We start from the raw sequence: 57,671 nt of genomic DNA on the forward strand, positions 1-57,671 counted from the left end.
TGGATGGAGGAGCACGGTTCTCCGCACGCACACGATGCGCTCTATGCGCTCAATGAGCGCTTTGGACTTCGGGCGACCAACGTCGACGCAGCCGAGGGGCAAGACACCGTTCACGCCCTGGTCCTCCAGGCTCTCGATCTCACGCACCAGACCGGTGTCGTGATGAACGAGGTTCGCGGCGCCGTCGCGGACGGAAAGATCACAACGGCCGAGGCTGAGGCGGTCACGGTTGCTGCTCGAGCACATCAGCGCATGGCGGACCAGCTGATCGACGCTGTTGTGCGTCTCAGCAAGCTCGGTCGAAGCTGATCATGCGTTTCGCCGAGGGGATGGCGTGCTGCAACCCGTATCGCGAACAGGCGGGCCTTTCATGCGACTACGGCAATCAGTTGTGCTGCGCCAGCTCCGCGATTGAGCGTATGGCGATCGGCATGCCGTCGGGTATCCCGCGTCTTCTCAATATGCTGTTCGACACGTTTCCTGCCTCGGCCGGGTATGTGATGCAGCACGCACTACGTTATGCCGATCCCGCCGTCGCACTCGACGTTGCAGCGAAGTATTGCGCCTCGATGCAGTCACGCGCAGATCGCGTGGCATTCAAAGACCAGGTCGCCGGCTATCTCAGCGCAGAGCAACTGGCGACATTCGAAGAACGCACTCTCGCCGAATTCCATCGGCGAAAGGCATCTACCAATCGGGGATAACAAAGTGACTTTGAATCAATCGTCCGCCCTTCGTACGCGCCACAACCGCGTCCGTCGCCTCAACACGAGCCCTTCGTGCATGTCTTTTGCTGCTGGCCGCGCATCGTTCCGGCTTCATATTACGTCCCGCAAATTCTGGATCGGAGCGTGAGCCTTGTCCTCGATCGACCAGATCATCGCGCAGCTCGATGCTGCGGGGCACCCGCGATTGCCCGAAGGACATCCCATCGCGGATGGAAAACCGCACCGCTACGGGCCCAAGAAAAAACACTGGTACTCCCTGCACGAAATCGTCCGTAACGGACAGGTCGTCGGCTACACCGGTGCATTCGGCGAATGGAGCGCCGATGATAACGGCGCTCAGAAATTCGAATGGCAAGGGTCGACGCTGCCACCCGATGTACTTGAGGAAACGCGTCGACGTCAGGCTCAAACCGAGCGAGCGGAGATGGAGAAGCGGCAACAGGCTGCAAAGCTTGCTGCAAACCGTGCTTGGGATCAGTGGGCACACGCTGCCGATGTAGGCGAATCTCAGTACCTCGAGCGGAAGCAAATCACGCCGGAAGGTGTGCGCTTCGCTGACGACGGGACGATCTACGTACCGATGTGGCGCCACAGCGCCGACGGGGCGCGGATGGTCGGTTTGCAGAAGATCACGCCGGACGGTGCGAAGCGGTTCAACAAGGGCACGGAGAAGAAGGGCGCGGAATGTCGCCTCGGCGCATCGAGCGCCGATGACAAGGTGGTGATGGTCGCGGAGGGGTACGCGACTGCTCGCACAATCCGTATGGCGACCGATGACGCGATCCCGGTTTCGGTGTGTTTCGACGCCGGCAACATAATGCTGGCCGCGCAGGCATTGCGCGATGCGTATCCAGACGTGCATATCTTGATCTGCGCTGACGACGACTGGAAGGTCGAGCAGCAGATGCGGAACTGGCTCGCCGACAAGCTTGGCTATTCCGGTGACCTAGTCATCGGTGCCGATCCGGTCGGGATCGAACATCGAGGCACCGTACATCGCGTGAGCGCCGAAATCGGGCAGATCAACGGCGGCGTTCCGTTCGTCGAGCTGCGCGTTGTCGTCGAGTCACGGCCCGAGCAGATCAAGCGATTCGAAAACACCGGCCGGTCGCGTGCGGAAGAGGCGGCGGTAGCTGTCGGCAATGCCAGCGTCGCGTTTCCGGTTTTCTCGAATCGCGAGGACCGTAAGCTGACTGACTTCAACGACCTGCATTGTGAAGAAGGGCTGCACGTCGTCAAAGACCAGATCACGCGCGCGATCCTCGCCGCATTGGCGCCGGCCGCGAGTGACGTGAAGCCGTTTCCACACTTGCATGCTGTCGAAAGCACGGTTGATCCGCTGTACGAGCAGGCCGTTTCGGTGGTGCGCGAAGCGCATCGAGCCTCCGTGTCGCTGGTGCAGCGACAACTGCGGATCGGATACAACCGCGCTGCCCGGCTCCTCGCGGAAATGGAGAAGGCCGGCATCGTTTCGCCGGAGAACGACAAGGGTGCGCGTCGGGTGCTGGCTGCTCAAGACGAGTTGCCCGCGACGTACGCTGGCGCTGCGGATGATGAACCGCCCCCTGAAGATGCGCGACAGCCTCGGTCTTGGTACGCGGATCTGCGCCGCACGAACAGCGGTGCGTTGCTCCCGACTGTCGACAACATATTCGCGATCCTGGCGAATGACCCGAAGTGGGATGGCGTGCTCGGCTTCGAGCTGTTTGCATTGCGGATCGTGAAGTTGAAGCCTCCGCCATTCCCCGGCGGTGAAGCGGGAGAATGGACAGATCGCGACGACGCGCGTTGTGCATTGTGGCTCGGTCAGCGGTACGCGGTAAGCCCGCGTGCGGATCTGATCGCCGACGCAGTATTCCTGGTGGCAGAGCGCAATTCGTATCACGAGGTTCGCGACTATCTCGCCAGCTTGACCTGGGATGGGACGCCGCGGCTGCGGAGCTGGCTGGTAACGTACCTGGGCGCTGAGGACACGGAGTATGTGCGCTTGGCCGGGTTCAAGTGGCTCGTCGCGTCGGTCGGTCGCGTCATGAAGCCCGGCTGCAAGATGGACAACGTCCTGATTCTCGAAGGCGCCCAGGATGCCGGTAAATCGTCTGCGTTCCGGACAATCTTCTCTCAGCGCTGGTTCACGGACGCGAACATCATCATCGGCGACAAGGATTCGTATGCGGTGATGGCCGGGAAGTGGGTGATCGAGCTGGCCGAGCTCGACGCGCTTTCGAAGTCCGAGTCGTCGAACTCGAAACGCTTCTTCTCGACCGCCGTCGACACCTATCGGCCGCCCTACGCGAAGCGTGCGATCGACGTGCCACGTCAAAGCGTGTTCGCCGGCACGGTGAACTTCGACACATACCTGAAGGACGAATCGGGCAACCGCCGCTACTGGCCGGTCAAGGTGGCCGACATCCTGAACCTGAAGGGGCTTGCAGCTGATCGTGATCAGATCTGGGCCGAGGCGTTTCAGACGTATTGCGAGTGGGACGCAGCGAACCTCGAGGCCGATGGCGCTATTCCGGCTCCGTGGCAGGTGTTGGCAGACGAGAAGCCACTGTTCCGTGTCGAGCAGGATGCCCGGTATGAAGGCGATGTCTTCGAGCCGATGATCGCGCGATTCATCGAGTTGAGGGATCGCGTCACCATGGAAGAGATCCTCGGCGAATGTTTGAAGCTCGATATGTCGAAGTGGACGCCGGCCGAGCAGCGTCGTATTGGCAAGGCGATCAAGTCGATAGGCTGGATCCGAAAGCGGGAGACGAAAGGCGGACGTGGCTGGTATTACCAACGTCCGGAGCAGGTCGAAATCATCGCACGGCCTGCGTCAGCAGCGCTCGCGACAGCGGAGGTGGGCGATGAATCGTGCTTTTGAACATCGCATTCATGTCGCGCCGGCCGCATCGTTCATCGCATTGCGTCAGCGCTGTATGTCGCGCCAACTTGCCATTTCTGTCGCGCCGCGTCAGCGTGTTCGGCGCGCTGTGCGCCGTCCCATGTCCCGACGTCCCAAGCGTTCCGCCTCGCGTATGTGTGCGTGCGCGTGCGACGTGCGCGACGTGAGCGCGTGGATGGGCGCATGTCGCAAGCGCGCGCACGCGCACCTGACCATTTTTTCTTGGGACAGTGGGACAGTAGGACGAAATAACGAACGGGGTGGGGAATGATCGACCTGAAAGAGCGAGCCGGGACCGCGATGAATGTGCAGAGCCAGCTGAACGATCAGGCGGTCGACGGTGAGACGACGTTGGCGGCGCTCGCGTTCGCCGGCGAACTCGGAAAGTTACTTTGGCACATGAAATACGGGCAGGACGTGAAGCGCTCGGGGATGCAGCGTGCGACGCTACTACTCTCGCATAGCGTTCGATGCTCAAAGAAATTTTCGCGGGTGAAGTTCACTGGACTCGATCATCAACAGTCGCGCGATAAGCGGCGAGGGAAAAAGGTCGAGGCGGCACGGGCCGACATCGTCCAACGATTCGCTCGGCGTGCGATCGTTGAATGGTGCGCGGATCTCTGCATCGCATGTGACGGGCGCGGCATTCTCGGGCGGACGCCACGTGCTGAGCCTGCAGTGCACGACATCGAGTGCCCGGTCTGCCTCGGTCGCAGAAACGTGGTGATCGATGAACAACGAGTTCCTTTCGCACACAACGGTCGCGGGCCGATGATGCTGCGTGAGTACGATCGATGCCCGAATTGCGGTGGCTCGGGAAAGTTGCAGATACTCGAGCGGGCAGAACCTGCGGGTCGGCAGATCTGCAAACACTGCGCTGGAACAGGGAAAGCACCAGTCGACGAGCCCGGCCGCGCACATGCGCTCGGCATCTCATTGGACCTTTACCGATCGCAATGGCCGCGCATGTTCGATGCGATACTCGCAATGCTCGACCAGGCCGACGGCGGGGTCGCCGACACGATGCGGAGAAAGATGCAACGATGAAAGCCGTTGCAATCCAAGAAATGTCGGCGTATATTTCCGCCATCCTTTACCGGAACACTGGATATTCGCTGGCACCGCGCGTTAGTCGTGCAAACCTCTCGGAGACAAAAGAAGAATTAAGGGTGCCCGTTAGGTCAGTGGGAGGCGTTCGCCCTCACAAAACAGAATCATCGAAGCCTCGAGCGCGAAAGCCTCGGGGCTTTTTCGTTGGAGGTTCCGTCGAATGGACAACGTTACTGCGCAGGTGCAGTCGCTACCCGCGATGTCCCGCCTTACCGAAGTAGTCGGCCGACAGTTCGTGTTCGCATCTCGGGATGCGTTGAACAAGGTGGCCGGATATATCGTGGCGGCGCAGGATCGCGAGATGAAAGACGTGTTCTATCGGCCGATCGATTACACGTTGAAATCCGTTGCGGTACTGAAGCGGGCAACGGCGACAGACCCAACCGCGAAGGTTGGCTTCAAGTCATTTGCATTCAAGGGTACGGCAGCTGGCGACTATTTGAAGCCGCAAGTCTTCGGCGGCACGCGTCCGATGACGCGGTTCGAACAGATGCTCGCGCTATCGGGCAAGTTGCCGAACGGCGACTATGTCCAGCCGACGTCGGCGAATGTGCGGGACAGTTACGGGAACGTGCCGCGTAGCGTCTACTCGGCAGTGGCTTCGCAGATCCGAGCGTCGCGGGACAGCGCGCAGAACGAAACGACGCGCTCGCGCAAACGGAAGTCGCGCGATCCGGTCAAAGGGGTTCGGTATTTCGTTGGTCAACCGGCCGGCGGTCGATTCGCGCTCGGCGTGTGGGCGCGGTACACCTTCGCGAATGGCTCGGCGATCCGACCAGTGTTCGCGTTCGGTGCGCAGCCGCACTACGAAGAGCGCTATCCATTCTTCGATGTCGCCGAGCAGACGGTCGACGCGACGCTCGCCCCGGAAATGCAACGGGCCTTCATGTTCGCGCTCGCGACCGCGCGGTGGTGACGGCCTGGCCGTCGACCCTTGGGTCCTTCCCGAAGGCGGGCGGATGCGGGTAATTCGAGCCCTGTTACGCACGCGGTCAAAGCGACTTTTCAGGGTAGTCACTAAGGTAGTCAGGTAGTCAATTTGAGGGTAGTCGGGTAGTCACCGGCTACCCTTTTTCCATTCAGGAGGCGGCATGCCGAAGCTCGGACAAAGAGCTTTCGCGCGGCACGTCGGCGTCACGTTGCGCGCGGTGCAGAAGGCGATCCAGTCCGGGCGCATCGTCGTCGACAGTGACGGCAAGATCGATGCCGACACAGCCGTTGCCGCGTGGCGCCGAAACACGGACGACTCGCGACGATCGCTGACCGACCAGGCACGCCAGACCGCAATAAATCGTGGTTCCAACGCCTCTGCCCCGGCTCCTGATGACGATGACATCGACGAAGACGAGGAAATCGGCGCCAAACCCGCTGACGCGGCAAAAGAGGATCCGTCGCTTGCGACGTATCGCGATGCTCGTGCTCAGCGCGAGATCGTGCGTCTGGAGCGCGAACGGTTGGAGTTGGAGCGCGACCGCGAAACAGTGCTGGCGCGCGATGTGGCGGAGCGCCTCGCATTCACTGCGTTTCGTACCGTGCGCGACAACGTTATGAACGTCCCCGTCCGGATCAAAGATGTTCTCGCAGCCGAGACCGATCCAGTCCGCGTGGAGATGCTGCTTGAGGAGGAGCTGGCGCGAGCGTTGGCATCGATCAACGCTGACGCGCTGTTGCAAGACACCGACGAGGATGATGACGATGGGAGCGATCGAATCGTTTCTGAAGAAGATCACGGACGCGATTCATCCTGACCGCAACGTCGGCATCGCTGAATGGGCGGAAGACAATCGCGTCCTGCCGCCGGATAGTCCGGAGCCCGGGAAGTGGCGCAACTCGCGCACGCCGTATCTGGTCGGCATCATGGATGCGCTGTCGGGTTTGCCGAGCAAGGTGACGAGGTACGCGCACGACGACACACGGATCTTTGACAACAGTCGTGTGACGCTGGTGGCAATGCAGAAGGGCCACCAGCTCGGTGGTTCAGCCCTCGGAGAGAATTTCATTGGGCGGGCGATTACGCAGGCCGCGGGCAATATTCTTGCAGTGTTCGCAACGCGAGACGATGCCGAGAAATGGGAGATGGACCGCTTCGAGAGCATGCGCACGTCGACGAAGGCGCTGAAGCGATTGATCCGCGACTCGAACAAGAAAGGTTCCGAGAACACGAAGCTCCGCAAGAAGTTCGCTGGTGGGATGCTGAACCTCGTCAGCGCAATGCGGGCCGGTCGACTTAAATCGACGACTGTTCGCTACGCGCTGCTCGAGGAGGTCGACGAGTGGCAATTTAACGTCGACGGACAAGGTAATCCGGTCATGTTGACGATCAACCGGACAAGTAACTTTGGCCGCCGTGCCAAGGTATTCGCGAACAGTACACCGACCATCAAGCGGCGCTCGCAGATCGAGGCGCTGTACGAACAGGGGGATCAGCGGCGCTATTTCGTGCATTGTCCCGAATGCAGTGCGCCGCAATTCTTCGACTGGCACAAGGGCATGAAGCGGTCGCCGAGTGATCCCTCAACTGTTCTTTACTTCTGTCAGACCGGGTGCGGCGTTGGTAGTACGGAGAGCGCCTGGAAAACCAAGGGCTATGAAAACGCGTATTGGATGCCGACAGCGCGCGGCGCCGGTAAGGTCGCGAGCTTTCACCTAAGTGCATTGTACGCACCGCTTGGCTGGCGTCCGTGGTCCGAACTGATGGACGACTTCGAGGCGGCGAAGACAGACACCCTGAAGATGATCGCGTTTGTGAACAACGCGCTCGCGGAGTGCTGGGAGGATAAGAGCGCGGAACTGAAGTGGGAGGCGATCAAACGTCGAGCTGAACCGTACAAGCTGCGTTCGATACCAATTGGCGCGTTGATCCTGGTGTGTTCCGTCGACACGCAGAATGACCGCCTTGAAGTGCAAACCGACGCCTACGGGCGCGGCATGCGTAACTGGACGATCGATTACGTTGTCTTTCATGGCGATCCTGCTCGGCCGGAGGTCTGGAATCAGCTCGACGCGTACCTCGAGCGAACATTCACGAACGCGTTCGGTGTCTCGATGCGCATTCAGCTCTGCGGTGTCGACTCGGGCGGTGGCCGCACGCAGGACGTATACGACTATTGTCGGACGCGTCGCCACAAGGGTGTGTTCGCGCTCAAGGGTGCGTCGGAGAAGCACAAGCCAATTATCGGTAAGCCGACCGACGTTGACGTGACCGTGAAGGGCAAGACCTACGCGAAGGGCGTGAAGCTCTGGCCGGTCGGCACGGATACGGCCAAGAGCAGGATCTTTGGCGACTTACTCGGCGACGAGGAGCTCGAGCCGGTGGATCGACGGATGCACTTTTCGATCGACCTCGAGGACGAGTACTACGAGCAACTGACGGCGGAAGCGTACAACCCGTCGAAAGACCGGTGGGACAAGCTCCGGAAGCGAAACGAAGCGCTCGACCTGAAGGTGTATAGCCTGGCGTGCGCATATCACCCGCGGTTGCGGCTGAACACGTACACGGATGCGGACTGGGCCGCGCTCGAGGCGGTCATCGAGCCGCGCATCAACGATCTGTTCTCGGCTCCTGTCGGGGAATCGGCTGCCGCGCAGGATACGTCGTCCACGTCGGCCGACCCCGACGATGACGTCGCGACCGTGGTGGTTGAAGCGAGCGAGACTTCGCCGACGGTCCCGGCCGCGGTCGAGTCGCCACCTCAATCTCAGCCAGCAACGGACAGCGGCGTGCAGGGGCAGTGGATCCCGAAGCGCAAAAACTGGTTTGGAGGGCGATAGACATGGCATTCACGCAGCAGAACCTGGATGCGATCGAGAAAGCGATCGCATCCGGGACGCTCACAGTCGAGTACAACGGGAAGCGGATCACGTACCAGTCGACGGCGGATCTCATCCGCGTACGCAACATGATCAAGTCGGATCTCGAAAACCGGTCGGGGACGGGCGCATCGCGTTCGAGCATCGGCATCTATAGGCCGTACTGACATGAAATCCAATTTTCTTGACCGCACGATCGAGTGGTTCGCACCACGCTACGCCGCGTCGCGCATGCGGGCTCGCATGGCGATGGACGCGGTCCGCGGCTTCGACGGTGCGAAGCGCGGGCCCCGATCGGCCGGTTGGCGAACCTCCGGCGCGAGTTCGTTGGCGGACTTGATGCCGTCGCTCGCGACGCTTCGCAATCGCGCGCGCAACCTGGTCATCAACAATTCGCACCTGCGGCGAGCATTGAAGATTCTCGTCGCGAACGCGATCGGTACCGGCATCCAGGCGAAGTTCGCCGACGAGAAGCAGCGGAAGTCGTGGAAGCGGTGGGTGAAGTACTGCGATGCGGACGGGCTGCTCGATTTTTACGGGCTGCAGGCCAAGGCGTATCGGTCGATGAAGTTGTCGGGCGAGGTGCTGGTGCGATTCCGCCGGCGCCGAGCGAGCGACGGGCTAGAGGTGCCGCTGCAGATCCAGATTCTTGAAATCGACTACCTTGACTCACTGAAGGTCGGTGAGGTCGCTGGCGGGTTCATTCTCGCCGGTGTGCAGTTCAACCTGATCGGCCAGCGCGTCGGATATTGGCTGTTCGATCAGCATCCCGGCGAAATCGCGCAGGTGCCGAAGAACATGCAGAGCCGGTTCGTGCCAGCGAGCGAGGTGCTGCATTTGTTCGACGCTATCGACCGGCCTAATTCGGTGCGCGGGTTTCCGTGGCTCGCGTCCGCGATCTGGGCGGCACGTGATCTCGATGAATATCAGGATGCCGAGCGTATTCGAAAGAAGATCGAGGCGTGCTTCGCGGTGTTCGTCAAATCCCAGGACGATCAATTTCGGGCGGGTACTCCGGGAGTACAGAGCCCCGGCGACCCGCGCCGTGTCGAGTCGCTTTCGCCCGGCATGATCGAATATCTGCGCACCGATGAGGACGTCAGTTTCGCCGCGCCTGCGACGAACGACGGATATGAAGCGGGCGTCCGAATCGATCTCCGAGCGATTGCCGCAGGGACCGATACGACATACGAGCAGCTGACCGGCGACTATTCGCAGGTCAACTTCACGAGTGGTCGGATGGGAAAGATGGAGTTCAATCGCATGCTCACGCAAGAGCTATGGCTCATCTTCATCCCCATGTTCTGCGAGGCGATTGCGGCTCAGTTCGCCGCTACGGCGTACCTCGCGGGCGTTACAGCGTCACCGGACTATGACGTGTCCTGGTCGCCGAACCGAATCGAAATGATTGATCCGCTTCGCGAGGCGAACGGGATGATCGCGTTGATCGAGGCGCGACTGAAGAGCCGGCACCAAAGCATTCGCGATCTTGGTGACGATCCGGAAGAGACCGACGCAGAGATTACGACCGACCCGTTGAACACGGAGATTCCGGAGCCGAAGGGGACGTCACCATCGGGGCGGGTGTTGTCCGAGCTGCTGTCTCGGCTGCGCCGCCTCGAGCTGTTCGTTGCGTCGGCAGAGCATTAGTCACCGAAAGTTACTTTGACCCATCTAACGCCCGCCTCGCGCGGGCGTTTTCATTGGAGTGAACCATGTCCGTACCCGCTCAAGGGCATCGCCGCAGCGCCGGTGCGCCGGCCGGTTCGATGCCTATCTTTACCCGATCGCAGCCCGTTACCACGGTCAACGCTGAGGCTCGCACTGTCGACGTGACCTGGACGACGCTCGCGCAGGTGATGCGCTACGACTGGTGGCGTGACCGAAGCTACATCGAGGAGCTGAGCGCCGATTCGACGGCGGTTCGAATGGGACGGCTGCAGTCAGGCAGCGCTCCGTTGCTCCGCGATCACGACACTTGGGACGGGATCGACTCCGTGCTTGGTGTTGTCGAGAGCGCGTCGCTGGATTCGACGACGTCGACGGGCGACGCATCGGTTCGCTTTTCGTCACGGGAGGCGGTGCAGCCGTACTTTCAGGACGTCCTGGACGGCATCCTGCGCAACATCTCGTTCGGCTATCGCATCTACGCCGTCGACATGATCCCGCCGGGGCAGGAGGGCAACGATCAGTGGATCTATCGCGCGATCGACTGGGAGCCCTACGAGATCTCGCTCGTGTCGATTCCGGCGGACCCGAACGCAACAGTGCGGGGCGAAGGCAATGGTGCCGGCGCCGTGCAACAACGATTCTTCCCCTGCATCTTCAACGATCGAAGTGCAGGGGGTTCTCAAGACGGGGCTAGCGCCTCGCAACGCGACCAAGGAGCTGTGATGCCCGGTGAAAACCAGAACCAACCCGCCGCAACTGCGGCCGCTGCGACTCCCACGGAGGCGGCACGAGGCGCTGCTACGCCGACCGAAATCGAAGCCGCTCGTACTGCGGCGGCGGACGCGGAACGCCAACGTGTGATCGATCTGCGCACGGCGGTACGCGCAAGCGTGCTCGACAATCAGGACGCGCTGTTGCTCGGTTTCATCGAGCGCGGGGTCACGGTGGATGCAGCGCGTACCGAAATCCTGCGTTTGCAGGCCGAACGTAGCGCCGCCAATACGCAGCGCGGCGCTCATGTCGAGACGGTCGTCGACGAGACCGAGCAGCGCCGTGCCGGCATGACCGACGCGCTGATGCACCGGGTCAATCCGGCGCACCAGCTCACGGAAGCCGGCCGCGTCTATCGCGGCATGACGTTGCGCGAACTGTGCCGCAACGCGCTCGAGGCGGCCGGCGTTCGTACGGCCGGCATGGATCTGCGCGCGCTCGCCGGAACGGCACTCGGCTTGACCGAGGCATCGCGTGCGTACGGCACGACATCGGACCTGCCGGCAGTGTTCGGCAACGTGATCAACCGGACGTTGCGCGAGGCGTACTCGGCGGCGCCCCGTTCGTTCACGGCGTGGGCGCGTCCTGGTACGTTGGTGGATTTCCGTGCGGCGACGCGTGTCCAGGTCGACGGCGCGTTGAAGCTCGAAAAGCGCAACGAAGCGGGCGAATTCAAGTACGGCAAGCTCGTCGACAACGGCGAGGTGATTCAGCTCGGCTCGTACGGGAAGATCATCGCGTTCACCCGCGAAATGATCATCAACGACGATCTGTCGGCGCTGCAGCGCGTGCCGTTGTACTTCGGTCGATCGGCAGCCAACCTCGAGTCGGACATCGTCTACGGTGCGCTGACGGGTGCCGCACCGATGTCGGACGGCAAGGTGTTGTTTCACGCGGCGCACAAGAATCTCGCGGCAGCTGGTGGCGCGATCGGGATCGACACACTCAGCGCGGCCCGTACCGCGATGCGGACGCAGCCGGCGCCGGGTGATGGCACGCCGATCAACGCACAGCCGAAGTTCCTGCTCGTGCCCGCCGCACTCGAAACGGTCGCTGGTCAATTCACCAGCAGCCAGTACGTGCCGAACGTGGCGACGCAGCAGAACCCGTTCTTCAACACGCTCACGCCGATTGTCGAGCCGCGCCTGGATGCGATCAGCACGGCGTCGTGGTATCTGGCCGCTGATCCGGCCTCGATCGACACGATCGAATTCTGCTACCTCGAAGGCGAGGAGGGGCTGTACACCGAACAGCAGATCGACTTCGACGTCGACGGCGTGAAGGTCAAGGCGCGACTGGACTTCGCCGCCAAGGCGGTGGACTGGCGCGGTCTTTACAAGAATCCGGGCGCGCAGTAACCGCCTCGCAGTAGCACGTGATAAATGCGCCGGCCCCGAGCCGGCGCGTTTGTTTGGGCATCCATTTCTCGAGGGATCAGTCTATGTTCAATTTCATTCAAAAGGGCAGCACCATCACGGCGTCGCTCGCCTTCGCAGTCAATTCCGGCCAGCTGGTCCTGCTCGGCAACGGCAAGGTGCCGGCGATCGCCAGCGGGAGCTATGCGGCGAACACGCCGGGCGAGTACGTGACGAAGGGCGTGTACGAACTGCCGAGCGCCGCGGCCGGTGCTGCTGCTGTCGGCGACAAGGCGTACTGGGATTCGGTGAACAACGTCGTGACGATCACGGCGCAGGACAACGATCCGATCGGGCATTTCGCGTCATCCAAGGTGGCGAACGACGCGACCGCGCGCATCCGGCTCTGGCTGTGAGCGTATTCGATATAAGCGCGGTATTCGACGCGGCACGCGACGCCGGCATGCTCACCGAGGTAACGGTGGAGGGTGACGGCGTGCCGCCGCCGTTCTACGCCGACTTCCTGCAGCCTGGTTCCGACATCCTGCAGAACATGGCGCAGGCGGTCGATTACGGCATCGAATACCGGACGTCTGACGTACCGGCCCTGCCAAAGCATACGGTCGTCCTGATCGGGGGGCAGCGATACAGAGCCACTCGTGCGGGGCGGCCGAGCGATGAGGCGGGATTCTTCAGCTTTGTTCCGCTCGAGCGCCTATGACGACACGCCGTGAAGTCTATATCGAGGATCTGCTCGCTGCGGCCGGCAGCGATGCCGGCCTGCAGCAGCTCGACGTCCAGGTCGGCCGCTCGGTAGTCGACGCACTCGATGAAAAGCATAGTCTCGCGCTTGTTTTGCACCTCGGCGGTGAAGCGTCGCCCGACCGTTCGGCCGTTGGATTCGCGACCCGTCAGACGGAGTTGCTTTGCACCGTCATCACACGGGACACAGCGCCGGATCGCGCTGCCGATCTGGTGCTCGAGTTGGCTCACCCCATCGTCATGAACTATGACGCATCCGGAATCATTGATGTCAGTGAGGGCCACACCGATCCGCCGATCTTCGCGAACGTCGACGGTGAATCGTGCCTCCGGACGGTTCACTACATCTTCACCTATCGGACCCGCTGGAACAGCCTGACCGAATGAGTCGGTCGACTCGTACAGCACTCTCATTTCAGGAATCAGGCTTATGACCAAGCGAACCCGAAAAACCGTCGTCCTGGCCGCGTTGCAAGTTGCGCTCGGCGTGCCCGTTATCCCGACTGGAGCGGACAATGCGATGGTCGTCAGCGATGTCAGCTCGACGCCGGTGGCGGCGACCTATGCGCAACGGAACAACGTGAAGCCGTATCTCGGCAACGATCAGCAGCTCGTTTCCGAGAAGCACAGCGAGCTGTCGTTCAGCGTCGAAATCGCGGGTAGCGGCGCGGCCGGCACGTTGCCGGCCTGGGATCCGTTGCTGCGCGCCTGCTCGTTTGTCGCAACCGTCACCGAGGATACGAGCGTCGCATACGCTCCGATCAGCGACGAACCGTTGCCGGTGACGATCTACTACTTCCTCGACGGTCTGCTGCACAAGATCTCGAACGCGTTCGGCACGGTTTCGCTCGACCTGACGTCGAACGCGATCCCGAAATTCAAGTTCAAGTTCACGGGCGACTATTCGCCGGTCGTCGACCAGCTTCTTCCGGTGACGGATTTCTCGAAGTTCAAGGATCCGCTCGTCGTGAACAACGACAATACGCCGGCTTTCTCGCTCGGCGGCTACACGGCCGTTCTCAATGCATTGCAGCTCGATGTCGCCAACACGGTGACGTATCGCAGCCTGCCGGGTGCGGCGGGCGCACTGGTTACCGATCGCAAGCCGACCGGCAGCGTGGCGTTCGAATTGGCGCGAGTGGCTGACAAGGATTACTGGAGCGCCATTGCGGTCGCGCAGAACCTTCCGTTGTCGCTGACGCACGGCAAGGTGGCCGGCAACATCGTCACGATCGCGGCGCCCGCGGTCCAGCTCACCTCGCCGTCGTACACCGACAACAACGGCATCGCGAGCCTGTCGACGACGCTCACGCTGAATCCGGTCCAGGGCAACGACGAGATCACGATTACGTTGACCTGACCAAAGTTACTTTCCGCTGTACATAGTGCCTACGGGCCACCTTCGACGGTGGCCCATTTTTTTGACAGGAGAAACCATGCCGCTCATCAAATCGCGCAGCAACACCTTCAAGCTGAAAGTTACGGTTCCGCAGATCGCGGAGAACGGCGACGTGACCGAATCCACGGTGACGCTGATCTCGCGTCGCGTGACGGAAACCGAGTTTCAGCATCTCATCAAGCAACCGCCCGCCGACCTGGTCACGAGCGTGATCGTCGGCTGGCCCGAGGGCGAAGTGCTCGACCAGAACAACGACCCCATTCCGTTTTCGGCGCAAAACCTCGCGGAGCAGATCGACGACCCGCACGTCGTCCGGGCGATCTCGCGGGAGTTCGTCACGAAGCTCGCGACCTTGCCGGAAAAAAACTGATCGACGCCGCTCGCTATTGGGCGGGAGATCGACACGACGACTTTGCCGTTGACGCTGACGTTGCCGACGCACTGAAAGCTTTTGGTGCGTCGGATGACGTCGTGTCCGCGGCGAGGTCCAGGCCGGGCAGCGACGATTTCGAGGTGCTTCCGGAGAACTGGGAGGCGGTCGAGCTGTTCGTCGCGGTCGGTACGCAATGGCGCAAGTCTGTTGTCGCGTCGTTGAACGGGGGCGGTGTGATCTACGAGGGCCTCGACTATCCCGCGGTCGAGGCCGCGATGCGCATGTTTGGATTCCGACGCAAGAGGCATCGGGAGTTGTTCGCGGCCGTGCGCGTGATGGAGCGTGCGGCGTTGAAGGTGTTTTCCGATCGCACATTGCGGTCGTCGTAATTGAGCCAGCTGGCGAATGAAAGGGGGCGATATGGGAGCATCGGCCGGAGCAATCAACGTCACTCTGACGCTGGATTCGTCGGAATATCTGGCCGATCTCGTCGAGAATCAGAACCGCACAACCGCGGCGAGCGCTGCCATTGGCAATGCGCTGTCGTCGGCATCGTTCGGGGCGCGGGATCTTGCTGCTGCGATCCAGGCGACAACTGCTGCAGGGAAGGGGCTGACCGACAGTGTGTCGATCCTGAGCGAAGCGGAAGCGCAGGCGACCGCGCGTATCAGGGAAATGGTTGCGCGGTCGCTCGAGGCGACGCAGGCGATGACGCAGCAAGCGTCGGCGGCCCAAAGCGCAGCGAGTGGCATTGGGGCGCTTGGGGCGTCCGCCGACCAGGTGCGCGCGAATGTGGCGGCGCAGACGCAAACGATGATCGACGCGCAGCATGCCACGCGCGTGATGAATGACGAGATGCAGGCTTTGCGTACGACGCTCGCGCAGGGATCGTCCAGCTTCATGACGGTCAACGAGCAGTATGCGCGTCTCGATCGTGCGATGGCGACCGGCAAGCTGTCGATGGAGGAATATGATGCGGCGCTCGCGGCGATCGGGAAGGACGAGGATGCGCGACTGGCTAGGCTCGCCGCGCTCACTGTACGTTACGATCCGCTCGGCACCGCGACCCGCAGGCTGCAGGCGGATCAGGCATTGCTGGACGATGCGTTCAAGGCGGGGGCGATTTCGGCGAGCGACTACGAAAAGTCACTTTCCGGCATCAAGGCAGATCAGGCCGGTGTCGCGCTTCGGCAGCTCGCGCAGCAGGAGGCCCAGCTCGAAGCATCGTTCCGGTCCGGCAAGATGGCTGCGGCCGACTATAAACGTTCGATGGCGGATATTGCATCGAGCCGTACCGCATTCGAACAGGTTGTCGTCGGCGCGAAGTCCGCCGGCTCGGAGGTCGAGGGCTTCGGTCTGAAGACTGCAGCCGCGCGTCGCGAAGTGCTTGTGCTTGCCCATGAAGCACTGACGGGAAGCTGGAGCAACTTCGGCGGCTCGGTGATGGTGCTGGCAGAACGGATGGACCTGCTCGGTGGGGCGGCGGCCGGCGTTGCATTGCGGATTGCTGCGGTCGCCGCGCCGGCAATCGTGGTGGGTGCCGCGATGATCCACGTCGCGCAGCAGAATGCGGAACTGAACGAAGCGTTGGTGTTGACGGGCGGCTATGCCGGCGTGACGACCGAAGGGCTTCGGCAGCTTGCCGAGCAGGCGACGGCGGGGGGCGCATCGATGGGGACCGCCGTGGAGGGTGTCACGGCGCTTGCGCAAACTGGACGCTTCACGGGCGAAGAGCTTGCCGGGCTCGGTCGCGCCGTAGCGGATGTCGCGACCTACACGAAAATTTCCAGCAAGGAGATGATCGACAGTCTGACGAAGCTGGCGGATGATCCGGTCAAGGCATCGGTGAAGCTCAATGATCAGTTTCACTATCTCACGGCGTCGACCTACGATCAGATTGTTGCTCTCGAAAAGCAGGGAGATGCGACCGGCGCATCGAAGCTGGCCGTCGAGTCATTCGCGGATGCAATGGAGTTGCGCACCAAGGATATTGCCAAGAACGAGGGCATCATTCTTCAGGGGTGGCGTGAGATCAAGGCGATGATCGGTGGTGCGCTCGCTCTGCTTGGCTCCTTTGGTGCGACGCCTGGCCCTGAGGAAGTCGTCGCTCGCTTGCAGGCGAACAAGGCAGCACGTCTGCCGATTGGTCAGTGGGATGACCAGGACGAAGCCGATTTGAAGAAGGCGATCGCGGCGCGTGATAAGGCGATTCGGGATGCGAAAGAAAAAAGTGATAAGGCCGCGCACGAGGCCGATCTGATTCACGCGAAAGACTGGTACGAAACCTGGAACAATCAATATGCGACACCGGCCGAGAAGCGCGCGAAGGAGGTCAACGAATATCTCAATCGTGCAACCATCCTCGGGCTGAGTCCCGAGCAGCAGCTTGCCGATGAAGTGAAGATCAACGACAAGTTCAAGGATAAGGCGCCGCGTAAGAGCGGCACCGGACTCATTGATCGTGCCGAGTTGAGCGGCGAAGTGCAGGCGGTCAAGGATGCGCTGGCGGAGCAAGTGTCGGCGGTCGACAGCGCGATGAAGGTGCTTGATGCTGCCTACAAGGGCGGCACGCTGTCGGTGACGGCGTACTACACGCAGGAGCGTGACCTGATCGCCCAGGCTGCATCCGACCGGATCGATGCCGCGAACAAGGAAGCGGCGCTGATCGCGCAGGGCATGAAGAGCCGCAACCTGAGTGCGGTGCAGCGTGCGCAACTCGCGAACCAGGAACGCAAGGCCCTGGCCGACGGCAGCAAGGCGGTCGAGGAGTTCTTCGCGAAGGTGGCGCAGTCGGCCGCGCAAGAGGATGAGGTGTGGGACAAGTATGGCAAGTCCCAGCTCGACGCGATGCAGAAGCAGATCGAGTCGACTCATCAGCAGGATCAATCGCTGAAAGACCAGATCGACACGTTCGGGATGGCGAAGGGGGCCATCGATACGTTGAAGGCGTCGCGGGCCGACGACACCGTCGCGGCGCTGGAACATGGCAAGGCACTCGCGCTGCTGAACGGTACCGTCGGTGATGTGAAGCCGTGGGATGACGCGATTGCGAAGGCACGGGAGTTGGCGAAGGCGCTGCACAATGTCGCCGACGATCAGGCGACGATTGATGATCTCGCGCAGTTCAAGAAGCAGCAGGACGACATCGTCAGCGGGTGGAAGAGCACGATCGACGGGATTGGCTCGGATTTCCACAGCGGCTTTCTGCAGATGCTCAATGATGGGAGGGCTGGCTGGTCGAGCTGGACGAAGGCGCTGAAGAATACGTTCGAGGCGACCGTGATCGATGAGGTCTACAAGGCTTTCGCCAAGCCGCTCATCGTGAACGTCATTGCGCAAATCGCCGGCCTTACCGGTGGTTCCGGCGTGCAGAATGCGCTGCTGCAAAGCTACGGCTTGGGCGGCAACGGTGGATTGACCAATCTGCTGTCGAATCCGGTCGGTACGTACAACAACGTGTCGAACGCATACGACACCGTCATGGGGTGGTTGCAGGGTTACGGAGGCGTCTCGACCGCACTCGGATCGTCTGCCATTGCGGGGGCGACGAGCGGCGCACTGTTGAGCGGCGGGGTGACGCTCGGTGGTCTCGGCGCGGGAATCGGCGGCAACGTCGCATCGGCGACGGCGGGAATGGTGGGCTCGAACGCGTACGGATTCGGCACGGGCGCTGCGAGCGGGCTTGGATCGCTGGGGTTGGCATATGGCGGTGCGGGTTTGCTCGGCGGGCTCGCCGGCGGAGCGTTGTTCGGCAATAAGGGCTACTCGAGCATCGGTGGCAGTCTCGGCGCGATGGGTGGCCTTGCGCTTGGTGCGTCGTCTGCGGTTGGTGGCACGGCGATCGGGGCGGCGCTCGGTTCTGCGGCCGGCCCGATTGGGGCTGTGATCGGCATGGCACTCGGATCGTTGGTCGGCTCGCTGATTGGCGGAGGGGAAACGCGCTTCGGTGCCGACTATACGATTGACGGCGCGGGTAACGTCAAGAAAGTCCGCGGTCCTTCCGGCGGCGATCCCGTAGCGAGCGACGTTCAGTCGTCGATCAAGAGCACGTACGACTCGCTTTCCTCGCTCGCAAAGCAACTTGGGGGTTCGATAGACGGGCTTGGCCCGTATTCCGCAACGTATGAAGTCAGTCCGGACAAAGGCAATTCGTTCGTGTCGGCGGGGTTCGGTGACCTGAAGGGGTATCCGAACCGACGGGATCTGAGTGGTGTGAAGGATTCCACGACGGTGCTGAACGACTTCAGCCTGCAGCTGCAGCGTTCAGTGATCGACGGATTGCAAAAGGCACACCTCGACGCGCCGTACGCGGCGATCCTGCAGGGTGTCGACGCCTCGAAGCTGTCGACGGACGATGTGACCGCGTTGCTCGCGCAACTGAATTCGGTCAAGTCCCTGTTTGATTCGCTTCAGACGCTTGGGCGCGACTTCGACAACTTGAAAAAGGTGTCTACCGACGCGCAGTTGGCTGTGATGAGTCTTGCTGGCGGGGTCGATTCGTTCAGCCGTAGCGCGACGTACTTCTATCAGCACTTCACGACGGCCGATCAGCAGGCGCAGGACGCGCAGAAGGCGGTAGCGGATCAGCTTTCTGCGCTCGGCTATACGGGCATTCGTACGCGTGATCAGTTCCGCGACCTGGTCGAATCGATGGATCTTTCGACGGACGCGGGACAGAAGGCGTATGCCGCGCTGCTCGCGCTGGCGCCGGCATTCGACAGTGTCGTCTCGTCGTATGAGTCGGCGGTGGCATCCGCATACAGCACGCAGTCCCAAGCATTGCAGTCGTTCAAGGATCAGGTCGACCAGTTCCGCCAGTCGCTTTCGACCGGCGATCTGGCCGGCCTGTCGCCCGAGCAGCTTTATGCTCAGACGCGACAGCGATTCGAAAGCGTCTACAACGCAGCGATGGGGGGCGATGCGAACGCTCAATCGAGCCTGACGTCGGCCGCACAGGACTTCCTCAATGCATCGAAGGCGTACAACGCCAGCTCCGGCCAGTATCAGTCAGATCTGTCGGAAGTTGTGAAGTCGATGGATTACGCGAGTTCGTCGGCCGACGCGCAGCTCGCCCAGCTCAAGCAGATGGTCGCCGGCATCGTCGACGTGAACACGTCGGTGCAGTCGGTGGCGGAGGCGATTGCGAATCTGAAGGGCTGGTCGGGTGTCGACGGGTCGCACGCGTCGGGGCTCTATCGTGTTCCGTTCGACGGCTACGTTGCCGAGCTGCATGCGGGCGAGCGGGTACTGACGGCCCGTGAAGCGAGGGCGCTGGATGTGTCGGCAGACTCGGCCCCGGTAGTCGATTTCAGCCGGTATCGGTCAGGTGGCAACGATGCGTTGCTGGCGGAAATCAAGGCGCTGCGTAGCGAAGTGGCTCAATTGCGGTCCGATCGCCGGCAGGCCGACGTCGCGCACGCGATGCAGCGTGCAGATCTCGCGAAGGAACAGTCGACGCGGCTCGACGAGCAGACGGCAATCCTGCGTGACAGGAAGCGACCGGGGAAATAGAGCATGGTGATCGCAATCGAGGTTGAGGGGTATCGGCTGTCCGACGGGCAGGTCGATACGCTTCGTTTTTCGACGGACGGATTCATCACGCGTCCGTCTGATACGCCGGCCAACGCATGGTTCGAACCGGTCATCAAATCGGCGCCGTCACTCGAGCGCGTGCTGTTCGACCAGGCCGGCACGTACGGGGCAACGAAGGTAACGGCGGGCAACGTGTTGCTGGTCAACGAGGGAGGTGCTCTCGATTACCTGCTGACCGACTATGCGTTCGATGGTCGGCGTTTTACTGTTCGAATGGGTGTTGTCGATCAGCCGTTTTCGTCGTGGCTGATTGTGATGACCGGCACGCTCTCGGACATGGCCGCGCAGGATACGTCCGTCGCGCTCGTGATCCAGGATCGGCTCGCGGATCTCGCGATCGTCGAATGGCCGACATACGCGGGCAACAACGTTGCGCCGAACGGGCTCGAGGGCACGGCCAACGATCTGAAGGACCAGGCGAAGCCGCGGCTGTATGGGGCGGCACTGAACGTGACGCCAAAGGCAGTGAACACGTCGAAACTGATCTACCAAGTGAGCGACCAAGCATGTGCGATCACGGCGGCGTACGACAACGGCGCCGCGCTGACCCGTGGGGCCGACTACGCGAGCACCGACGACATGCAGGCGACTGCACCGGCCGCCGGCGAGTTTCGCTGCATCGAGGGGTTTCTGCGGCTTGGTTCGGCGCCGGCAGGGACCGTGGCGTGTGACGCGGCCGGCCCGGTGACTCGGGCCGCAGATCTGCTCGTTGCGATCGCACGCGATGCGGGCGTGCCGGCGGCCGACATCGTTATGGCCGACGTCGACGCGCTCAACGCGCTGGCTCCTGCGACGGTTGGGGTATGGGCGGACTCGACGCAGACACCGCAATCGTTGATGGATTTTGTCGCGGGCTCGATCGGCGCATGGTACGGCTTCGATCGTCTCAGCCGGCTCCGCATGGGCCGTGTCGATGCACCGGCCGGCGTGCCGGTGGCCGAATGGGCGCGCGAGGTGCAAGAAACCGTGCAGCCGTCGAGTGCGGGCGTGCCGGCATGGAGCGTGTCCATCAGCTATGCGCGCAATTACACGGTGCAGTCGAACGTGGCGGGTGCGGCCGGTGTCGAGCGTGCAGCTTGGCTCGCCCAGGAGTACCGGACCGCGAAGGCGACGAGCGATTCGACCAAAGTGGCTTGGCCGCACGCGCAGGCACTCACGTTCGAGACAGGGTTGGTGGACGCGGTTGCCGCTCAGGCGGAGGCGCAGCGCCGCCTTGATCTGTACAAGGTCCGTCGAATGACGCTCGACGTTGACGTGCCGGTGACGGAGCTCGGGGCGCTGGATCTCGGCGACATCGTCGGACTAGATACACCGCGCTATCGGCTCGCTGACCGCCTGCTGCGCGTGATCGGAATCAACAGCGGTTTCGCGAGCGGTAAAGCCGCGCTCGTACTTTGGGGGTGATGCATGGCGAATGTTCTGCTCGGGTTTCCGAACCGGACGGATACCGCAACGCTGTCGGGCGGCGACTGGCAGACGCCGCTGAGCAACCTGCAGGACAGGCGACTGTCCCGCGTTGCGCGGTCGGCGACTGCGCTCAAGGAGGCGACGCGGTTCGACGTCGACCTCGGTGTGCCGCGCAAGGTGTCGCTGTTCGCGATCGTGCGCCATAACCTCGGCCTTAACGCGCGATATCGGATCCGTGTGGCGCAGGATTCGGCATTTCAGAACGTGATCTATGACAGCGCGGCATTGCCGGGTGAGCCGTCTGTATCAGCGAATTTTGCGCTTCAACAGTATTCGGTGCAGGGGCGGATCTGGTCGCCGGTATGGCCGCGCCTATTCAATACGGCGTCGCTCGATTGGGAAGACCCGAACTGGTGGGATGGGCGATTGCCGGAAGAAGACCGGAAGGGCTATCCGGGGCTTGTACTTTCGGTGCTTCACGAGCCCGTGTTCGGGCGCTATGTCCGGTTCGAGTTCCTCGACGAGGGAAATGTCGACGGTTACGTCGAGCTGGGCAGGCTGTTCGTTTCGCAGGCGTGGACGCCAAAGAACAACGTGACATACGGTGCCGGCGTCGGTTGGGAATTCGATACGACGATGGACCGCGCAATTGATGGCACGGCCTATTTCGATCGCAAAACAGGGCGCCGTGTGCAGACGCTGAGCCTCGACTGGTTGTCGCGCGACGAAGCGTTCGGGAACGTGTTCGAGATGCAACGTGCAGCCGGCATCGATAAGGAAATGCTGTTCGTGTGGGATCGCGACGATCCGGTCAATCTGATCCGCCGATCGTTTCTCGGCCGCCAGCGGAAGGTTAATCCGCTGATGCTGCCGTTTCTCGACAACTACACCAACGCATTCGAGATCGAGGAAATTACATGACCAAAGTTACTTTTCCGCTCACCGGACATTCCTATTCGGACGACGGCAGCAGCGACCACGACATGCTCAACGGCGGACACGCCGAAAACCTGCTGCCGATGATCGGCGAGACCATCGCGACGACGCAGCAGGCCGTCGATGCGGCCGGGACAGCGACCACAGCGAAGCAGGCGGCATCGACGTCGGCGCTTGCCGCGAGCCAGTCTGCCAGCGATGCCGGCACGGCGCAGGCAGCGGCGCAGACGGCTGCGACGCAGGCCAAGGCCGCCGCTGCGACTGTCAACCTCCCGCCATTGGCCGGCCGAAAGGGTCTCGCGGTGTTCGTGCTCGACGATGAGTCGGGTTATGTGTATCGACGCGTCGTGCGCAACGGCGGTGGCGCGAACCAGACCGACGCGCAGCTCTACTTCGGGCAGGACGCCGGGCAGCCAACGCGTATTCGGGTGACGTTGAGCACATCCGATCTCGGCTGCGTGGTGTTTGACTCGGATCTTCAGTCGGCGAAGGATACGTTAAATGGGGCAATCAACACGAAGGCGGACGCGCAGGCAACGGCGAACGCATTGGCGACGAAGGCCAACGCACAAGACCTGGCGAACACCAACGCGGCAGTCGCTACGAAGGCGAGCCAGGATGCACTCAACGTCACGAACAACAACGTGAACGGCAAGGCGGCAAACGGGGCGCGGGTGCAGTGGGATTCAGAGGTGCTCGATTTCGGCGTGGTTTCGCAAAATATCAATCTGCCGGCACCGTACGTGCTGATCGGACTTTACGGTCCCGGAAACGCGACGGCGAACGCGATCGGGATGCGCGGCGTAATGTTGAGGAACGCATGACCATGATGCGACACGACGAACTGATCTTCTGTTTGCAACGGCTTCATCCCGGCACGGTGCATGGCGTCGATTTCTGGGTCGCCCATCCGAGCGATTTCAGTTCCGGAGCGCAAACCGGGCCAGCAATCATCGTCCAGTGGAATCTGGAGGCAGCGAAGCCGGACGACGCCGCGATCGATGCCATTTGGCGTCAGCACGGCGAGGAGTACCGCGCAATGATCGCCGACGCCGATGCTCGGGCGAAGCGGGCCCTGTTGCTGGCCGACGCGGATCGATTGGTGTCGAAGGCCGTCGATCTCAATGAATTCGATAGCGAAGCGCAGGCGCGGGCATACCGCCAAGCGCTGCGCGATATCACCGCCCAGCCTGGGTGGCCGACGTCCATTACCTGGCCCGATCCACCGACGATCGGTCAACCGCACAAAACCTGACCCGCCGCTTGGCGGGTTTTTTGTTGGTCACTTCCGGAGCAGAAATGCCTGATTCCACTTTTGCCGAGCTTGTCGCCTTCGCGCGGGCGAGTTCGGCGACGCGAGTCAATGCGGACGGTCAGACCGAGACCGTCGGCCCCGATGTGCCGCGGATCGATTTCGATCCGGTCACGAAGGCGGGGCGTGGACTGTTGCTCGAGCACGCCGGTATGAACACGGACGGCTCGGCCCGTGCCGCAGACCACGCGGCGGTGATCCTCAATCCGGATTGGTTCAATCCGGCGCGTGGCGTATGGCTGGTCAGCTTCGAGTTTCCGGGTGCCGGCACGCACACCGTGATCGAGCTGACCTCACCGGCTGCGCAATTCGGCGTTCGCGTCGTCGACGGCACGGTGTACGCGTTCTACGGCGATGTGCAGTTCGCGTTCGATACGGCGATCGTCGACCAGGTCGCGCTGGTCGTGATCGCTTGTGGGCAAACCGGTGTGCGCGCCGGCCGAAACGGTGTGACGGCGCAGCTTTCTGCGGCGCGCGTCCAGCGCGTGACCGACGTACGTCTCGGCGAGTCGGCGGCTGCCGTCGCGCAACTCGACGGCCGGATGGTGTCGTTTCGGTACATCGGGCACGAGGCCAGTACGTCCGAAGTGATCGCGTATGCGACGCCTGACGAATGGGCCGAGATCTCGGATTTTGTGATGCAGACCTACGGCGATGAATTTCTCGCGCTGGAGGCGCAACTCGATAACGCAATCAATGGGTAGCGGGGGGAAGGGATGAGTGCACTTGGGGATCTGCGAGACGCCATTACCGGCATCGTTGCCAACTGGCCGATTATCCGAACGTTCGTCAACGGTGGGGCGACGGAAACGGTCGAGACCGGCTCCGGCACGGTGCCGGTGATTGCGAAGGTGGTCGCGGACGCGCAGACGGTGTTCGACCAGGCAAAAACCGATCTGATCGCGCAGAAGGATCAGGAGATCAACCAGGCGGCGGACGGTGTGCTGCAGCAATCGCGTAGCGCCGCCGACCAGGCGTCCGCGTCTGCCATGACGTCGTCCGGCAATGCGGCTGTAGCCGAGCAGCAGGCCGGCATCGCAACGCAGCAGGCGGGCATTGGCGCTGCCGCAAATTCGATTTATGCGACGACCGCCGCCGGCGTCGCAGGCGTTGCCGCCGGCAGGTATTTCTACGTGCCGGCGACGAGCGCGCAGGGAGCCTATGACGTTTGGCTGAATAGCGCGGGTGTGGCGATGTTCACTGGTATCACGTTGCCGAACCTTGCTGCAGTCCAGGCGAACACGCGCGCGATCGGTGATCTGCAGGCCCGCGGCGCAACGCTTCGATATGTGCCGCTGTCGGCCGGCTATGACGTCGTTTGGGGCACGTGCATTGATGGCGCGTACAGGACGTGGGTGGATAGCGTCGGCATGTTCCATTCGACGCATACCCATGACGGTCTGAGCAGCCTACCGCAGGCGTTGTCGAATATCCGAGATCTGCTCGGTGTAGCACCCAAGGTGCTGCCGCTCGCACCGGGACAGAGCTGCGATTACGGCTGGTTCGTCGATGGCGCCTACAAGGTGTGGGTCGATTCGGCCGGCGTGTTTCACTCGACGCATTCGCATACGGAGTTTGCGCAGTTCGGGCAGCTCCGGGATATCGCGCCGAAGGTCATGCCGCTGGCGAAGAATCAAGACTATTCGTATGGCATCGTTGTCGACGGGGCGTACCGCACCTGGATCGATAGCGTCGGTACATTTCATTCGACTCATACCCATCCTGAAATCGCACCGCTGCAGACCGCAGTGGCGGCCATTCAAGAGCAGCTCGATTCGGGAGCGATCGGCGGCAACGCGTCGGGATACTTGGTCGAGCAAGTCGCGAAGGTGAACGGGGGCACGACCGAGCAGCAAATCATGCTGCTCGACGGACAGTCGCAATATCGACAGCTTACGCTTGACGGATACAACTGGCGCGCGCCGACCGTTCAACGAACGTCGGTCGTGCGTGCTGTCACCGACTACTATTTTGCGGGCGGTAACGACGCCGTCTCGATCTTGCCTACCGGCGAAATCGTGCCCGAATCCGGCATGGTGGTGCACCACGCGATCTTCGGTCAATCGCTTGCTCTCGGTGCGCGCGGCTTCGTGACGTTCACATGGGATCCCGTCAACCAGGTATTCACTGCTGCGACCGTGTTCTCGAGCGTTCCATCTCCGCACGGAGTGTACTGTCTCGGCTTCGGCGACGGCACGACGGGATATGCGCGCACGGGCGCAGTGTTCAACAACTTCGGCGTGCTGCAAGAGGCATGGAGCGGCGTTGTGGGCGAAACGGTCTGCTCGGGCTTTGCCAACACTCGCAATGACAAGCTCTATACGAAATGGGGATTTCGTCAGCGCATTCTCATGACGTCGACAGGTCTCGGCGGAACGCCGTATTCGGGCTTGAAGAAAGGCACGGCGCCATACAACAGCCTGATCTCGTCCGTGGCCGGCGGCAAAGCAACCGCAAATGGCAAGGGTTGGAAGTACTTCGTGCCGACGCTCTACATCGTCCACGGGGAAAGCGAGAGCGGAAACATCGCAGATGCGACCTACGCCGGCTACCTGCTGGAATGGATCTCGGACTTCACGACCGACATCATGCCGATCACGGGGCAGCGTCAACCGCCCGTCATGATCCTCTCGCAAATGAACCGGCAGAAGGCGTCGAATGAAGGCGTGACGCTCGGCCAGGTGCTCGCGCACGACAACAACGCGAACATCATCCTGATCGGGCCGAAATACCAGCACCTTTATTACGACGACGCGCACATGCTTGCCGAGGGCTACGTCAAGCAAGGCGAGTATGGGGAGCGCGCATCGCGGCATTGGCTGGCCAGGCGCAAATGGTCGCCGCTCAAACCGGTATCGGTCGTGGGTGCCGGCAACACAATCACGATCCAGTTCAACAACACGCTCGCGAGCGCGGACACGGTGCCAGGTCCGGTTGGAGCGTTGGCATTCGATACGACCGTCGTCACGAATCCAGGGAACTACGGATTCGAGTATGCGGATGGCAACGGCACGACGATCACGAACGTCGCGCTCGGCGTCGACGGCACGAGCGTTGTCCTGACGTTGTCGGCAGCCTACGTGGTCGGCGCGACGCTCCAATACGCGATGCAGAGCGCGCTCAACCTGAACACGATGCCGACCGGGCAGAACACTGGATCGCGCGGGTGCCTGCGCGATTCGGATGCGCGTGACCAATCGCGATTCGATGGCACGAATCTTTTCAACTGGTGCGTCGCGTTCCGCAAGACGCTTACGTAAGGGAAAAATATGAACCGTCGTCAAATCATCCAGATTGGCAGCGCCTTGCCGCCGGGCGTCACGACCGAGCAGTTCGCGCTCGCGCAGCTGGCCCCGATCGTTGCATGGCCCGCGGTTGCGAAGTGGAGTGTCAGCCCGGCCGCGACCGGCTTTCTCGACCGAATCGAGCGAAATGCGATCCGCATGGCGAACGGCAAGACAGCGATCGCTGGTCGCTTCTTCGATACGTCGGACGGTGCCGGTACCGGCTTCTCGATTCAGGATATTCAGACGGGTGTCGTCGCGCCGGTTTTCGATACGTCGGGCGACTTCACTGTCGGCGTGCGCTTCTATCCCGGATCGCTGGCGGTGTCGGGCGGCACGTGGGGCGGGTTCGCGCTCGGCAGCTACTCGAGTGCGAATAATGCCTGGCGCCTCGAGAACGATACGAACGGAAAATTCCGCATGGGTGCGCCTGGTGGACTGCAGTCGGCCTACGCCGACTACACCGGCCCGGTCGTCACGCAGAGTCAGATGATGTATGCGGTGCTGCGGTTTTTCCGTTCGACCGGGACCATGAATCTCCGTATCAACGGTGCGTATGAACAGAGTTTCCAGAACAACGCGCTGGTCGCCGCCACGTTTGCGGCCGAGCTTGGGTTCGGTCTGTACTGGGACTTTTCGACGGCGGCGACGAAGTACCGTTCGACGCAGCTCGTGAAGGCGGTCGCGGCGAACGCTGCGTTAAGCGGTTCGGATCTGACGGTGCTCGAGGCGTATCTCGCGGCTGCGGCAGTGGAATAACTCCGGGAGGAAATCGGCATGAAAGTACGAATCGACATTTTGTCGCTCTGCATGGATGACCAGGCCGCGAGCGCGATGCGCGTGTCGTTGCTGGATGCGGACGATCACGCAATCGCGACCGTCAACGTGGCGGAGGCATCGGCCCAGTTCGACGACGTCGCGCCTGGTGCGTATACGGCGCATGTCGTGCGGCAGTCCGATGCTGGCACCGATGTGGATGATCCGCTGATTTACCCGTTCGTGATCGTGCAAGACGCAGCGAGCCAAACGCACTACGGCGATTCGATCAACGTGACGGTGATGCAGGCATAACCGAACAACAAGCCGTCGAGCAGGCCACCTTTCGAGGTGGCCTTTTTATTTCTGCGGGGGAGAAGGGATGCAAGAGCCTGAGAAGACTATCGCGGAGCTGATCGTCATGGGTGCGTTGATTGGGATCGCAAAGTTACTTGTGAGCAGCGAGCAGCTGACGTTTCGCGTTGTCGCCGGCCGTGCGCTGCTCGGCTCGGCGACATCGATGATCGCCGGAGTCGCACTGCTGCAAGTGCCGGACCTGCCGCCGCTTGCGTTGCTCGGAATCGGCAGCGCGCTCGGGATCGTCGGGGCGCAGTACATCGAGGTTCTGCTGCGCCGGAAGGCGAAAGCAGTTTTGGGAAAGGAGTGAGCATGGATCTGAAAGGCAAGGTCGACGCGCTGCTCGGTCGCGAGGGCGGGTTCTCCAACGACCCGAACGACAAGGGCAACTGGTACCTCGGCAAGCTCGAGGGAACGATGTGGGGCATCACCGCGGCCGTCGCACGGTCATTCGGCTATACGGGGCCGATGAATATGATGCCCCGTGATACGGCCGTCTCGATCTACCAACAGCGCTACTGGTTCGGCGTGAAGTTTGACCAGATCGCGGCGATCGACGACCGCCTCGCCGAGCGGCTGTTTGATATCGGCGTCAATGCGGGGCAGGCGACCGGCGTGCAGTTCCTTCAGCGTGCGCTCAACACGCTGAATCACGGTGGCAAGGATTTCCCGGATCTGAGCGTCGATGGCGGTGTCGGCGCCGTCACGCTCGGGGCGCTGAAGGGGTTTGTCGCGCAGCGAGGGCAGCAAGGACGTGACGTGCTGTTCTTCATGGTCGCGTCGCTGCATTCGGTGTTCTACGTCGTGGCAGCAGAGAACCGGCCGGCAAACGAAGATTTCGAGTTCGGCTGGCAAGTCAACCGTGCAATGAATGGGGTGCGCGTATGAGTTCGACGTGGGGTGACGTGGCCGCTGCCGTTTCGAAGTTTGCGCCGATTCTCGGCAGTGCAGTGCCTGGTGTTGGCTCGGTAGTGGGTGCGGGTGTTGGTCTTGCCGCGTCGGTCATTGCGAAGGCGCTCGGGACGGACCCGACGCCGGACAGCATCTTGAGCGCGCTCGCAACCAATCCGGATGCAATCGTCAAGCTGAAGCAGGCCGAGCTGGATCACGAACGCGATCTCGCGCAGATCGCCGCGTCGCGCGAAGCGGCGCTGTGGGCGGCTCAGACGGCGCAGTATTCGGCCGAGGCCGCGGATCGGGATAGCGCTCGCCAGCTCGCCGCGAAGCAGTCGAAGGATTTCATGCGGCCACTACTTGCGATTGTGCTGATGGGGCTGACCGTCTACATCGTCTGGGCGGTGATGGGCGGCCACGCCGATAGCGTCATCCGGGATACGACGGCGGCGCTCACGGTTGGGACGCTGATCGGCTACGTGTTGAGCGAGAACAAGCAGGTGCTCGGCTTCTACTTCGGTACGACGCGAGAGGCCAGTGCTACGAACGCGAAGGTCGCCGATTTTGCGACCGCACCAGGCATGGTCACGCTCGACCAGGTGCAAGCCGGGGCATCCGGCATGTCGACGTCGAGCTGACACGGTCGGGAGAAAGACAGGGCGACCGCATGGATGGTCGAGCATCCATGCGGCCACCTTTCCACTGTGCATGCCAGTGAATCAGCCGAGGCCCTGCCACCCACCGGTGGGCGGGCCATTCTACCCCAATCATTAGAAGGGCTTTCACAATGGCGAATCCGATTATTCCGTGGATCGGCGGCAAGCGACGGCTGGCCGAACATCTCATTCCGCGCTTCCCGCAACACGATTGCTACGTCGAGGTGTTTGCCGGCGGGGCTGCGCTGTTCTTCTTACGTCCGCCGGCCAAGGTGGAGGTAATCAACGACGTCAACGGCGACCTGGTGAACCTGTATCGCGTTGTCCAGCATCACCTCGAGGAGTTCGTGCGGCAATTCAAGTGGGCGTTGACGAGTCGGCAGGTGTTCGAGTGGCTGAAGGTCACTGTCCCGGAAACCCTCACCGATATCCAGCGTGCGGCCCGGTTCTACTACCTCCAGAAAAGTTGCTTTGGCGGAAAGGTTGAGGGGCAGACGTTCGGGACCGCGACGACGACGCCTCCTGGCTTGAACTTGCTGCGAATCGAAGAGGAACTGTCAGCCGCACATCTGCGCTTGGCGAACGCGTTCGTCGAGCGCCTTGATTGGGCCGCGTGCATCGATCGATACGATCGTCCGCATACGCTGTTCTATCTGGATCCGCCGTATTACGAGACGGAGGGGTATGGCGTGGCATTTCCTTTCGGCGAGTACGAAAAGATGGCGCAGCAGCTGCGATCGCTCAAGGGCCGCGCGGTCGTGAGCCTGAACGACCATCCTGACATTCGGCGCGTGTTTGACGGCTTTCATATCGAGACGGTGCCGATCCAGTACACGGTTGGAGGCGGGAAGGGTGTCGACCGGAACGAGCTGATCATCTTCAGTTGGGATGATGCGGCGCAGCCTGTCGGACTCTTCTAACTGAACGATGCCGGCGTGGGATATCGCGCCGGCATCGTGCTTACAGGTCAGCGAATGCGGGCAGGAGGTCCTGGTCGACGAGCCGGATCTCGATACGGTTTGCTGTCTCGACGTGTTCGGGATTCTTCATCGAGAACGGGGCATCCGTTGTGCTGACGACGATCGTGCCGGTCTGAGTCTTGCCGGCCTCAGGGACCGGAACAATCTCGCGTGCTTCCGGAACCTGTTGCTGAGTGATCACCGTCGGCAAATAGATCATCCAGCCAACGCCAGGCTTATCGTCGAACACCTGCTTCGTCGCGTAACTCCGTGGAGAGACTGAAACGTAGGCGGGCTGAAATGCGGCTACGGTGGCGCTCACGATTCGTTGAACCGATTCGATGTTCGCTAGCACCGCCGAACTGGAAATTTTGATTTCGAAGGAATGCGGCACGGCATTCTCACCGACGTGGCACGCGATCGTTGCACCTTCGCCCTTATTCTGATTCCCGTTCCACAGCGCAACGTAGGATCGTGACGGATCGTCTGAAAACTGATGTTTTAGAACCGCGAGCAGTGCCGTCGATGGTTGGCCGTCTTCGAACGCTGGGTAGAGTAGGGCTTCGTCCAAGGTGTCGCCTTGAGCGAACCAAGTACTTAGCGTCGAATCGATTGCGCCCATCGTCAACGTTACGATGCGGATGCGTGACAGAATCTTCTCGAAGTCTGTAGGGGCCAATGACTCGTCCCTGAACTGGAGGCTGAAGTCCATCTTGTTCTCGGTTTACGGTTGTACGACGGAAAGAACCGAATTGCGTCTCAGGTCCTTGAGTAGGTACTCGCGTACCTCCGCTTCTTCAAAGTACCATGTCAAACGAGCTGGCGGGAACAGCTTCACTGCGCCGGCTTGTCGCTCAATATCGGAGACCATTCCCGGAAAGCCTTTGAACCAAGCGACTGGCTCCAGTTCGCCTTCGTCGTCTCGCTGAAGGAACTGCGCATAGCGCGACTTTGCCTCTTGCAGCATGCATTCGGCCGGCAGGAAACCGTCGAATGCGATGCCTTGCCATACCCATTCCTCGTTCCATTTTCCCTCATTGCTGTATGGCCGGCCTGTGATGCGGCCTTGATACTCGCGCGAGTGGTCGGACATATGGTGCGTCTTGTTTTCAGCCTTGCCAGTTTCCTCGGGCGGGCACTTCTTACATTTTTCCCCGGTGCGCGGAATGGCCTTTGCGTCAGTCTTGGCTTTGCTCTCGTCCTTCGGCGTATCGCTAGACAGGCTCGCCGTCCCCGCCAGTCCTACCGCGCCCAACAAGGCGACGCCAGCGCGCGCCAATACCGGCCCAAGCTCCACTGCCGCTGCTTCGATTATCGGTACTACCAAGCCCGCCATTTCGAGATCCCCCGTTGTATTCCGGATGTTCGATGCGCCATTTGATGACGCGAAGGTAATCGTGGAAACGCTCGTCAGCCGAGCGTCCTGGTCGAGTCAGCCACGCGCGCGTCGCGGGTTTCTCGTAAAACTTTGGCGCGTATGCCTCGATCCGGAGAAACGCAGCGACATTCTCGTCGGACCGGATGCCAAGCTGTCGAGCAGCGATGTATGCGTTCCAGAGGCGCGTGGGTAGCGTGCCGTCGTCGGCCAGCTTCGGGTCCGCTTTGATGAGATCCTGCCGCGTGCGTTCGACATATCCGCGTGCGTCGATCTCGGCAAGGCCCGCGACCTGTTCGCTTGTCAGCTCAAGCATGCGGGTGCACTCCCTTCAGTTTTCCATTTACTTCGACGAGCCAGTTAAATGTCGGGACGAAGAACTGCAGGCGCTGCGTGAATTCCATCAGCGATGCCATGTCGGCCATGATCCGGGCATCGTAGAAGCGGAGTAGGGCTGTACGGCCGTCCGGCAAGCGCACGTCGAGCCGACGGCGCAGCTCGTCGGCCAGTGATTCAATTGGATATCCACTGATCAGCCAGGACACGCCTGTCGGCCCGCCGGCCATCGCGAAGAGGGAGCTTCGCACATTGCCGGCCGCGCGCTCGTAGTCGAGCAGCCACGGACCCGCATCGGCCAGCGATGCATCCGGTGTGCCGTCGAACAGCGCCACGGCTGCTTGCGATCGCTGAGGGGGGGATCCGCCGGCCGCATCCGCGAACAGGAGACCGTCGACCAGGGCGTACAAGTGCACCTGCATGGTCAACTGCTGTTGCCGCGTGAAGTAGAACGCCTCGATTGAATTGCCGGTCATGTTCTATCCGCGCGCGATCATCGTTGCCGCATTTTCGGCCGCGGACTTCAGGCATTCGAGGCAAAGCGTGGACGAGGGGGCCAGCGCTGTAGCTGCGGCGGCTACTGCGCCGCCAGTCGCCGCTTCGCCGGCTCCGACATCGTCGAGCGTCGCCGACGATTGCGAGGCGATCAGCGTTGCCCCGCACGCGGTTTTCATGCCTTCGATGGCCGTTTCCCGGCCGGCGATTTGGTGCGGGTAGCGTCGCCCGGTGGCGGGCAGGATCGGAAAGATGCCTTTGCACTGTGGGCAAAGTACCTTGTGCCCGACGCCTGCGATGGGCTTCCCGTCAATGGTGGCAGTCGCAGTACCCTCGAGCACGCGGCCGCCGTGCGTCGTCGTGTCGCCGACGCAGATCATGGCTCGGGCCATATGTTCTCTCGTAGATGTGGTTTTCGTATGAATTTACCATTTCTCGAGGGGCGGTCTGCGGCTGGAAGGTGCATGGTCCGTCAACTAGTGTCAATCGAACCGGGGGCCTAAGTGATGGCTCTACGAAAAAGCCCGCTGTTAGCGGGCTTATTTACGTGCTACAAATTTGCTACAGCAAGGGGCGGGAGCCTTGCTGGGTAAGCCTTGCGCTTATCATTCCATCCCCTGAACTACGGGGAGAGCCATGTCCGCGATTCCGCGTGCAAAAGACGCGATCGGGACGGCGAAGTGGACAGCGCGCAGAGTATAGCAAACGCGCGGCGCATCGGCGGACGGAATGCGCACCGATGCGTGGCGCGCGTGCTCGGTCGTGTCCGGAAACCGGAATCAGAAATCTACGACGACGAAATCTTCCTTGCCCACGTCGCACAGCGGGCAGCGCCAGTCGGCGGGAATGTCGGCGAAACGGGTGCCGGCGGGGATGCCCTCGTCGGGCAGGCCTTCCGCTTCGTTGTAGACCCACCCGCAAATCAGGCAGACCCAGCTCTGGTATTCGATTACTTCGCTCATGTGGCGCTCGGGATGATGAAAGTCGGCAATGTCGCCCGCGGCGTGGCCGGCGGACGAAAGGCGCAATGTTACCGGAATTTCGCCGAACGCCTGCGCAACGTCGTTTTAAATGTACGCATCGCGAACAACGGCCGTCATCGCGCGTGCCGGGCATGCAGTGTATGCTTCGTGGGCCTTTCATCTGAAGGAGAAAACGATGCTCAACAAGAAGTGGATCGCGGGTGCGGTGTGTGTCGCGGCACTGGCCGTGTCGACGCTCGCGCGTGCGGAGGCGCGCGTGTTCTTCGTCGAGCCGAAGGACGGCGCGACGGTATCGAGCCCCGTGCACGTGAAGTTCGGTCTCGAAGGCATGGGCCTCAAGCCAGCCGGCGACATGACGCCGGACACCGGCCACCATCACCTGCTGATCGACGGCAAGCCGGTGCCGAAGAGCGACGTGATCCCCGCCACCGACCATTCGCTGCACTTCGGCAAGGCCCAGACCGAAACCGACGTGAAGCTGCCGCCCGGCCAGCACACGCTGACGCTGCAGCTCGGCGACGGTGCGCACCGTTCGTACGGTCCCGACCTGAACTCGACGATCACGGTCAACGTGAAGTAATCGCTCCTCGCACATGCGGGCGCCCGGCCGGGAAGCTGCGGCCGGATGCCCGCCGCCCCGGCGCTCTGCAACGCCGAAGCACGCCATGCCGGCCCATCCGTCGGGTGCGCGCCGACATGCCGCCACGGCACAAAAAGAACCGCGCATCAGCCTAGTCCATCCGGCCATCCCGGCGCAGGCGTCCGCCACCGGTACAATGGGCGCTTCCGATTTCTCTCTTCGCCGTCTCCCCATGTCGCTTTATTCCATTACCGGCGCGCAACTCGCGTTCGGTCACGTCGCGTTGCTCGATCACGCGGACTTCTCGCTGGAGGCCGGCGAGCGCGTCGGCCTGATCGGCCGCAACGGCGCGGGCAAGTCGTCGCTGCTGAAGATCGTCGCCGCGCTCGCGAAGCCCGATGACGGGCTGATCACGCGCCAGCAGGAGCTCGTGACCGTCTACGTGCCGCAGGAGCCCGAATTCGAACCCGGCGCGACCGTGTTCGACGCCGTGGCATCGGGGCTCACGCACACGCGCGAAGTGCTCGAGGAATACGATTCGATCGCGCACCGCCTCGCGGAAACACCGGAAGGCGCCGAGCACGACGCGCTGCTCGCGCGGATGAACGCGCTGCAGTCGTCGCTCGACGCGCACGACGCGTGGAACTGGCGCACGCGCGTGTCGATGACGCTCGCGCAGATCGGCCTGACGGACGGCGACGCGCGCGTCGACGCGCTGTCGGGCGGGATGCAGAAGCGTGTCGCATTGGCGCGTGCGCTGGTTCTGCAGCCCGACGTGCTGCTGCTCGACGAACCGACCAACCACCTCGACTTCGACGGCATCCGCTGGCTGGAAGAACTGCTGGTCGCGCAGCGCGCGGGCCTGCTGTTCATCACCCACGATCGCGCGTTCCTCGACCGCGTCGCGACGCGCATCGTCGAGCTCGATCGCGGCCGGCTGTTGTCGTACCCGGGCAATTTCTCGGCCTACCAGACGCGCAAGGCGCAGCAGCTCGAAGTCGAGCGCGTCGAAAACGAGAAGTTCGACAAACTGCTCGCACAGGAAGAGGTCTGGATCCGCAAGGGCGTCGAGGCGCGCCGCACGCGCAGCGTCGGGCGCATCGCGCGGCTCGTGCAGATGCGCAACGAGCGCGCGGAGCGCCGCAATTCGCAGGGCAACGTGAAGCTCGACGTCGCGCAGGGCGAGAAGTCGGGCAAGATCGTCGCGGAGCTGACGGACGTGACGAAGCGCTACGGCGATCGCACGGTCGTCGACACCTTCTCGACGACGGTCATGCGCGGCGACAAGATCGGTTTCGTCGGCCCGAACGGCGCCGGCAAGACCACGCTGCTCAAGCTGATCCTCGGCGAGCTGAAGCCCGACGCGGGCACGGTGCGCACCGGCACGAACCTGCAGGTCGCGTATTTCGACCAGATGCGCGCGCAGCTCGACCAGGAAAAGAGCCTGGCCGACACCATCAGCCCCGGTAGCGAATGGGTCGAGATCGGCGGCGTGCGCAAGCACGTGATGAGCTATCTCGGCGACTTCCTGTTCGCGCCGGAACGCGCGCGCTCGCCGGTGAAGTCGCTGTCGGGCGGCGAGCGCAACCGGCTGCTGCTCGCGCGCCTGTTCGCGCGTCCGGCCAACGTGCTGGTGCTCGACGAACCGACCAACGACCTCGACATCCCGACGCTCGAACTGCTCGAAGAGCTGCTGGCCGACTACGACGGCACGGTGCTGCTCGTCAGCCACGATCGCGCGTTCCTCGATAACGTCGTCACGTCGGTGATCGCGGCCGAGGGCGACGGCAAGTGGCGCGAATACGTCGGCGGCTTCACCGACTGGCAGATCCAGAGCGAGCGTTCGCAGCAGCTCGCGCAGCAGGAAGCGGCGAAGCGCGCGGTGAAGGAAGCGGCGCCGGTCAAGGAAGATGCGGCGAAGAGCGCGGCCGGCCGCAACGCGCAGCGCACGGTGAAGCTGTCGTTCAACGAGCAGCGCGAACTCGATGCGCTGCCGGAGAAGATCGCGGCGCTCGAGGACGAACAGAAGACGATCAACGCGCGGCTCGAGGACGGCTCGATCTTTGCGAAGGATCCGCAGGAAGGCACGCGCCTGACCGAGCGGTTCGCGGCGATCGACGACGAGCTCCTTGCCGCGCTCGAGCGGTGGGAGACGCTCGAGGCGAAGCGCAAGCCGGTCTGACGCACCGCGCGTGGTGCGAATGATCTTGCAACGGCGCGTCACGCGGAACCAGTAAAATACCGCGCGTCCCGGGCCGCGCGGCGCATGCCGCGCGCCCGCTTTCGGAGCAGTCCAAGCACACCGTTGTTTCGATTCGCTTTTTTACGGAACTCAACGTTTTGTCCACGACGTTATCCACACGAGGTGTGGACAACGTCCCGATGAATGACGAAATTCAGCGCCTATGTCAACGAAGAAGCCCAGCGCGGCCTATAGCGAAGCATCGATCAAGGTGCTCAAGGGCCTCGAGCCGGTCAAGCAGCGGCCCGGCATGTACACCCGTACCGAAAATCCGCTGCACATCATCCAGGAAGTCATCGACAACGCGTCCGACGAGGCGCTCGGCGGCTACGGCAAGCAGATCACGGTCACGCTGCACGCCGATCAGTCGGTGTCGGTCGAGGACGACGGCCGCGGCATCCCGTTCGGCATGCACCCCGAGGAAGGCGTGCCGGTCGTCGAGATCGTGTTCACGCGCCTGCACGCGGGCGGCAAGTTCGACAAGGCCGCCGGCGGCGCGTACACGTTCTCGGGCGGCCTGCACGGCGTCGGCGTATCGGTGACGAACGCACTCGCGACGCGTCTCGACGTGACGGTCTGGCGCGACGGCAAGATCGCCGAGCTCGGCTTCGCCGACGGTGATGTCGTGAAACCGCTCGCGACGCAGGGCGCGGGCCGCGGCGAGAAGAAGTCCGGCACGCGCGTGCAGGTGTGGCCGAATCCGAAGTATTTCGATTCGCCGAACCTGCCGCTCGGCGAGCTGCAGCGCCTGCTGCGCTCGAAGGCCGTGCTGCTGCCGGGCGTCGAGGTCGTGCTCGTCAACGAGAAGACCGGCGAGCGCCAGGTGTGGAAGTACGAGGACGGCCTGCGCGGCTATCTGCTCGACGAGATGAACGGCAGCGAGCTGCTGATCCCGCTGTTCGAGGGCGAGCGCTTCGCCGATGCGCGTTCGACCGACGAAACCTTCGCCGAGGGCGAGGGCGCGTCGTGGGTTGTCGCATGGAGCGAGGAAGGTTCGCTCGTGCGCGAGTCGTACGTGAACCTGATCCCGACGCCGGCCGGCGGCACGCACGAGTCGGGCCTGCGCGACGGTCTCTACCAGGCGGTGAAGAGCTTCGTCGAACTGCACAACCTGCAGCCGAAGGGCGTGAAGCTCCTCGCGGAAGACGTGTTCGCGCGCGTGTCGTTCGTGCTGTCCGCGAAGGTGCTCGATCCGCAGTTCCAGGGACAGATCAAGGAACGCCTGAACAGCCGCGATGCGGTGAAGCTCGTGTCGTCGTTCTCGCGTCCGGCGCTCGAACTGTGGCTGAACCAGCACGTCGAGCTCGGCAAGAAGCTCGCCGAACTCGTGATCAAGCAGGCGCAGGCGCGCACGCGCGCGGGCCAGAAGGTCGAGAAGCGCAAGAGCTCGGGCGTCGCGGTGCTGCCCGGCAAGCTGACCGATTGCGAGACGGAAGATATCGCGCGCAACGAACTGTTCCTCGTCGAGGGCGATTCGGCGGGCGGTTCCGCGAAGATGGGCCGCGACAAGGAGTACCAGGCGATCCTGCCGCTGCGCGGCAAGGTGCTGAACACGTGGGAAACCGAGCGCGACCGCCTGTTCGCGAACAACGAGGTGCACGACATCTCGGTCGCGATCGGTGTCGATCCGCACAGCCCGGATGAAAGCGTCGACCTGTCGAACCTGCGCTACGGCAAGATCTGCATCCTGTCGGACGCGGACGTCGACGGCTCGCACATCCAGGTGCTGCTGCTCACGCTGTTCTTCAAGCATTTCCCGCAACTGATCGAGCGCGGCCATGTGTGCGTCGCGCGGCCGCCGCTGTTCCGCGTCGACGCGCCGGCGCGCGGCAAGAAGGCCGCGCAGAAGCTCTATGCGCTCGACGACGGCGAGCTGGAAGCGATCCTCGACAAGCTGCGCAAGGACGGCGTGCGCGAGACCCAGTGGAGCATCAGCCGCTTCAAGGGCCTCGGCGAAATGAGCGCGGAGCAGCTGTGGGACACGACGATGAACCCCGACACGCGCCGCCTGATGCCGGTGAAGCTCGGCGAGCTCGACTACGAGGCGACCGTCGCGCGCATGACGATGCTGATGGGCAAGGGCGAGGCAGCCGCGCGGCGCGGCTGGCTCGAGGAAAAGGGCAACGACGTCGAAGCGGACATCTAAGCCGGGAACCCGCGCGGCCGGGCATGACGCCCGGCCCGGCCTCACGCCACTTACGAATACGGAATTCAGATGGACGACAACACTTCCGATCTCTTTGCCAGCCCCGACGCGCCCGAGAGCGACGCGCTGACGCTCGGCAACTACGCGGAGCAGGCGTACCTCAGCTACGCGGTCAGCGTCGTGAAGAGCCGCGCGCTGCCCGACGTGTGCGACGGCCAGAAGCCGGTGCAGCGCCGGATCCTGTTCGCGATGAACGAAATGGGCCTCGGCCCGGACGCGAAGCCGGTGAAGTCGGCGCGCGTGGTCGGCGACGTGCTCGGTAAATACCACCCGCACGGCGACCAGTCGGCGTACGACGCGCTCGTGCGTCTCGCACAGGATTTCTCGTTGCGCTATCCGCTGATCGACGGGCAGGGTAACTTCGGCTCGCGCGACGGCGACGGCGCGGCGGCGATGCGATACACCGAAGCGCGGCTCACGCCGATCTCGAAGCTGCTGCTCGACGAGATCGACCAGGGCACGGTCGACTTCATGCCGAACTACGACGGCTCGTTCGAGGAACCGAAGACGCTGCCGAGCCGCATGCCGTTCGTGCTGCTGAACGGTGCGTCGGGCATCGCGGTCGGTCTCGCCACCGAAATCCCGTCGCACAACCTGCGCGAGGTCGCGGCGGCGGCGGTCGCCTTGATCCGCAATCCGAAGCTCTCGCACGCGGAGCTGGTGAGCCTGATCCCGGGCCCGGACTTCCCCGGCGGCGGCCAGATCATCTCGAGCGACACCGAGATCGCGGCGGCCTATGAGACCGGCCGCGGCAGCCTGAAGGTGCGCGCGCGCTGGAAGATCGAGGATCTCGCGCGCGGCCAGTGGCAACTGGTCGTCACCGAGCTTCCGCCGAACACGTCGGGCCAGAAGGTGCTCGAGGAAATCGAGGAGCTCACCAACCCGAAGCTCAAGCTCGGCAAGAAGACGCTGACGCCCGAACAGCTCAATACCAAGAAGGCGATGCTCGACCTGCTCGACGCGGTGCGCGACGAGTCGGGCAAGGAAGCGGCGGTGCGGCTCGTGTTCGAGCCGAAGTCGCGCACGATCGACCAGACGGAATTCGTGAACACGCTGCTCGCGTACACGAGCCTCGAGTCGAACGCGACGCTGAACCTCGTGATGATCGGCGCCGACGGCCGGCCGGGCCAGAAGGGCCTGCTGACGATCCTCGACGAATGGGTGAAGTTCCGCCAGCTGACGATGACGCGCCGGTGCCGCCATCGCCTCGCGAAGGTCGACGACCGCATCCACATCCTCGAAGGGCGGATGATCGTCTTCCTGAACATCGACGAGGTGATTCGCATCATCCGCGAGGCGGACGAGCCGAAGGCCGCGCTGATGAGCGCGTTCGGCCTCTCCGACCGCCAGGCGGAAGACATCCTCGAAATCCGCCTGCGTCAGCTCGCGCGGCTCGAGAAGATCAAGATCGAGAAGGAACTCGACGCGCTGCGCGACGAGAAGGCGAAGCTCGAGGAACTGCTCGCGAACGAAAGCGCGATGAAGCGGCTGATGATCAAGGAGATCGAGGCCGACGCGAAGCAGTACGGCGACGATCGCCGCACGCTGATCCAGCAGGAAAAGCGCGCGACGTTCGAGGCGAAGGTCGTCGACGAGCCGGTGACGGTCGTCGTGTCGCAGAAGGGCTGGGTGCGTGCGCTGAAGGGCCACGGGCTCGACCCGGCCGGCTTCACGTTCAAGGCCGGCGACCACCTGTACGCGGCGTTCCAGTGCCGCACGCCGGATCGCCTGATCGCGTGGGGCAGCAGCGGCCGCGTGTACTCGGTCGACGTGTCGGTGCTGCCGGGCGGGCGCGGCGACGGCGTGCCGGTGACGTCGCTGATCGAGCTCGAATCGGGCTCGCACCTGATGCACTACTACGCGGCGCCGGCCGACCAGCAACTGCTGCTCGCGTCGAGCAACGGCTTCGGCTTCCTCGCGAAGGTCGGCGACATGGTGAGCCGCGTGAAGGCCGGCAAGTCGTTCATGACCATCGATGCGGGCGCGGTGCCGCTCGCGCCGATGCCCGTGCTGCCGAACGCGACGCAGGTCGCGTGTCTGTCGAGCGGCGGCCGTCTGCTGGTGTTCGGGATGGACGAGATGAAGACGCTGTCGGGCGGCGGTCGCGGCGTGATCCTGATGGCGCTCGACGACAAGGAAACGCTCGTGCAGGCGCTCGCGATCGACCCGGCCGGCGTCGTGCTGATCGGCACCGGTCGCGGCGGCAAGGCGCAGGACGAAACGCTGTCGTACGCGGGGCTCGCGCCGCACATCGGCAAGCGCGCACGCAAGGGCCGCGCGCCGGAAACGAAGCTCAAGGTCGTCAACGAGCTGCGTCCGCTGCTCGGCTGACGCCGCATCCGGTGGCCGGTTCGACCGGCATCGAGGGCCGCACCTCCGCTTCGGCGGGCGTGCGGCCTGTTCTTTTTGGGGCGGCGCATTCTGGTAAGCGAGCGTGGCGCCGTCACGCGGAACTTGCAAAATATTGTGAAATGCCGCCAGGGCTCTGAACCGAGCGGCGGCCCGCCGGTCGAACGTCGCTCGAGACCGCGCGTGACGCGGCTGTTCGTTGCATTCAACCCATAACAGGATTGCCGCTATGTCCCACGCTGTTGCCGTCGCGCTGTTTCTTCATCTGCTGGCCGTCGCCGTGTGGGTGGGCGGGATGGTCTTCGCGAACTTCTGCCTGCGTCCGGCGCTGTCCGACCTGACGCCGCAGCTCCGGCTGCCGCTGATCGAGGGTGTGTTCGGCCGTTTCTTCAACTGGGTGTCGGGCTCGGTGATCGTGATCCTGCTGTCCGGCGGATTCCTGCTGATGGAGTTCGGCGGCGCGCACGCGACGTGGACGCTGCATGCGATGGCGGGGCTCGGCGTCGTGATGATGCTGATCTTCGGCCATATCCGCTTCGCGCTGTTCCCGCGCATCCGCCGCGCGGTGCAGGCGCAGAACTGGCCCGATGGCGCGCGCGCCGTGAACGCGGTGCGCCTGCTCGTCGTCGTCAACCTCGTGCTCGGCGTCGTGACGATCGGCGCGGCCGTGCTGTCGCGCGGCCTGTGATCACGCATCGCTGACCTTGCGGCGCCGGCCGGCGCCCGCGGCAGGCGCGGTGTCGCGCGCCGCTAGGCGGCCAGCATCGCGTCGAGCAGCCACGCGCCGGCCGGGCCGAGCGGCCGGTTGCGCGACCAGACCGCATCGACCCTGACGCGGCGCGGCCAGCCGCGCGAGCGCAGCTCGCACAGCCGGTCGCGCGCGAAGTGCTCGACCATCCAGCGCGGCAGCTCGGCCCAGCCGAACCCCAGCACGGCCATCTCCAGCAGCATCAGATAGCTCGGCGCGAGCCAGCGCTGCGTGCCGACGACGATCCGGTCGTCGGCGCCGCGATCCTCCGGTTTCACGTACGTGTTGAGCCGCAGCTCGCGCGCGTCGCGCAACGCGGCATGCGGCACGTCGGCGTCGCCGTACGCCGCCAGCGCGTGCGTGCGCCCGACGAACAGACCGATCTCCGATTCCTCCGCCACCGTCGCCGCGCCGATATCGGGCGGGTAGACGGCGCGCGCGGCCATCAGTCCGAGCTGGGCGCGGCCCTGCTGGATCAGGTCGAGCACGTCCTCGTGCTCGGCGATCTGGCATTCGAGTTCGAGCGCCGGAAAGCGCCCCTCGAGTGCCATCAACGTTTCCTCGTAACGCTTCGACTGATACGTATCGGACACGACGAGCGTCAGCCGCGCTTCCTCGCCCTGCGCGAGCCGCGCGGCGGTGCGGTCGATCGCCGCGCCGGCCTCCAGCGCGCGCTGCACCTGAGGCAGCAGCGCGCGGCCGGCATCGGTCAGCGTCGGCGTGCGCGTCGAGCGGTCGAACAGCTGCACGCCGAGGTCGATCTCGAGGTTCGCGATCGCTTCGGACACCGTCGACTGGCGTTTGCCGAGCTTGCGCGCGGCGGCCGTGAACGAGCCGAGCAGCGCGGCTTCGGCGAAGGCGAGCAGGGCTTCGGGGGCGTGGCGCACGCGGCGGACCTCATGGTGTTATATCGGTAAAACCGATGATAACAAACTGGATTCGTACGGTCTTGCCGATCAAAATGGTCGGCATGAGCTGGACAAACGCATCGGAGGGAATCATGAAACATACGAACAAAACGGTGGCGGAACGCCTCGTTCACGCGCTGACGTTCGAGCTGGTGGCGATCGCGCTGTGCGCGCCGATCGGCGCATGGCTGCTCGACATGCCGGTGTCGCACGTCGGCGTGCTGACGGTGATGGTGTCGCTGATCGCGATGGCCTGGAACATGACGTTCAACACGCTGTTCGACCGTTTCGAGCGGCGCGCGGGCCTCACGCGCACGCTCGGCATGCGGATCGCGCATGCGCTCGCGTTCGAGCTCGGCCTCGTCGCGATGGTGGTGCCCGTCGCCGCGTGGTGGCTGGACGTGAGCCTCGTCGAGGCGCTGCTGCTCGACCTCGGCATCGTGCTGTTCTTCCTGCCTTACACGTTCTGCTTCAACCTCGCGTACGACGCGCTGCGGGCACGCTGGGCCGCACGCCGCGTCGCGGTGCAGGCGGGCTGAGCGGCAAGCGGCCGGCGATGGCCGCGATCGGGGCCGGTCGTCAGTGCGCGGCCGCCCACAGCCATACGCCGCACGCGATCGCGACCGCACCGTAGACGGCATACACGGGCACCTTGAAGCGCGCGAAGCACAGCGTCGCAAAGGCGCCCGTGACCCAATAGACGGCATCGGCCGGTTCGCGATGCAGGATCTTCACGACGGCGACGACGAGAAAGCCCGTGGTCGCCGCACGCAGCAGGCGCATTCCGTGCTCGAAGCGCGAATGGCGCTTGAGCCGGAGCAGGTGGTTGTGCGCAAACACGACGAGGCATCCCGACGGAATGAACAGCGCGGCGGTCGCGAGCAGCGCGCCGACCCAGCCGTCGGTCAGGTAGCCGAGAAACGGCACGACGTTCAGCAGCGGTCCGGGCGACACCGGCGACAGCGCGAACGCGAGCGTGAAGTCGTGATCGGAGATGCCGGTTGCCGGCGACACGAACAGCGTCTTGAGCACGGGCAGCGCGGAGAAGCCGCCGCCGAACAGCGTCATGCCGGCGCCGGCGAGCCGCGGCCACAGCAGCGTCATCTGGTAGTCGCCGGGCAGCGGCAACGCGAACAGCGCGACGAGAATCGCCAGCAGCACGAGCAGGTTGCGGTCACGCTTCGATAGCGTGAAATCGACCGTGTCGTCCTGCGGCGGCCCCGTGAGCCAGCCGGCTGCAAACGCAGCGAACAGAATCCCGACGAAAGCGGCCGGACTATGCGCGAAAGCAAGCAGAATCGTCGATAGCGCGGCAATCAGCTGTTCGAGCCGCGTGCGCGCGAGCGTGCGCAGCTGCCTGAGCCACGTGACGCCGATCAGCGCGGCAAGCACCATCCCGAAGTGATTGATCAGCATCGGCGCGGCGAGCGAGCGCACGAGCGGCGTGCGGTAGAAGATCGCGAACAGCGTCATCAGGATGGAGAACGGCAGCACGCTCGCGATGCCGGCAACCCACGCGCCGGTGCGGCCGTGCAGCGTCTGGCCGACCTGTACCGCGACATTGCAGCCGACGGGGCCCGGCACGAGCCACGCGAGTGCGACGAGATCGGCGAAGACGTGCGGTTCGATGCGCTGGAACCGGTCGACGTAATGGCGTTCGAGCTGCGCCATCATCGAGAGCCCGCCCCACGAGACGGCGGAAATGCCGGCGATGACCTTGAACAAGGTCCACAGGGATGCCTGTGCCTGTTCGACACGTTCGGCCGCTTCGACTTCGACGGTGGTCATGATTGTGCAGTTGGTGCTGGGCCTGGTCTCACGCATGGGGGGATGTGCCGGCGGCCCGCCGACGCGATGGCCCTCCCGATTGTCCACCGGGCATCGTGACACTGCCATGCGCGAAAACGCTAGTAAACGAACTAAACAACCGGATTGGAAGCCGAAACAATCGGTGTGCCGCGCAACACGTGCGGTGCGTGTTGCGGGCTCAGGCGCCCGTGCTGCCGGTTGCGCGGTGCGTGAGGACGTTCGGCCGGTCGCCGCGCACGCCGAAGCGCGCGATCAGCGCGGGGATCGCGTCGGCCGGCACGGGGCGCGAGAACAGGAAGCCCTGGGCTTCGATCTCGCCGAGCGCGGACAGCCACGCGACCTGCTCCTCGGTTTCGGTGCCTTCGACGACCACCGTCAGGCCGAGCGAGCGCGCGAGATGCACGATCGACGACACCATCACGCACACGCTGCGATCGTTCGGGATCGCCTGCACGAACGAGCGGTCGACCTTCAGCGTATCGACGGAGAACCGATGCAGGTACGACAGCGACGAATAGCCGGTGCCGAAATCGTCGAGGGCGATCCGGATGCCGAGCTTCTTCAGCGCGACGATCTTCTCGGACACGAGCTCCGGATATTCCATCATCGCGGTCTCGGTGATCTCGAGTTCGAGGCGGTTCGCGTCGATGCCGGTGTCCTGCAGCGCCTGCGAAATCGTCTCGATCAGGTCGCCGCGCCAGAACTGCACCGGCGAGATGTTGATCGCGAGCGTCAGCGTGTCGTGGCCGTCGTCGCGCCAGCGCGCGATCTGCGCGCACGCGGTGCGGATCACGAAGTCGCCGATCGGCACGATCAGGCCCGTCGATTCGGCGATCGAAATGAATTCGTTCGCGGAGATGATCCCGTGCTCGGGGTGGTCCCAGCGTGCGAGTGCCTCGAAGCCGGTGATCGTGCGGTGCGTCAGGTCGATCTTCGGCTGGTACGCGAGAAACAGCTGCCCTTCGGCGAGCGCGACGCGCAATTGCTGTTCCCAGCGCATCAGGTGGTCCGCGCGGTGCGACAGGTGCGGCGCGTAGAACTGATAGCAGTTCTTGCCGGCGTCCTTCGCGCTGTACATCGCGAGGTCGGCCTTCTTCAGCAGATCGATCTCGCTTTCGTTCGCAACGGTGTGCAGCGCGATGCCGATGCTCGCGTGCAGCACGAACGAACTGCCGCGCACGTCGAACGGCGCGCCGAACATCCGGATGATCGCTTCCGCGAGCCGCACCGCGCGCCGTTCCACGTCGTCGCCCTTCATCACGACCACGAACTCGTCGCCGCCGATGCGCGCGAGCGATCCTTCGTCGCCGACGGCATCCGACAGGCGCGACGCGGTCATCTGCAGCACGATGTCGCCCGCGTTGTGGCCGAGCGTGTCGTTGACGGTCTTGAAATTGTCGAGGTCGATGAACAGCAGGCCGAGCCGCGACAGGCTGGCCGGCATCGCCACGTCGTTGCGCAGCCCGCGCAGCGTCGCGTAGCGGTTCGCGAGGCCGGTGAGCAGGTCGTATTCGGCGAGCTGGGTCATCTCGCGCTCGCGGCCGAGCAGCTTGCCGATCAGCCCCGTCGCGACGCTGAAGAACGCGAGCATCGCGAGCGTGATGAAGCTCGTCATCAGCAGGTAGACGTTGCGCGTGTGGTAGTAGTCCGCGAATTCCTCGGTCTGCGACAGCCCGACCATCACCGCGAGCGGGTAGCCGTCGAGGTGGCGGTACGACACGATGCGCGTCACGCCGTCGATCGGGTCGATGATCGTGCCCGTCACGCGCTCGGCGATCGGGTAGACGCCCGATGCGGAGAACGCACCCGGTGCGTTGTTGAGCGAGCCGGTGCGCCGCGCGAGCACGGCGCCCGTGTCCGACACGACGGAGATCACGCCTTCCTTGCCGATCGCCGCGTTGTTGTAGAAGTCGTTCGTGAAGTAGCTCGGGTCTTCCGACACGACGACGATGCCCGCGAAGCTGCCGTCCGGGTTGTTCAGGCGCCGCGTCATCTGCAGCGTCCAGTGGCTCGACACGCGGCCGAGCACGGGCTTGCTGATGTACAGGCGGTCGTCGTTGTGCGCGAGGTGGACCTTGAAGTGCTCGCGGTCGGCCAGGTTGATCGGATGCGGATGGCGTTCGGCCGTGTTCGCGAACAGGATGCCCTTCGCGTTGACGAGCGAGACCTGGATCAGCGTGTCGCTCGGCACGACGCCTTTTTCGACCGTGCTCGCGAGGTTGAAGCGCGCAGGCGATTTCTCGAATTCGAACTTGACGAAGCGGGTGATCTGGTCGACCTGGTGGATCGCCTTGACCGTGTGCTGTTCGAGCGCGGACGACAGGATCGCCGCGGATGCCGCCGCTTCCTTGTACGCGCTGTCCTTTTCGACCGACAGCCGCGCGATGATCACCGCCCACAGCAGCGCGAGCGCCAGCATCCCGAGCAGCGGGATCGCGAACAGCGCGCGGCGGCGCGACTTGCGCGGCGCGCGTAGCGGTCGGTTCGGCGGCGTGTGGTTTGACCGGGCGGAGCTCATCGAAGAGGGCGGCGTCCTGCTCGCGTGCGCCACCCTCTCAGGATGGGCGGCTGTGGTTGGGGTCGCACCGGCGTCTGTTCGTTCGCGGGATGCGCAACCATGGACAGACCCGCCGAAGCGACGGATTAGGCCCGATATTACTGGCTGGAACGTTTTTGCGATAGCCGGGGGAACCGTAGGGCGCCGGCCGGGCCGGCGCCATCGCACATGGCGAAACGTCAGACGGGTGCCTGGAACGTGCCGTCCACGATCGTCACGACGTGGCCGCCGATCCAGATCGTGCCGTCGTCGTCATAGCGGACGGCAATGCGGCCGTCGCGGCCGATCGCCGTGCCCTGGCGGGCCGTATAGGACGTGCCGGGGCGGCGCTGCTGGCGGCTCAGCAGCCCGGCCAGCGCGGCGTTCGCGCTGCCGGTGACGGGATCCTCGCCGGTGCCGAAACCGCCGCCCGTCATCAGGCAGCGAATTTCGAACGTCGCGGGGCCGCCGTCGGGGTGGGGCGCGTACGCCGCGAGACCGTGCGCGCCGTAGCGGTGGGTGATGGCCTCGAGCGCGGCCGGATCGGGTGCGAGGCCGAGGCAGGCCTCGGCCGACGCGAGCCGCACGACGAGCCACGGCGCGCCGTTGTCGACCGCGCACGGTTCGGCATCCGGATCGATCGCGTCGCTGCGCAACGCGGCCGCCAGCGCCGGGTAGTCCGAACGGTCGAGCGGCGTGAACCGCGCCGGCGGCGCGGCAAATGCCCAGCCATCGGCCTGATCGCGCAGTTCGACCCGGCCGACCCCGCATTGCTGGATCAGCCGGCCCGGCGTGCGCGGCCGCGCGCCGCTTTCCAGGAACGCGTGCGCGGTGCCGAGCGTCGGGTGGCCGGCGAACGGCAGTTCGCCGCCCGGCGTGAAGATCCGGACGCGGTAATCGGCCTGCGGATCGGTCGGCGTGCACACGAACGTCGTTTCCGACAGGTTCGTCCAGCGGGCGATCGCGAGCATGTCGTCGTCGCCCAGCGAGTCGGCGTCGAACACGACGGCGAGCGGGTTGCCCTTGAACGGCACCGACGTGAAGACGTCGACCTGCTTGAAGCGGACGCGGCGGCGGGTCATCGTGACGGTCGTGTTACGCGACTCACGCGACTTCGGCGATCAGCTCGATCTCGACGCACGCGCCGAGCGGAATCTGCGCGACGCCGAACGCCGAACGCGCGTGCTTGCCTGCGTCGCCGAACACGTCGGCGATCAGTTCCGACGCGCCGTTCGTGACGATGTGCTGTTCGGTGAAGTCGAGCGTCGAGTTGACGAGGCTCATCAGCTTCACGATGCGCGTGACCTTGTTCAGGTCGCCGGTGTGCGCGTGCAGCGTCGCGAGCAGGTCGATCGCGATCGAGCGCGCGGCCGCCTTGCCGTCTTCCGTCTGCAGGTCGGCGCCGAGCTTGCCGGCCCAGACCTTGCCGTCCTTCTTCGCGATGTGGCCCGACAGGTAGACCGTGTTGCCGCTTTGCGCGCTCATCACGTAGGCGGCAGCCGGTGCGCCGGCGGTCGGGAGCTCGATGCCGAGCGACTTCAGCTTGTCGTAGACGTTAGCCATGTGTTCGATTCCTCGTAGAGAGTCGTGACAGGGAAAAAGGGGATCAGAGACGCTCGCGCAGCAGCTTGCCGAGGCGTGCGACGCCTTCCTCGATCTTCTCCGGCGGCACCGTCACGAACGACAGGCGCAGCGTGTTCTGCTGCGGGTCGTTCGCGAAGAACGGCGCGCCCGGCACGAAGGCGACATGGTTGGCGACCGCGGCCTCGAGCAGCTTCATGCTGTCGATCTGCGCGGGCAGGTTCACCCAGATGAACATCCCGCCGTCCGGGCGGTTCCACGTGACGCCTTCCGGCATGTGACGCGCGAGCGACGCGAGCATCGCTTCGCATTGCGCGCCGTACAACTGGCGGATGGTCGGGATGTGCTCGTCGAGGAAGCCGTCCTTGATCACTTCGTGCGCGATGCGCTGCGTGAGCGTCGGCGTGTGCAGGTCGGTGGCCTGCTTGGCCTGCACGAGCTTGAAATGGAGTTCCTCGGGCGCAATGATGTAGCCGATCCGCAGGCCCGGCGCGAGCACCTTCGAGAACGTGCCGAGGTGCACGACGTGGTCCGGCGCCATCGACAGCATCGTCGGCAGCGGCTCGCCCTGGTAGTTCAGCGCGCCGTACGGGTCGTCTTCCAGCACCGGGAACGGGCTCGTCTGCGCGAACGCGGCGAGTGCGCGGCGGCGCTCGACGGGCAGGCGGCGGCCGGTCGGGTTCTGGAAGTTCGGCTGCGCGTACAGCAGGCGCGCGCCTTGCGTGAGGTCGGGCGTGAGGCCTTCGGGCAGCAGGCCCTGCTCGTCGGTCGGCACCTGCACGTAGCGCGGCTCGTACAGCGAGAACGACTGCAGCGCGCCGAGGTAGGTCGGGGTTTCGACGAGGATCGGGCTGTCCGGGTCGATCAGCGCCTTGCCGAGCAGGTCGAGCGCCTGCTGCGAGCCGGTCGTGATCAGCACCTGCGACACGCGCACGCTGTAGCGCTCGGCGATCCATTCGCGCAGCGGCAGGTAGCCTTCGGTCGCGCTGTACTGGAGTGCGGCGGCGGGCGCATCGCGCAGCACGCGGTCGGCCGCGTCGCGCATGCGTTCGGCCGGGAACGTCGAGGGAGCGGGCAGGCCGCCTGCGAACGAGATGACCTCGGGGCGTTCCGTGACCTTCAGGATCTCGCGGATCGCCGAGCTCGTCAGCTTGCGGGCGCGTTCGGAAAGCTGCCAGTGCGGCGGATGCAGGTCGCTCGGATTCATAGTCTCCTCGTTCGGATATCGTGGTCAGTCAAGAAAGGTCGGTCAGGCAGATCGCGTCGACGCGGCCGGGTGGGCATGCGGGAGCGCGATCGGGCCGTCGCGGCCGGGTGGGCAAAACCGTTCAGGCAAAACGATCATTATGGCGCACCTCATCAACCGGCGCGAGCGGGACGCGGGGCCGTGGCCACCGCCGAGCGCCGGCCGAGCATCACGGTCGCGATCACGGCGGCCGCGAACAGCCACGTCGACGGCGTCACCGTTTCGCCGAACAGCAGCGCGGAAAAGGCGATCGTGAAGAAGATCTGCAGCAGCTGCACCTGGCCGACGCGCGCGATGCCGCCCATGGCGAGCCCCGCGTACCACGCGAAAAAGCCGATGAATTGCGAAAAGAGGGTCACGTACCCGAAAGCGAGCCACGTGCGCAGCGCGAGCGGGGCCGGGTGCGCGACGTGCTGCATCCACGCGAGCCAGCCGACCGGCAGCACGAGGAACGGCGCCGACACGACGAGCGCCCAGCAGATCACCTGCCAGCCGCCGATCTGGCGCGCGAGGCGCGCGCCTTCCGCATAGCCGAGCGCGCCGATGCCGACCGCGACGAGCATCAGCGCATCACCGGCCTGCACGGTGCCGCCGCCGTCGCGCAGCGCGAACGCGATCACGAGCGCGCTGCCCGCCAGCGCGCTGGCCCAGAACGCCTTCGACGGCCGTTCGTGCGACAGCCACGCCGCGTACAGCGCGACGAACAGCGGCTGCAGCCCGTTTACGACCGCGCCGTGCGACGCCGGCACGGTTTTCATCGCCCATGCGGAGAACACCGGGTACGCGATGATCACGCCGGCCGATACGACCGCGAGGCTTTTCAGCTGCGCGCGCGTCGGCAGCCGTTCGCGGCGCCACCACAGCAGCAGGCCGGCCGGCACCGCCGCGGCGAGCGCGCGGCCGAGCCCGTTGAGCAGCGGATTGAGTTCGGAGACGACGATCCGCGTCATCGGCAGCGTCAGGCTGAAGATCATCACGCCGATGAGGCCGAGCAGCATGCCCCGGGTTTCGCGCGAATTCATGGACTGGGTGTCTCCGTATTGCAGGGTTCGTGTAATCGAGGGGGGCCGGGCGGTCAGCGCAGCGTGCGTGCCCCGTGCGGCGTGTCGAATTCTGCGACGAGCGCGGGCGGGCCGTCGCCGGTTTCGAGGTCGAGCAGATGGCCGGCGCCGAGCCAGTCGAGCTGCTCGCGGACCGTATCCGCACGCGGGTGGATGCCCTTGAGCGTCTTCAGTGCGACGCCGTCATTGCGCAGCGATTCGGCTGGATGGCGCGGGCTGTCCCACTGGATCAGCGACGGCACGAGGCCGTCGCCGGCGCCTTGCCACGCGGGGAACGCGCCGTCGTCGGGCACCGTGAGGCCCCAGCTCAGGTCGCCGCGCCGCATCGCGACGACCGGCGCGATGCGGTTCGGGTACTGGCTCCGCCACAGCGCAAGCTGGCGCGGGCGGTCGACGCGCGCGACCCAGTGTGCGAGGAACGGGCCCTGCGCGAGGCGTGCGTGCATCGCCGGGTCGTCGAGGGCAAACAGCCGCGCGCGCGGCGGTGCGGCATCGTCGCCGGTGGCGGGGGCGTCGGGATCGATCGCGATCACTTCGAGGTACAGGCCGCCCCACGCGCCGAACAGCGCGTTATGGGTGCGCATCAGCGGGTGGCGGCCGCCGCCGGCCGGTTCGATGCCGAGCGCGTCGGCGACATGGCGCACGCCGTCGTCGAGCGTGCGCGCGGCGATCACGAGATGGTCGAGGGTCAGGGAGCGGGCTGGCATGAACGTCGGTCGGGAAGCGCAAGTGTCATGGTGGGCGGGCGAAGCGCCGGGCCGTTGCGCGGCCGGCCGGTGCCCGGGCCGCGATGCACGCCCGGCGGTGCCGCCCCGCGTGCGGCAGGGCCGGAACGGCGGCCGCACGATCGCCATTGCGGTCAACTGTAATCGTCGGCACCGGCACAGTAACGGTACAATCGGCGCGATAGCCTTCGGTACAGTTCGAGCCGCCGCCCATGTCCACCGTCCCTCTCGCCCAGATTCCCGCGCCGCATGATACGGCCACGCTCACGCTCGTCGACCAGCTTGTCCAGTGGGCGCGGCGCCGCATCGACGAACGCGTGTTCCGGCCCGGCATGCGGATGCCGTCGATCCGCAAGCTCGCGCTCGACAAGAGCGTGTCCCGCTTCACCGTGGTCGAGGCGTACGAACGGCTCGTCGCGCAGGGCTACCTCGACTCGCGGCGCGGCTCGGGCTTCTACGTGCGCGAGCGCACGGCCGCCGGCCCGCAACCGGCCGACAACGTGGTGCGCGTGGCCGAGGCCGCGCCGGTGCACAACACGATCGACGTCGTCTGGCTGCTGCGCAACATGCTGCACACCGTCAGTCCGGAAAAAGGGCCGGGTCTCGGCTACCTGCCGGGCCGCTGGCTCGACGGCGAGCTGATCACCGGCGCGCTGCGTGCGCTCGGGCGCCAGTCCGGCGCGCAGATGCTCGGTTTCGGCACGGCGCAGGGCTTCCTGCCGCTGCGCCAGCAATTGCAGACGCGGCTCGCGGAAGTCGAGATCGGCGCGAAGCCCGAGCAGCTCGTGCTGGTGTCGGGCATCACGCAGGCGATCGACCTGATCTCGCGGATCTACGTGCAGCCCGGCGATGCGGTGATCGTCGGCGATCCCGCGTGGTTCCAGATGTTCGGCCGCTTCGCGTCGCAGGGCGCGCAGCTCGTCGGCATGCCGTATACGCCCGACGGCCCGGATCTCGACGCGCTGGAGACGCTCGTGCAGATGTGGCGGCCGAAGATGCTCGTGATCAATTCGGTGCTGCAGAACCCGACCGGCACGTCGCTGTCGGCCGCGCAGGCGTTCCGGATCCTGAAGCTCGCGGAGGCGTACGACTTCCTCGTCGTCGAGGACGACGTGTACGGCGACCTGTGCCCGCCGAGCTATCCGGCGACGCGACTCGCGAGCCTCGACCAGTTGAAGCGCGTGATCTACCTCGGCAGTTATTCGAAGACGCTCGCGGCGAATTTGCGGGTCGGCTATGTCGCCTGCGCGCCGGAGATCGCGAAGGCGATCACCGACCAGAAGATGCTGGTCGGGATGACGACGCCGGAGCTCAACGAGCGCGTGCTTTACAAGATCCTGACCGAAGGGCATTACCGGCGCCACGTCGAGCGGCTGCGCGCGCGGCTCGACGGCGTGCGCGACAAGACCGCGCGGATGCTCGAGCGCACCGGGCTGCGGCTCTTCACGATGCCGGCGGCCGGGATGTTCCTGTGGGCCGACACGGGCGTCGATTCGGACGCGCTCGCGGCCGCCGCGCACGAGGAAGGGTTCCTGCTGACGCCGGGGAGCCTGTTCTCGCCGCAACAGTCGTCGTCGACGTGGACGCGCTTCAACGTCGCGAACTGCGGCGATCCGGCGCTGCCGGGCTTTCTCGCGCGCTATATCGAGTCGGCGGCGCGGCGCGCGTCGTGATGGGGCGGCACGCCGCCCCTTGAAATCCGGCCGCCCGTCCCCAGATACCGGCGCAAACCGCTTGCGCCAGGCGGTCGTCCTTGACGGGCCCGCCGGCATCGCGCGCCGGGCGCCCGCGCCACACCATTCAAGTTCAAGTAAGAGGAAACAGCATCCATGGCACACGAAACGATGAGCTTTCAGGCAGAGGTCAAGCAACTCCTCCACCTGATGATTCATTCGCTCTACAGCAACAAGGAAATCTTCCTGCGCGAACTGGTGTCGAACGCGTCCGACGCGGCCGACAAGCTGCGTTTCGAAGGGCTCGCGGACAACGCGCTGTACGAAAGCGATCCGAACCTGCGCATCCGCATCGGCTTCGACAAGGCCGCACGCACGATCACGATCGACGACAACGGCATCGGCATGAGCCGCGACGAGGCGATCGCGAACCTCGGCACGATCGCGCGTTCGGGCACCAAGGAATTCTTCACGAAGCTGTCCGGCGACCAGCAGAAGGATGCGGCGCTGATCGGCCAGTTCGGCGTCGGTTTCTACTCGGGCTTCATCGTCGCCGACAAGATCACCGTCGAGACGCGCCGCGCCGGCTTGCCGGCGAACGAAGCCGTGCGCTGGGAAAGCGCGGGCGAGGGCGATTTCACGATCGACGCGATCGAGCGCGCGCAGCGCGGCACGGCGATCACGCTGCACCTGCGCGAAGGCGAGGATGAACTGCTGTCGTCGCATCGCCTGAAGTCGATCATCCAGAAGTATTCCGATCACATCGCGCTGCCGATCCTGATGCAGAAGGAAGAGTGGGATCAGGAAAAGGGCGAGATGGTCCTGAAGGACGAGGACGAGACCGTCAACCAGGCGAGCGCGCTGTGGACGCGTTCGAAGAGCGACGTCACCGACGAGCAGTACACGCAGTTCTACCAGCACATCGCGCACGACCACCAGGATCCGCTCACGTGGACGCACAATCGCGTCGAGGGCCGCAGCGAATACACGCAGCTGCTGTTCGTGCCGGCGCACGCGCCGTTCGACCTGTGGAACCGCGACTACCGCGGCGGCCTGAAGCTGTACGTGAAGCGTGTGTTCATCATGGACGACGCCGAGCAACTGCTGCCGCAATACCTGCGCTTCGTGAAGGGTGTCGTCGATTCGGCCGACCTGCCGCTGAACGTGTCGCGTGAAATCCTGCAGGAAAGCCGCGACGTGAAGGCGATCCGCGAAGGCGTGACGAAGCGCGCGCTGTCGATGCTCGAGGAACTCGCGAACGCGCAAGAGGATGCCGGCAAGGAGAAGTACAAGACGTTCTGGAGCGCGTTCGGCCAGGTGCTGAAGGAAGGCCTCGGCGAGGATCACGCGAACCGCGAGCGCATCGCGAAGCTGCTGCGCTTCGCATCGACGCACGGCGACACCGACGCGCAGGACGTGTCGCTCGCCGACTACGTGTCGCGCATGAAGCCCGAGCAGAGCAAGATCTACTACGTGACCGCCGATACGTGGCAGGCCGCGAAGAACAGCCCGCACCTGGAGGTGTTCCGCAAGAAGGGTGTCGAGGTGCTGCTGCTGACCGATCGCGTCGACGAATGGATGCTGTCGTTCCTGCATGAATTCGACGGCAAGCCGCTCGCGAGCGTCGCCCGTGGCGATCTCGACCTCGGCGAGCTGAACGACGAGGAAAAGAAGGCGCAGGAGCAGGCGGGCGAGGCGATCAAGCCGGTTGTCGAGAAGATGAAGGAAGCGCTTGGCGACAAGGTGAAGGAAGTGCGTGTCACGTTCCGGCTGACCGATTCGCCGTCGTGTCTCGTCGCGGACGATAACGACATGAGCGGCTACCTGCAGCGGATGCTGAAGGCGGCTGGCCAGAACGCGCCGGCGATGCAGCCGATCCTCGAGATCAACCCGGAGCACGCGCTCGTGAAGCAGCTGAACGCCGACGGCGCCAATTTCGGCGACTGGTGCCACCTGCTGTTCGACCAGGCGTTGCTGGCCGAAGGCGGAATGCTGGATGATCCGGCGAGCTTCGTGAAGCGGACCAACGCGCTGCTGCTGTCGCGCACCGCGTGAACGCGCGGATGCGATTCGACGGTGCGCGGGCGGGCTGGCGCGAGACGCCCCGGCCCGGCTGCACGCTCGACCAGCGCGACTGGCTGACGCGCGGCGGTTCGCTGACCGCGCATCTCGCGCGGCTCGGCAGCGTGAACGTGCGCGTGACGCGCGAGGCCGTCGACTGTCCGTGGTTCGACGAGCCGGACGCGCTCGACACTGCGCCGCGCGCGCCGATGTGGGTGCGCGAGGTGATCCTGTCGGTGGACGGCACGCCGTACGTCGCCGCGCACAGCATCGCGCCGCTCGCGGCCAGCAAGGGCGTTTGGCAGGCGATGCGGCGGTTGCGCACGCGGCCGCTCGCGGAGCTGCTGTACAGCGATCCGCAGGTCGAGCGCTCGGTGCTCGTCAGCCGGCGCGTGATCGCCGGTCATCCGCTGTATACGCTCGCGAGCCATGCGTTGCAGGGTGCGCGGGCGCCCCATGCGTTTGCCGCGCGGCGCTCGGTGTTCCAGCGGCACGGCAAGCCGCTGATGGTCACCGAGTGCATGCTGCCGGCGCTGTGGCGGCATCTCGATGCGCACGGCGACGGGCCGGGGTCCGCCGTGCCGCGCGGAGCCGTGTGATGCTGCAAGGCTTTCCGCCGGTCGTCGCGCCGCATACGCACACGATGATCCTCGGCAGCTTTCCGGGCGAGGCGTCGCTCGATGCCGCGCAGTACTACGCGCATCCGCGCAATCAGTTCTGGCGGTTGCTCGGCGCGGTGCTCGGCGAGCCCGGGCTGCACGAGCTGGCTTATGAAGTGCGCCTCGAGCGCGTGTTAAAGCACGGCATCGGCATCTGGGATGTCCTCGATGCGTGCCATCGCCAGGGCAGTCTGGATTCGGCAATCCGCAACGCGAAGCCGAACGACTTCGCGTCGTTGCGCGAGCATGCGCCGTTGCTGAAGAAAGTGTGTTTCAACGGCAAGACGGCGGGGCGCTTTGCCGACGTGATCGGCCAGGCCGGGTACGAGACGCTCGTGCTGCCGTCATCGAGCCCGGCGAATGCGATGCTTTCTTTCGATCAGAAGCTCGTCGTTTGGCAGGGAATCCGCCGCTGACCGCGGCGGCGAATGCGCATTCCAGGATCGGTAGCACCGCGATCGCCTCGGTTGAGGCGCGCGTGGGCAGTGCGGCGCAGCCGCACCGTGCCGGTACTTACTTTTGCAACTCGGGCGCCTTTGCCAGCGCGGATTGCAGTTTGGACACCGCATCGGCCGTGGCAAGCTGCCCGGCAAGGCCGAAGTTGCGTTTGAATTCGCTGAACTCTGCGTGGCCGGTACCGGTCACGTCCGCGGTGACCACGGTCTGACCGCCCGGGTCCGCGACGGTGCAGGCGAGCGAGACCGAGAAATCCGTGGGCGGCCACGTGAACGGGCTGGGGGACGACGACGTCGTCTTGATCGTCGGCGTGATCACGTAATCGAGATGCTTGGCCTGAATCGTTGCTGCGTCGGGCGCACTCTTGAGCTTGGTCACATTCTTGAATACGTGGCCGAGACCGATGTAAATCGGCAATTCAAGGTCGTGGTATGGGCGATAGCTCACCTTGTCGCCTCCCCCGCCGGGCGTAATCACTTCCCGCGACAACTGATCATCCGTGATGACAAGACCCACCGTCTTGTCGAGTGGCGGTGCCGACAGGGCCGGAATTTTGTTCGCGTCGCCGGTCAGCGAAATTTCGTGCGCGCAGCCGGATAATGCCGCGACCACGGTTGCGG

Annotated in this window: 54 protein-coding genes (2 of these 54 cut by a window edge); 39 read left to right on the plus strand and 15 right to left on the minus strand. The window is 64.2% G+C overall.

The window, feature by feature from the left end:
* From DIE22_RS10175 to DIE22_RS10310, 29 genes are all read left to right on the plus strand, one after another.
* On the plus strand, positions 1–309 hold the 3' portion of the coding sequence (locus DIE22_RS10175; protein WP_124605011.1) for a phage regulatory CII family protein. It extends 201 nt beyond the left edge of the window; the window shows 309 of its 510 coding nt (coding positions 202–510); its start codon lies beyond the left edge, outside the window; it ends in the stop codon at positions 307–309.
* A 2-nt stretch (positions 310–311) separates the two neighbouring features.
* Complete coding sequence (locus DIE22_RS10180; protein WP_124605012.1) at positions 312–704, plus strand: hypothetical protein; 393 nt, start codon at positions 312–314, stop codon at positions 702–704.
* Positions 705–858: 154 nt separating this feature from the next.
* Positions 859–3,597 carry a VapE domain-containing protein gene (locus tag DIE22_RS10185; RefSeq protein ID WP_124605013.1) on the plus strand — a complete coding sequence of 913 codons (2,739 nt, stop codon included), beginning with the start codon at positions 859–861 and terminating at the stop codon, positions 3,595–3,597.
* 288 nt (positions 3,598–3,885) lie between these two features.
* Positions 3,886–4,665: a zinc finger-like domain-containing protein gene (locus tag DIE22_RS10190; protein WP_124605014.1), complete on the plus strand. Its 780-nt coding sequence runs from the start codon at positions 3,886–3,888 to the stop codon at positions 4,663–4,665.
* A 223-nt stretch (positions 4,666–4,888) separates the two neighbouring features.
* Positions 4,889–5,644, plus strand: a complete 756-nt coding sequence (locus tag DIE22_RS10195; protein WP_124605015.1) for a hypothetical protein — start codon at positions 4,889–4,891, stop codon at positions 5,642–5,644.
* Between the two features lie 175 nt (positions 5,645–5,819).
* On the plus strand, positions 5,820–6,476 hold the full coding sequence (locus tag DIE22_RS10200; RefSeq protein ID WP_124605016.1) for a hypothetical protein: 657 nt from the start codon (positions 5,820–5,822) through the stop codon (positions 6,474–6,476).
* Entirely contained in the window at positions 6,424–8,499 is a 2,076-nt protein-coding gene (locus DIE22_RS10205) for a phage terminase large subunit family protein (protein ID WP_124605017.1), read from the plus strand. The genes DIE22_RS10200 and DIE22_RS10205 overlap by 53 nt, the downstream gene beginning before the upstream one ends.
* A 2-nt stretch (positions 8,500–8,501) precedes the next feature.
* Complete coding sequence (locus DIE22_RS10210) at positions 8,502–8,705, plus strand: phage head-tail joining protein (protein WP_124605018.1); 204 nt, start codon at positions 8,502–8,504, stop codon at positions 8,703–8,705.
* A 1-nt stretch (position 8,706) separates the two neighbouring features.
* Complete coding sequence (locus DIE22_RS10215; protein ID WP_124605019.1) at positions 8,707–10,188, plus strand: phage portal protein; 1,482 nt, start codon at positions 8,707–8,709, stop codon at positions 10,186–10,188.
* A 119-nt stretch (positions 10,189–10,307) separates the two neighbouring features.
* The gene (locus DIE22_RS10220; protein WP_185640594.1) at positions 10,308–12,338 is read left to right on the plus strand and encodes a prohead protease/major capsid protein fusion protein; all 2,031 of its coding nucleotides are present in this window, start codon (positions 10,308–10,310) and stop codon (positions 12,336–12,338) included.
* Between the two features lie 83 nt (positions 12,339–12,421).
* On the plus strand, positions 12,422–12,751 hold the full coding sequence (locus DIE22_RS10225) for a DUF2190 family protein (protein WP_124605021.1): 330 nt from the start codon (positions 12,422–12,424) through the stop codon (positions 12,749–12,751).
* Positions 12,748–13,056: a hypothetical protein gene (locus DIE22_RS10230; RefSeq protein WP_124605022.1), complete on the plus strand. Its 309-nt coding sequence runs from the start codon at positions 12,748–12,750 to the stop codon at positions 13,054–13,056. Before DIE22_RS10225 ends, DIE22_RS10230 begins: the two co-directional genes overlap by 4 nt.
* Positions 13,053–13,484 (plus strand): hypothetical protein, encoded by a 432-nt coding sequence (locus DIE22_RS10235; RefSeq protein ID WP_124605023.1) that lies wholly within the window; start codon positions 13,053–13,055, stop codon positions 13,482–13,484. The genes DIE22_RS10230 and DIE22_RS10235 overlap by 4 nt, the downstream gene beginning before the upstream one ends.
* Positions 13,485–13,527: 43 nt before the next feature.
* The gene (locus DIE22_RS10240; RefSeq protein WP_124605024.1) at positions 13,528–14,457 is read left to right on the plus strand and encodes a hypothetical protein; all 930 of its coding nucleotides are present in this window, start codon (positions 13,528–13,530) and stop codon (positions 14,455–14,457) included.
* Positions 14,458–14,533: 76 nt separating this feature from the next.
* The gene (locus DIE22_RS38155; RefSeq protein ID WP_185640589.1) at positions 14,534–14,866 is read left to right on the plus strand and encodes a hypothetical protein; all 333 of its coding nucleotides are present in this window, start codon (positions 14,534–14,536) and stop codon (positions 14,864–14,866) included.
* Positions 14,867–14,967: 101 nt separating this feature from the next.
* Complete coding sequence (locus tag DIE22_RS38160) at positions 14,968–15,258, plus strand: DUF1799 domain-containing protein (RefSeq protein ID WP_185640590.1); 291 nt, start codon at positions 14,968–14,970, stop codon at positions 15,256–15,258.
* A 16-nt stretch (positions 15,259–15,274) separates the two neighbouring features.
* Complete coding sequence (locus DIE22_RS10250) at positions 15,275–20,380, plus strand: phage tail length tape measure family protein (protein WP_260426644.1); 5,106 nt, start codon at positions 15,275–15,277, stop codon at positions 20,378–20,380.
* Between the two features lie 3 nt (positions 20,381–20,383).
* Positions 20,384–21,865, plus strand: coding sequence for a hypothetical protein (locus DIE22_RS10255; RefSeq protein ID WP_124605026.1), 1,482 nt, complete (start codon positions 20,384–20,386; stop codon positions 21,863–21,865).
* 3 nt (positions 21,866–21,868) lie between these two features.
* Positions 21,869–22,789, plus strand: a complete 921-nt coding sequence (locus DIE22_RS10260; RefSeq protein ID WP_124605027.1) for a hypothetical protein — start codon at positions 21,869–21,871, stop codon at positions 22,787–22,789.
* The gene (locus DIE22_RS10265; RefSeq protein WP_124605028.1) at positions 22,786–23,628 is read left to right on the plus strand and encodes a hypothetical protein; all 843 of its coding nucleotides are present in this window, start codon (positions 22,786–22,788) and stop codon (positions 23,626–23,628) included. The genes DIE22_RS10260 and DIE22_RS10265 overlap by 4 nt, the downstream gene beginning before the upstream one ends.
* Before the next feature lie 2 nt (positions 23,629–23,630).
* The gene (locus DIE22_RS10270; protein WP_185640591.1) at positions 23,631–24,059 is read left to right on the plus strand and encodes a phage tail assembly chaperone; all 429 of its coding nucleotides are present in this window, start codon (positions 23,631–23,633) and stop codon (positions 24,057–24,059) included.
* Positions 23,999–24,820: a hypothetical protein gene (locus DIE22_RS10275; RefSeq protein ID WP_124605030.1), complete on the plus strand. Its 822-nt coding sequence runs from the start codon at positions 23,999–24,001 to the stop codon at positions 24,818–24,820. The genes DIE22_RS10270 and DIE22_RS10275 overlap by 61 nt, the downstream gene beginning before the upstream one ends.
* A gap of 12 nt (positions 24,821–24,832) precedes the next feature.
* The gene (locus DIE22_RS10280) at positions 24,833–27,376 is read left to right on the plus strand and encodes a hypothetical protein (protein WP_124605031.1); all 2,544 of its coding nucleotides are present in this window, start codon (positions 24,833–24,835) and stop codon (positions 27,374–27,376) included.
* A 183-nt stretch (positions 27,377–27,559) separates the two neighbouring features.
* Positions 27,560–28,159, plus strand: a complete 600-nt coding sequence (locus DIE22_RS10285; protein ID WP_124605032.1) for a hypothetical protein — start codon at positions 27,560–27,562, stop codon at positions 28,157–28,159.
* Positions 28,160–28,177: 18 nt separating this feature from the next.
* On the plus strand, positions 28,178–28,471 hold the full coding sequence (locus DIE22_RS10290) for a hypothetical protein (RefSeq protein ID WP_124605033.1): 294 nt from the start codon (positions 28,178–28,180) through the stop codon (positions 28,469–28,471).
* 67 nt (positions 28,472–28,538) lie between these two features.
* Positions 28,539–28,823, plus strand: coding sequence for a phage holin family protein (locus DIE22_RS10295; protein WP_124605034.1), 285 nt, complete (start codon positions 28,539–28,541; stop codon positions 28,821–28,823).
* A 2-nt stretch (positions 28,824–28,825) separates the two neighbouring features.
* Positions 28,826–29,401: a glycoside hydrolase family 108 protein gene (locus DIE22_RS10300; protein WP_124605035.1), complete on the plus strand. Its 576-nt coding sequence runs from the start codon at positions 28,826–28,828 to the stop codon at positions 29,399–29,401.
* Positions 29,402–29,559: 158 nt separating this feature from the next.
* Positions 29,560–30,045: a hypothetical protein gene (locus DIE22_RS10305; protein WP_260426645.1), complete on the plus strand. Its 486-nt coding sequence runs from the start codon at positions 29,560–29,562 to the stop codon at positions 30,043–30,045.
* A gap of 149 nt (positions 30,046–30,194) precedes the next feature.
* Positions 30,195–30,983 (plus strand): DNA adenine methylase, encoded by a 789-nt coding sequence (locus DIE22_RS10310; RefSeq protein WP_124605037.1) that lies wholly within the window; start codon positions 30,195–30,197, stop codon positions 30,981–30,983.
* A gap of 40 nt (positions 30,984–31,023) precedes the next feature.
* Here DIE22_RS10310 and DIE22_RS10315 read toward each other — a convergent pair whose 3' ends face one another.
* From DIE22_RS10315 to DIE22_RS10340, 6 genes are all read right to left on the minus strand, one after another.
* Positions 31,024–31,734, minus strand: a complete 711-nt coding sequence (locus tag DIE22_RS10315) for an immunity 52 family protein (RefSeq protein WP_124605038.1) — start codon at positions 31,732–31,734, stop codon at positions 31,024–31,026.
* Between the two features lie 12 nt (positions 31,735–31,746).
* Positions 31,747–32,319, minus strand: coding sequence for a restriction endonuclease fold toxin 5 domain-containing protein (locus DIE22_RS10320; protein ID WP_260426646.1), 573 nt, complete (start codon positions 32,317–32,319; stop codon positions 31,747–31,749).
* Positions 32,237–32,713: a hypothetical protein gene (locus DIE22_RS10325; protein ID WP_260426647.1), complete on the minus strand. Its 477-nt coding sequence runs from the start codon at positions 32,711–32,713 to the stop codon at positions 32,237–32,239. Before DIE22_RS10325 ends, DIE22_RS10320 begins: the two co-directional genes overlap by 83 nt.
* On the minus strand, positions 32,706–33,209 hold the full coding sequence (locus DIE22_RS10330) for a DUF4123 domain-containing protein (RefSeq protein WP_124605040.1): 504 nt from the start codon (positions 33,207–33,209) through the stop codon (positions 32,706–32,708). Before DIE22_RS10330 ends, DIE22_RS10325 begins: the two co-directional genes overlap by 8 nt.
* A 3-nt stretch (positions 33,210–33,212) precedes the next feature.
* Positions 33,213–33,620 (minus strand): PAAR domain-containing protein, encoded by a 408-nt coding sequence (locus tag DIE22_RS10335; RefSeq protein ID WP_124605041.1) that lies wholly within the window; start codon positions 33,618–33,620, stop codon positions 33,213–33,215.
* Between the two features lie 387 nt (positions 33,621–34,007).
* Positions 34,008–34,190 (minus strand): rubredoxin, encoded by a 183-nt coding sequence (locus tag DIE22_RS10340; protein WP_012364402.1) that lies wholly within the window; start codon positions 34,188–34,190, stop codon positions 34,008–34,010.
* Between the two features lie 196 nt (positions 34,191–34,386).
* On the opposite strand from DIE22_RS10340, the gene DIE22_RS10345 reads away from it, so the two are divergent.
* The 5 genes from DIE22_RS10345 to DIE22_RS10370 all read left to right on the plus strand — a co-directional run bounded on the left by DIE22_RS10345 (position 34,387) and on the right by DIE22_RS10370 (position 42,276).
* The gene (locus DIE22_RS10345) at positions 34,387–34,791 is read left to right on the plus strand and encodes a DUF4399 domain-containing protein (RefSeq protein WP_124498068.1); all 405 of its coding nucleotides are present in this window, start codon (positions 34,387–34,389) and stop codon (positions 34,789–34,791) included.
* 196 nt (positions 34,792–34,987) lie between these two features.
* Positions 34,988–36,973 (plus strand): ATP-binding cassette domain-containing protein, encoded by a 1,986-nt coding sequence (locus tag DIE22_RS10355; protein WP_185640592.1) that lies wholly within the window; start codon positions 34,988–34,990, stop codon positions 36,971–36,973.
* Between the two features lie 223 nt (positions 36,974–37,196).
* Entirely contained in the window at positions 37,197–39,179 is a 1,983-nt protein-coding gene (locus DIE22_RS10360) for a DNA topoisomerase IV subunit B (protein ID WP_124498070.1), read from the plus strand.
* Between the two features lie 69 nt (positions 39,180–39,248).
* Positions 39,249–41,570 (plus strand): DNA topoisomerase IV subunit A, encoded by a 2,322-nt coding sequence (gene parC, locus DIE22_RS10365; RefSeq protein WP_124605043.1) that lies wholly within the window; start codon positions 39,249–39,251, stop codon positions 41,568–41,570.
* Positions 41,571–41,817: 247 nt separating this feature from the next.
* Positions 41,818–42,276 (plus strand): CopD family protein, encoded by a 459-nt coding sequence (locus DIE22_RS10370; RefSeq protein WP_124498072.1) that lies wholly within the window; start codon positions 41,818–41,820, stop codon positions 42,274–42,276.
* Between the two features lie 62 nt (positions 42,277–42,338).
* Here DIE22_RS10370 and DIE22_RS10375 read toward each other — a convergent pair whose 3' ends face one another.
* A complete protein-coding gene (locus tag DIE22_RS10375; protein WP_124498073.1) occupies positions 42,339–43,223 on the minus strand; it encodes a LysR family transcriptional regulator in 885 nt (294 codons plus the stop codon).
* Between the two features lie 113 nt (positions 43,224–43,336).
* Between DIE22_RS10375 and DIE22_RS10380 the strand changes: the two genes are divergently transcribed.
* On the plus strand, positions 43,337–43,783 hold the full coding sequence (locus tag DIE22_RS10380; RefSeq protein ID WP_124498074.1) for a multidrug/biocide efflux PACE transporter: 447 nt from the start codon (positions 43,337–43,339) through the stop codon (positions 43,781–43,783).
* Between the two features lie 40 nt (positions 43,784–43,823).
* On the opposite strand, the gene DIE22_RS10385 is transcribed toward DIE22_RS10380, so the two are convergent.
* The 7 genes from DIE22_RS10385 to DIE22_RS10415 form a co-directional block, all read right to left on the minus strand.
* A complete protein-coding gene (locus tag DIE22_RS10385; protein WP_124498075.1) occupies positions 43,824–45,032 on the minus strand; it encodes a chromate transporter in 1,209 nt (402 codons plus the stop codon).
* A 199-nt stretch (positions 45,033–45,231) separates the two neighbouring features.
* Positions 45,232–47,571 (minus strand): EAL domain-containing protein, encoded by a 2,340-nt coding sequence (locus tag DIE22_RS10390; RefSeq protein WP_124498076.1) that lies wholly within the window; start codon positions 47,569–47,571, stop codon positions 45,232–45,234.
* A 218-nt stretch (positions 47,572–47,789) separates the two neighbouring features.
* A complete protein-coding gene (locus DIE22_RS10395) occupies positions 47,790–48,671 on the minus strand; it encodes a PhzF family phenazine biosynthesis protein (protein ID WP_124498077.1) in 882 nt (293 codons plus the stop codon).
* A 22-nt stretch (positions 48,672–48,693) separates the two neighbouring features.
* On the minus strand, positions 48,694–49,161 hold the full coding sequence (locus DIE22_RS10400) for a RidA family protein (RefSeq protein ID WP_409364633.1): 468 nt from the start codon (positions 49,159–49,161) through the stop codon (positions 48,694–48,696).
* A gap of 34 nt (positions 49,162–49,195) precedes the next feature.
* On the minus strand, positions 49,196–50,377 hold the full coding sequence (locus tag DIE22_RS10405; RefSeq protein WP_124498079.1) for a PLP-dependent aminotransferase family protein: 1,182 nt from the start codon (positions 50,375–50,377) through the stop codon (positions 49,196–49,198).
* Between the two features lie 152 nt (positions 50,378–50,529).
* Positions 50,530–51,438 (minus strand): DMT family transporter, encoded by a 909-nt coding sequence (locus tag DIE22_RS10410; RefSeq protein WP_124605044.1) that lies wholly within the window; start codon positions 51,436–51,438, stop codon positions 50,530–50,532.
* A gap of 53 nt (positions 51,439–51,491) precedes the next feature.
* Entirely contained in the window at positions 51,492–52,184 is a 693-nt protein-coding gene (locus tag DIE22_RS10415) for a VOC family protein (protein ID WP_124605045.1), read from the minus strand.
* 230 nt (positions 52,185–52,414) lie between these two features.
* Between DIE22_RS10415 and DIE22_RS10420 the strand changes: the two genes are divergently transcribed.
* From DIE22_RS10420 to DIE22_RS10435, 4 genes are all read left to right on the plus strand, one after another.
* Complete coding sequence (locus tag DIE22_RS10420; RefSeq protein ID WP_124498082.1) at positions 52,415–53,875, plus strand: PLP-dependent aminotransferase family protein; 1,461 nt, start codon at positions 52,415–52,417, stop codon at positions 53,873–53,875.
* 156 nt (positions 53,876–54,031) lie between these two features.
* Complete coding sequence (gene htpG, locus DIE22_RS10425; protein ID WP_124605046.1) at positions 54,032–55,930, plus strand: molecular chaperone HtpG; 1,899 nt, start codon at positions 54,032–54,034, stop codon at positions 55,928–55,930.
* Positions 55,931–55,938: 8 nt separating this feature from the next.
* On the plus strand, positions 55,939–56,535 hold the full coding sequence (locus DIE22_RS10430) for a chorismate lyase (RefSeq protein WP_124605047.1): 597 nt from the start codon (positions 55,939–55,941) through the stop codon (positions 56,533–56,535).
* Entirely contained in the window at positions 56,535–57,011 is a 477-nt protein-coding gene (locus DIE22_RS10435; RefSeq protein ID WP_124498085.1) for a DNA-deoxyinosine glycosylase, read from the plus strand. Before DIE22_RS10430 ends, DIE22_RS10435 begins: the two co-directional genes overlap by 1 nt.
* 97 nt (positions 57,012–57,108) lie before the next feature.
* On the opposite strand, the gene DIE22_RS10440 is transcribed toward DIE22_RS10435, so the two are convergent.
* Positions 57,109–57,671, minus strand: the 3' portion of a protein-coding gene (locus DIE22_RS10440) for a hypothetical protein (protein WP_124498086.1). Its footprint extends 25 nt past the window's final position; 563 of the gene's 588 nt are visible here — the last part of the coding sequence; its start codon lies beyond the right edge, outside the window; its stop codon occupies positions 57,109–57,111.

It is taken from the genome of Burkholderia sp. Bp9142 (assembly GCF_003853415.1).
In the GTDB taxonomy this organism is placed as follows: domain Bacteria; phylum Pseudomonadota; class Gammaproteobacteria; order Burkholderiales; family Burkholderiaceae; genus Burkholderia.

Coding starts and splice junctions, on each gene's coding strand:
- DIE22_RS10180 (WP_124605012.1), top strand. CDS start 312: ATGCGTTTCGCCGAGGGGATGGCGTGCTGCAACCCGTATCGCGAACAG.
- DIE22_RS10190 (WP_124605014.1), top strand. CDS start 3,886: ATGATCGACCTGAAAGAGCGAGCCGGGACCGCGATGAATGTGCAGAGC.
- DIE22_RS10195 (WP_124605015.1), top strand. CDS start 4,889: ATGGACAACGTTACTGCGCAGGTGCAGTCGCTACCCGCGATGTCCCGC.
- DIE22_RS10200 (WP_124605016.1), top strand. CDS start 5,820: ATGCCGAAGCTCGGACAAAGAGCTTTCGCGCGGCACGTCGGCGTCACG.
- DIE22_RS10205 (WP_124605017.1), top strand. CDS start 6,424: ATGGGAGCGATCGAATCGTTTCTGAAGAAGATCACGGACGCGATTCAT.
- DIE22_RS10210 (WP_124605018.1), top strand. CDS start 8,502: ATGGCATTCACGCAGCAGAACCTGGATGCGATCGAGAAAGCGATCGCA.
- DIE22_RS10215 (WP_124605019.1), top strand. CDS start 8,707: ATGAAATCCAATTTTCTTGACCGCACGATCGAGTGGTTCGCACCACGC.
- DIE22_RS10220 (WP_185640594.1), top strand. CDS start 10,308: ATGCCTATCTTTACCCGATCGCAGCCCGTTACCACGGTCAACGCTGAG.
- DIE22_RS10225 (WP_124605021.1), top strand. CDS start 12,422: ATGTTCAATTTCATTCAAAAGGGCAGCACCATCACGGCGTCGCTCGCC.
- DIE22_RS10235 (WP_124605023.1), top strand. CDS start 13,053: ATGACGACACGCCGTGAAGTCTATATCGAGGATCTGCTCGCTGCGGCC.
- DIE22_RS10240 (WP_124605024.1), top strand. CDS start 13,528: ATGACCAAGCGAACCCGAAAAACCGTCGTCCTGGCCGCGTTGCAAGTT.
- DIE22_RS38155 (WP_185640589.1), top strand. CDS start 14,534: ATGCCGCTCATCAAATCGCGCAGCAACACCTTCAAGCTGAAAGTTACG.
- DIE22_RS10250 (WP_260426644.1), top strand. CDS start 15,275: ATGAAAGGGGGCGATATGGGAGCATCGGCCGGAGCAATCAACGTCACT.
- DIE22_RS10255 (WP_124605026.1), top strand. CDS start 20,384: ATGGTGATCGCAATCGAGGTTGAGGGGTATCGGCTGTCCGACGGGCAG.
- DIE22_RS10260 (WP_124605027.1), top strand. CDS start 21,869: ATGGCGAATGTTCTGCTCGGGTTTCCGAACCGGACGGATACCGCAACG.
- DIE22_RS10265 (WP_124605028.1), top strand. CDS start 22,786: ATGACCAAAGTTACTTTTCCGCTCACCGGACATTCCTATTCGGACGAC.
- DIE22_RS10270 (WP_185640591.1), top strand. CDS start 23,631: ATGATGCGACACGACGAACTGATCTTCTGTTTGCAACGGCTTCATCCC.
- DIE22_RS10280 (WP_124605031.1), top strand. CDS start 24,833: ATGAGTGCACTTGGGGATCTGCGAGACGCCATTACCGGCATCGTTGCC.
- DIE22_RS10285 (WP_124605032.1), top strand. CDS start 27,560: ATGGCGAACGGCAAGACAGCGATCGCTGGTCGCTTCTTCGATACGTCG.
- DIE22_RS10290 (WP_124605033.1), top strand. CDS start 28,178: ATGAAAGTACGAATCGACATTTTGTCGCTCTGCATGGATGACCAGGCC.
- DIE22_RS10295 (WP_124605034.1), top strand. CDS start 28,539: ATGCAAGAGCCTGAGAAGACTATCGCGGAGCTGATCGTCATGGGTGCG.
- DIE22_RS10300 (WP_124605035.1), top strand. CDS start 28,826: ATGGATCTGAAAGGCAAGGTCGACGCGCTGCTCGGTCGCGAGGGCGGG.
- DIE22_RS10310 (WP_124605037.1), top strand. CDS start 30,195: ATGGCGAATCCGATTATTCCGTGGATCGGCGGCAAGCGACGGCTGGCC.
- DIE22_RS10315 (WP_124605038.1), bottom strand. CDS start 31,734: ATGGACTTCAGCCTCCAGTTCAGGGACGAGTCATTGGCCCCTACAGAC.
- DIE22_RS10325 (WP_260426647.1), bottom strand. CDS start 32,713: ATGCTTGAGCTGACAAGCGAACAGGTCGCGGGCCTTGCCGAGATCGAC.
- DIE22_RS10330 (WP_124605040.1), bottom strand. CDS start 33,209: ATGACCGGCAATTCAATCGAGGCGTTCTACTTCACGCGGCAACAGCAG.
- DIE22_RS10335 (WP_124605041.1), bottom strand. CDS start 33,620: ATGGCCCGAGCCATGATCTGCGTCGGCGACACGACGACGCACGGCGGC.
- DIE22_RS10340 (WP_012364402.1), bottom strand. CDS start 34,190: ATGAGCGAAGTAATCGAATACCAGAGCTGGGTCTGCCTGATTTGCGGG.
- DIE22_RS10345 (WP_124498068.1), top strand. CDS start 34,387: ATGCTCAACAAGAAGTGGATCGCGGGTGCGGTGTGTGTCGCGGCACTG.
- DIE22_RS10355 (WP_185640592.1), top strand. CDS start 34,988: ATGGGCGCTTCCGATTTCTCTCTTCGCCGTCTCCCCATGTCGCTTTAT.
- DIE22_RS10360 (WP_124498070.1), top strand. CDS start 37,197: ATGTCAACGAAGAAGCCCAGCGCGGCCTATAGCGAAGCATCGATCAAG.
- parC (WP_124605043.1), top strand. CDS start 39,249: ATGGACGACAACACTTCCGATCTCTTTGCCAGCCCCGACGCGCCCGAG.
- DIE22_RS10370 (WP_124498072.1), top strand. CDS start 41,818: ATGTCCCACGCTGTTGCCGTCGCGCTGTTTCTTCATCTGCTGGCCGTC.
- DIE22_RS10380 (WP_124498074.1), top strand. CDS start 43,337: ATGAAACATACGAACAAAACGGTGGCGGAACGCCTCGTTCACGCGCTG.
- DIE22_RS10385 (WP_124498075.1), bottom strand. CDS start 45,032: ATGACCACCGTCGAAGTCGAAGCGGCCGAACGTGTCGAACAGGCACAG.
- DIE22_RS10390 (WP_124498076.1), bottom strand. CDS start 47,571: ATGAGCTCCGCCCGGTCAAACCACACGCCGCCGAACCGACCGCTACGC.
- DIE22_RS10395 (WP_124498077.1), bottom strand. CDS start 48,671: ATGACCCGCCGCCGCGTCCGCTTCAAGCAGGTCGACGTCTTCACGTCG.
- DIE22_RS10405 (WP_124498079.1), bottom strand. CDS start 50,377: ATGAATCCGAGCGACCTGCATCCGCCGCACTGGCAGCTTTCCGAACGC.
- DIE22_RS10410 (WP_124605044.1), bottom strand. CDS start 51,438: ATGAATTCGCGCGAAACCCGGGGCATGCTGCTCGGCCTCATCGGCGTG.
- DIE22_RS10415 (WP_124605045.1), bottom strand. CDS start 52,184: ATGCCAGCCCGCTCCCTGACCCTCGACCATCTCGTGATCGCCGCGCGC.
- DIE22_RS10420 (WP_124498082.1), top strand. CDS start 52,415: ATGTCCACCGTCCCTCTCGCCCAGATTCCCGCGCCGCATGATACGGCC.
- htpG (WP_124605046.1), top strand. CDS start 54,032: ATGGCACACGAAACGATGAGCTTTCAGGCAGAGGTCAAGCAACTCCTC.
- DIE22_RS10430 (WP_124605047.1), top strand. CDS start 55,939: ATGCGATTCGACGGTGCGCGGGCGGGCTGGCGCGAGACGCCCCGGCCC.
- DIE22_RS10435 (WP_124498085.1), top strand. CDS start 56,535: ATGCTGCAAGGCTTTCCGCCGGTCGTCGCGCCGCATACGCACACGATG.